The following is a 57,671-nucleotide window of genomic DNA, read 5'->3' on the forward strand; positions in this document are numbered from 1 at the left end:
CAGGAAGTTCAAAGAAAGTGCCAAGCTAACTATTAATAAAAAAAGCACGCCCATCAATCATCCTTAAGTATACAGGAGGATTGATGGGCTTTTAATACACCTTACTATCTGACGCTTACTGATTTTTTTTAACTACACTCTGCTATATAACGATCATTGATAGTTTCACACTATTGGAGAAATTACGAAAAACCGAATCTATCAACAGATCCGGCTAGTTACTGTCCTATAAATAAACGACTACTATTCCTTATCATTCTATCCATTCGAAACTAGTGTATGTAGCGCATCGTTTTTCTGAATCCAATCCAACAGTTCTGGATTGATTCGATACCCCTTCCCCCAAAGTGTTTGGATCGCTTTATGGGTCAAATTCGTTTGCTGGAACTTATTTTTGATCCGTGTAATCGTACTGGATAAGGATGCTAGATGTGATTTATTAACCTCTTCATTCCAGATTTGATGGCAAATCGTTTCTCGTGTGACGACTTTATTTCCAGCTTGAATCAAAATGAAGAGAATCTTTGTTTCTGTCTGGGACAAATGATGTAAGACCTCTAAAAATTGATAATTATCTTCTGGTGAAGAGATATTTCTCTGCAAGATGTTAGGTTTAATCAGTGAGACTTTGTCAGAAAATTTAACGTATTTTTGACTTTCGTAAGCTGGTTCTTTGGATTCTTGATGATTTTTCAGTACATACAAACATTCACGCAGTTCATCCACGGAATCTTCATTGGAGATGATCGCATGCAACATCTCCTCCTCCAAATATTGGTGATCCTTTTCAGTTACCTTTTCTTCTACTTTACGAATAATTCGAATAGAATGATTTTTTATGAGTTGAATGATTCCAATTACTTCTGACTCGCAAAGCGTTTCACTCAAAACGATGTATTGAAAATAGTTAAAAAAATCTAAGGATTCTAATCGACGAAGCGACTGTTCAAATATCCTCGCCGAACAATAGACCTCATAGTTCAATGCTTGCAATTTTTTCTGTATGGCCTGCTCGGCTAAAATATTTTTTGTCAGAATCAATACCTGATTCATGATAATCTCCCCTTTTTCTATAAGCCCTATTTATAATGATTCATTTGACTGACTGAAGCACTATGTATGTAGAAAGGAGAACGGGAAAGACGACGAATGTACGAGGCTTTCCTATTCTCTAAGTTTTATTTGTGATCCTTTCGAGATAAAACAGAAACCTTAGGATATTCATACCGTCCCTTGATCTCTTCTAAATCCGGTACATTACTTTGGGCCAATTGATCCACACGGCTTTTCAGCTCTTCATAAATACTCATAATCGTTTGACGGGATTCATCGACTTCGCAAGAAATTTCCTTAGCCCGATCATGAATTGTTTGCAATTCGGCTTCAGAATCTTTGACGATCCGCTGTGCATCTAATTTCGCTTTTTCTACCATGCGATTGGCTTGGCGACGAGCAGAGATCAAGACCTCTCCAATTTCATGCTGAGATTGAACAGCTTCCTGCTGAAGCTGGTTATTTTCCTTTTGAAGCGCATGAATTTGTTGCTGCAATTGGGCAATATGTTCACTTTCCAATACAGAATCTTGATGCTTCTGTTCTTCGATCAGTTGTTGAATTAGTTCTTCTTTTTCTAAAAGAACCTGATCTTTTTCAACAATCAATTGATCCAATTGCGTCACTAGACTTTCTTTTTCTGTCAAGTCGTTCATCATATGATCAATCTGACGTTCAAAATTCTGAATGTCTTCCTGATGATGATAAGCATCGTCTTTTTGCGTAATTGTTAATTCACGAATTTGCTGTTGCGCTTCCTGCAAATCATTTTCCAGCTGCTTATACTCTTCAATAGTCGTTTTCAGAGATTCTTCTTCCTCTTTAGCTTTTTCTAATTGCTCCTTCAAGTATCCTGTTTCTTCATTATTTTGCAGACGTTGAATCTCTTGTTTGTTGCGGCGAACTTCTGCTTCTAATTCTTGAACCTGACGACGATTCTCGGCTTTTTCTTCACCTGTTCGCAGAAGCGCTTGTTTATATTTTTCGTTTTCTTTGGTTAATCGCTGCTTTTCAAGTACACTTTCTGTGCGTGCCTGTTCTATTTGCTCTTCTTTTTCTGCTAGTGCCTGTCTTAATTCCGCTACCTCATTGGGGTGAACAGCAGCTGGTTGTTCCATTGGTTTTACATCTGTTGGTTGTTCGGTAAGCATCACTTCTTCTGGTACAGAATTGATCTCATCGATGATATTCTTGTTAAAAAACCAACCATTCTTTTTTTGTTGTGAAGTCATTTTTTTCTCCTCTTTTCTACTCATCTTCTTGAATCAATGAAAAGTCTGCGTCTGCTTTTTCTCTTGAAAATGTACAGCTGTATGTCTTTTTCTTATTTTTATCGTTCATCAAATTCATTTGGAAGGTGATCTGATTTAATTTTGTGATTGCTTTGGCTTCTTTAGCGAAGGCTTTAATGTTTTCTTTGATTTGCTCACGATTGTCTTCACTGCCAGAATCTCCCGCTAACGCGATATTCAAAGTTTGCGTCGGAATATCCAACACAATCAACGTCGTGGATAACCCAAAGTACGGACTGATTTTCGTAGATAAATCACTTTCGATCTCGTATTGTTTTTCTCGTTTTTCATCAGAAAACAATTCATTCCATGGATACTCCATCAAGCCAATGCCATTCTTGGGATACGCTTTGATGGGCATTTTGTTGATAAGTTGCTTTTGTTCTTTTTTTACGGTGTAGAGCTCGTCTTTTAACTGATTGGTTCGTTCCGTTACGATGTGCAGCTGATCCTCCATCTGAAATAGCCCATAGGTGGTTAGTAATAATCCCAGCGCTAAAAAAATCGTTAGGTATAAGAGAGCCGAAACATGCTTTTCTTGTTCTGCTTGTTTGACGTATTCCAACTTTCGTTGAAACGACAGCGGTGTATTGGGTGGGACATTGAGTCGCTGTAATTGCACCTTAATAAGCATTCGCCGAAACCAGACAATCAGTATTATTATGACCAACGCCACACTAATCCAATTTATGATCAAAATACTTTGTCCTCTTTTCCTAATTTAGTTTCTTGTTTAATCAAAATAATCAGATAATTTCTGATCCTGCTTCTTTTTCTTTATCTCTTTTAACAGTGTCCCATTCGAGAGCGCTTCTACTTTGAATTCCAAATCATCATAAATAGAGAGGACATTTTTTCGGGATTCGGAGACTTCAATCAAGATCTTTCTCGCTCGGTTACTGATATTTTCTAATTCCAATTCTGCCGAACTGATCAGTTGCTTCGCCTCTACTTCGGCTTCTTCAACAGTCCGATTTGCTTGCTTTTTCGCTGAAATCAGTACTTCACCGATTTCCTGTTGCGACTGAACTACTTCTTTTTGGAGCCGTTCATTTTTATCAATCAAGTCGTCAACTTGTTTCTTAGCTTGAATCAATTCAAGACTTTCTTCGTTGGCTTTCTGTTCCTTCAACTTACTTAACTCGATTTGTGCTTCCGCCAACTGATTGGCTAAGCGTTCTTTTTCAGCTTCTAGTTGCTCTAAATTGCTCGTCTTCTCTTCCAATTTCGCGATTTCTTCATGAGCATCAAATAAGGCACTGTTGAGGGCTTCTTTCTCTGTCGTTAGCTGGATCAGTTCTTCATTTGTTTCTTCTTGTATGTGTTCTTCCGGCAGTTGGCCTTGTTCATCGATTGCCATATGTGATTCCTCCAATGCATGTTTAAGCTTTTGTGCAACCTGCTCCTGTAACTGTTGAATCGTTTGTTTGTATTTCGCGTTTTCTTCCTTGAGTTGTATTAATTCTATTTGGATTTCTTGTTCTTTTTCTTCAAGCAATTCATCCAACACATCGTTCTCAGCTTGAAGTTCTACCAGTTTTGTCTCATTTTTTTGATGGAGGGTATGTAACTGGTGGTAATTTTGTTCCAATTCGCTGTATTGCTTTTTTAGCCGATCAAACCGTTCCAGCTCTTCTTCATGTTCTGTGGTGAGTTGACCCAGCTTTTTTTCGGTTGCTTCGTTTTCAGTCTGTGCGGCTTGGTAATTCGTTTGATATTCCTTTAACTGTCGTGTGAGTTCTTTTAGTTTAACCGAATTGGCTTCCTTTCCCGATGTTTCTTTTTTGATTCGATCCGTTGTCTCTGTTAACTCTTTCTGTTTTTCTTTTAGCTCTAGTTGCTTTTCTTCTAACTGTTGTTGGAGAAGGACAACCTTCGATTCCGCTTTAGTTTTCTCGTCAACTGTTTCGGATAACTTTTCTTGCCACTGGTTATCCCGATCACTTAGTCCTTCCTCTAAACGGGTTCGTTCAAAAGCTAATTTTTCATTCAATTCTTCCTTTTCCGTTTCTAACTGACGGATACGTGCTTCGGATGATTCTTTTCGGCTCTCTAAACCCACTTGAACAGAGTTGCTTTCTTGTTGTTCAGATTGAGTAACTTTTTCTTGAACATCTTGTTCATGTTCTTGAACGAATGTTTCAAGTTCCTCTTCGGAATCCCCTATTTCTTCTCCCCTCTCCAAAGGATCAGAAATGCGAATAGTTTCGTTGTACAGTTCTTCCGCATTCAATTCCTCTTCTGTGATATCATTGATGAATTCCTTCAAGGCTTGCGTTGATAGCCATTTTCTCTTTTTCTTGTTCTCTGCCATTAGCCCTTCCCACCATCATTCTTCAGATTCTTTTCGGAAACATTCTTTTTATTAAAGTCACTCTCACCATTTTCACGGGAATAATTTACATTGTAGATAATGTTCTTTTCCTTGCCCACAGCGATAACCATCCGAACATGGATGTCTGTCAATTCATAGATCGCCTCAGCTTCCTTCGCAAAGGCATCAATGTTCTTTTGAACCATTTTCTTACTTATATCGTCATCCGTTTGACCGTTCAATTGAAGCGAAAGTGTTTTTGGCACAGCCAATGAAACCGTCGTATCCATAGAACCAAAATAAGGAAACGTCGTTTGAGAAATCGATGCTTCTATTTGTTTTTGTAAGTCAGAATCTTTAGTTTCTGTAGCTAACTTATCCCACTCATACTTGTTAAGTCCGATTCCCTCTTTTGGATAGTTCTTTAAAGGTATACTGGCAATAAGTGCAGTTTGTTGTTTCTCTAATTGAGAAATTCGTTCCTTCATCTCCGTGTTTTGTGTCTTTAGATTCTGTTGATCATCCACTAAAACTAGAAATGAACCGATAACGAACATTATTCCAAAAACAATCATCAGACACGTAAATAGTAGATAACGAATATGTCGGGCTTGTTCGATCCTTCTTAAATGATTGACCTTTCGCCGAAATATTGACGTTTGATCGGGTTCTTTTTGAATTTCGGTAAATCGCCTCTCGAATAGAATTCGAACAATCGTTAAACCAAGGGCCAAAGCAACGAATCCGGCACTGATTACACTTAGTACGACTATCATGATTTTTCCTCTAGCAGAATTCTTTTATTCATTCACTGTCCACCTGCTTTCTTATCAATGATGGGAGTTTGAATTGAACGGTTCCCTCAATGTCTGTCTTTTTGGCAAATCCGAAGGTCCGGCTGTCCTTCGATACATCGATATGATCCCCAGTTGTGAAGTACATTCCTTTAGGGATCTTCGTTAATTCTTGAAACTCTTCGGCAACTGCTGGAGAAAGTTGAAACGTATAAGTAGTTTCAAAATCCCCATGTTCACCGATATTCAATACCATCCGATCATTGCGGATAAACATTGTATCCCCGGGCATACCAATCACACGTTTCACAAATTTTCCGTCTTCGCCTTTAATCGAAAAAGCGATCATGTCATAGCGTAGTATCTTGTGCCGCTTTTTGACTAAGACCATGTCTTTTTCTGTCAGAGCCGGACTCATTGACGTGCCAGAGATGGGATGGAAACTATACTCTCTTCGCACTAATTGTCCTGAAACGTACATCACCACGAAGAGTAGTAGTGTCAAAATAGTCAGTACCAGACTTTTCCCAAGGGATCGTTTTGGTGGACGTTCCTCTTTTTTCGTTTGACGTGATTGAACAGTTGCCATAAGTCACGGTGCTCCTTTTACTTTGCTTTAATATATGAAACCTGATCTGATGTGGCTAAAGCATTGTCAATTACTCGATAAGAGATGATTGTTCCACCATAGACATTTCCCTCTGAAATCAAAATCCCTTCTGGACGAACCACTTCAACAAAAGCCACATGACCATAGCGTGAATCAGAACCAGCTACACCAGGCTTAAAAGAAATCAACCAACCTGCCTTTGGTTTTTGACTAACTTCATAGCCAAGTGCCTTCCCTTTACTTGCCCATTGGCCGCCATTGCCCATATAATCATCGACTGTTTTGCCTAATTGGTTTACTCGATTAAAGGCATACCATGTGCATTGACCAACTGGATAAGATCCGGAACTGTTATAATCTACACCGTTGTAATCAGGATATTTCATGCGATTTCGATATTCTTCCGGAATTTCTTCCTTTCCTTTGATAAAGACACCAGAATTCCCATCTGTAGTCTTTACTTGATCATAGTGAGTCAAATGATAAAGCGCGATGATCGAGTTCAATTTTTGACCATACATGGTATCGGTCGCATAAGTTCCAGTCAAAGCATTGGTGGTGCGCAGATAATTTTTCGCTTCTGAACGCCAAGTTTGCCTGTAGTAACCATCATTGCCAGAGATACCTCCACGGATTAGTTGTACGTAATCGCCAAGCGAGGCCGCGTAATTCGGATATTTACGGAATGCGGAATTTATTGAATACAGATCTCCATTTCCACGATCTTCTTGAGTGGACATCGAAACAGATTGCCCTTGATAAGTTCCCTTAATTCCAAACAAATTAAAGTTAGGTGAAAGGGACAAGGTACTGGTTCCCGAACCACTTTCCAATAACGCTTGGGCAATCATCACGGATGCAAAGACATCATATTCTTGGCCTAACTTCTGAGCATCTTCCGCAATTGTTTCGATAAACTTCTTTGCACTCTCATTTTCGGTAAAATTCATCGATGCGGGGTACTCTGCCAATACTTGTTTCCCATACTCTGTTAGTGCCGTTTCCGGCAATTCTTGTACTAAGAACTCTTCTTCCAGATCAAGAGTTTCGAGAATAACCTGTCGTTGAGTTACTTTCTTTTCTTTCTCTTCCGATTCTTCATTAATTGATGTACGTTCTTTTGTATCTTCTTCAACCTCTACATCATCAACGGTTAAGTAATAATCATTCCCGATATAGATCCCTAGTACACTATCCTTATCTTTTTTCTTTTGATAAATCAGACTGCCGACGGTAATTTCTTCTGGCATTTTTTCTGGTTTCCCTGAAATTTCTAAATCGAATAAGTTCTGATAGATCTCTGTTGCTAATTGTTCCGCGCTATAGGTTTCTTCTTGTTCGTTTCCAAGCTGCTTAATCCCTTCGTAAATCAAAACCGCGTGATCCTGGTTTTCAAAACTGCTTAACAATGGTAGTTCAAAACCCTTCAGATCCGACTGCGCAACTTCTGTTGTCTTCAGTTCACTCGGCAGATTTAAGGTACTTGTTTCCGAAAATGCCTCTGGTGCAGATGGCGCAACGAATGCGTTCGACTGGACACTTGTATTATTCGTAGTGGCAGGTGCTGGCTGTGTAGTTGGTGACACAGGTGTTGGCTTCATCGGTTTTGTCGGTTGTTTTGAGCCTTGACTCGTAGACGGTTGGGTTGGCTCTATACTACTCGGTGTTGTTTCGCTTGGTTTCGTTTGGCTCGGTTTCGGATTGCTTGGCTTTGTGGAACTGCTCGGCATCGTAGTGCTCGATGTCGATGTACTACTGGATGTCGAATTGGTTGTACTCGTACTTGTTGAACTAGTACTGGTCGATGAATCCACTGTACTGCTCTCAGTTGGACTCGTGTCTGACGGTTTTGATGACGACGGAACGGACTCTGAACTGGCAGACGGCTCAGGCAAAGTACTCGACTCTTCTATCGGCTGCGCTGGCTGTTCTTCTACTGGTGCAGGACTTTCTGCTTCAGGAACAATGCCTTCCTCGTCAGGTGTTTCACTGCTCTCTGGAATAGTAACGATACTTTCCACAGTGCCCGTTTCTACGATTAATGAGGAGTCTTTTGTCAGCTCCCCTGCCTTTAATACGCCGCTACGTATACTGGCGAGTCCTCCGATAAAGACGAGAACCCCACAAACACCTAGTACTATTTTTTTCATGAACGTCTCCCCTTCTAAATCAGACTAAAGAATAAAATTGGTAATAAGAATAATAAGAACAACGGAACAACTGTCTGCATCGGATCAGAAATGATCTTGGCAGCTAGGGTCATGCTTACTCGTTCAGGCTCAGACACAGGATCTTTTTTCACGATCGTTCCGTCAATCTTTCCATCGTCTCGTTTCAGTTTCAGTTTCTTGAACAACTCGTCCTCCGCATCATGCAGCGGTTCCACACTTTTGAGATTTCCTTGAACAAGACGCCGATAGATCGTTCCAATGTCCCCTTCACAGCGCAAGAGTGTAATTTTCGCGATCCCATTTTTCGGCTCTTTTTCCACATAAGAAACCTCTGTCTCTTCGATGATCTTGTTCAAAGAAACCTCGTAGACATAGACATTTTTAAAATCCGTTGTGTAGATCAACTGTCCTTTTTTTAAATCTTGAATCCGATGCAACAATACATCTTTATCAAAGATATTATGGGTAAGTACCACGTAGTTTCCACGTCCCAATTGTTGATCGGAGCGATAAGTCGCCGCTCCAGTCAACAGGTTTTCATTGGCCATTCCGGCGAGGATCGGCAGATCAATCGAGACATCGGGAATCACGAGCTTTCCGATGCCCCAATTGTTGGTGGTTGTTTGAACCACCGATTTTGCTTTGGCATAATCAGAGATTTTTACACTGGCGATCTGTTTCTCCCCGTAGTTCGCCTTTTGGATTTTGTCGATATTATAAGAGCTCAATTCCTCTGTCGCTCCGACATTGACTGCCGCCGATGCCGGCTCCTGTTCCATATGAAGATAGCCATAGATCGCCGTGATTAGTACCGCCGTCATCGTTATGAATAGGATAATGAAGAGCGTCTTCGTTACTGTAAATAGTCGTTTCAAATTCTTCCGGGCTTTCGCCGCGATGATTGGATCATCGGAGCGGAATCGTTTGATGAACCGACGGTATAAACCCATCAATAACGCAAAGATCGCGATATTCAAACCTAGTGTTGCCAGCACAATATTTTGATAACTCCAGGTATTGCGTTTCTTCACTTTTTTCTTGACTGCCGTTTTGTAATCAATGCGATGCCCTGTGACTAACAGTCGAAACGTATTGATTCCCGGTGGCGTACAGGTCAATAGTGTGACTTTGTCTTTTCCCTTATGTATCTTGACCTTGTCGACATCGCTTGGCAGAATCTCTTCAAAAGAATCGATTTCATAAGCCAAACGTTTGCCTAGAATATTGATAAAAAACAAATCGCCTTCTTTTAGGTTACGGATATCCGTAAAGAGTACTTGGTTTTTGACCCCACTGTGTCCCGTAATGACTGAGTGAGTGTTCTTTCCGCCAATCGGGATTGAACTGGGTTCAAAATGACCTAACCCTTTTTCCAATGTTTTAAAGGACGTGCCGTGAAAAAAAGGCATTTGTTTGATATCAATCGCAGGAATGTCCACAGTTCCCATGACATCGCCCTGCTTCATGATCTTGTTGTAAACCACTGGATTTCCTGCGGGAAGATTTTCCTGCTTCGCATAAATGTACTCGTTATAAGCTTTGGCTAATGCCCATTGTTTGTCTTTTTCCTTTTGGGACATCTTTTTCATCGTGTCGTCGTATTCAGAGACTGCCTGACTGCGTTCACGATTGGCTAAGTAATTCCCAACAATTGGATAAAGAAGCGTCAACACGCCGCCAACGATCATAATGATTGCGAAAATCTTTAAAAAAGAGTGTTTTCGTTTTGGCTTGTTTCGTTTCTTCATGACGGGTCCTTCTTTCCAATAGAGAGTTACAATTTGAAAGAAAGAATCAAGGATACAAAATAGGTCCGCATCCTAGATTCTTTCTTCAGTAATGATGCATCAATCAATTCTTAAAAAACATCTTTTTTGCGATGAATACTAAGCATTCCAAAAGCACCCATAGTAATAATCATCGCCAAAATCCATAGAAGTACTTGTGCGGTTCCAATGTTTCCACTGGTTTGCGGCAGCTTCTTAATTTCTCCTTTTTCATCGACTTCGATTGGCGTACCATCCGGTCCCTTTGTCACAGGTACCTTAGGGGTGTCGCCTACAACGCTGGATTTCGGATAGATATAGACCTCATTCAAAGGTTCTCCCGTTTGTTGAGGAAACGGCAGCTCAACGACAACGGGTTCCATTACATCTTTAAGCTGTGCGTGTTCCTTCTCAACAATCTGATACATCCCTTGAACAAGGTTGCCTGCATGAGCGAGCCCATTTTCATCCGTGGTCACCGTTGTTTGAAACGCGCCATCCCCTTGAACAGGTTCAAATCCAGATGCTCCTTGGATTGGTGTGACACGCGTAATTTCATAAGACATCCCTGGCAGCGGGTCAAGAGTTTTGCCATTTGCATCTTTCACTTGATCGACTTTCGTTCCATCTAACGGCAACGTATCGGCAATCTTTTCAAAATCGACAATCTTGTACTTTTGAATGTAGATGTTATAACCAGAATTCTCCATATCTTTAGCTGCATCTGCTTCGGCATGAGCAGATGCCACTCCGCCAAAGCTCAGGAAGGAAACAAACAAACAGAACAACAAACGACGTAGTTTTTTCATTTTAGTTTCCTCCCCTTACTTTGATCGGTCGAAAATGTAAGAATACTCCGGCCATACCAATTATCAAGAGAGCCACGGACACAATCAAGATGATTCGCATCGCTTTGGTTCCACCAGTAAATGGTAATTTGGTTTGACCTTTATCTGAAACATGCACAATAGCCACATAGTTGTACTGTGGAACATTTACATGGATTGGATCTTTTAATAATTCAAATCCATCCGGTGCTTTTGTTTCAACGATTGTATAATCACCAGGAGGTAAACTAATATCAAATTCCAACCAGCCCGAATTATCAGTCACTTGAATAGTACCGATTTTATCCGCTGCCTTTGGATTGTCACTCTTACCTTTGTACAATTGGAACTCTGCGCCTTTTAAGGCATGTGTTGTACTGGACTCAATTTCGGCATCACTTAACTTTCCATCCCCATCAGCATCAATAACAGAACCCTCTTCATACTTAAAAAGTTTAATCCTTGATAAACGAGATAATCCCGCATTAACATCAGTCACACTATAAATTTTATCCGTTCCAGTAAGTAATGTAGGTAGGTTCTCCAAGACTGGTTGTTTATATTCCGGTGTTTTAAAGTCCTCTGGATCTGCTTTCGAGTTAAGCGTAGGATCACTACCAACTAACTGCTTAGTTACAATAGCGATTTTTTGAGTAACGACAATATCGCCCACCATAAATTCTGCAAGGTAGTCCCCTTCAGGTAAATTATTAAATTTATATTTGCCTTTATCAGCCCCTGTAGATTCTGTCTTAACATTTGAATCTCCTGAAGAGTCAATAAATTTCTCACCTATTAGGTTTTCCTTTACTAATTGTTTGACGTAGCTTCCATTTTTTTTACTAGTCCGGTAAAGTTTTACTGAAATATTTCCAACCGGCTCTTCTCCAGAATTAATCAAACCATTGTAGTTATCGTCATACCAGACATATCCAGAAAAATCTCTACCGTAAACCGTTGTCTCAACAACGTTACTGTTTGTAGGTAGATCAAGCTTGTTATTTATTGAAGCTCCATTTTTATAAATGTTCCCAGCCATTTGATTTGTTGGAGAAATTGTAATTTTTATTTTTAGTTTGTCCCCTATGCCCATTTCGTCTTTCACAAACATAAAACCTTTAGCATTTTTAACTTTTGTAATGCTTTCTGTCTTAGGATTAAATTTCGACCAAAGAGATAAATCTATACTATTTGGATTAGTTTTTTCAGAGCCAGAAGTTAAACTATTATTATAATAAATATCCGCACTCCCATCAGCTATCTCTACTTTTTTGATTGTGTAAGAACCGTTGAAATTCGTTCCACGTGTATCTCCTTGATAAGGCAAGATATCCATTAACCTTAAATCTAATAACTTTTCAGAACTGTTGTTTGTTAAATCAACTGTGTAAGTAATATCTGTACTTAAGCTTGTATCTGCTGAATCATTTTCACCTACCTCAATTGCTTCTTTATCAACACTTTTTTTAAGTATAATTTGTTGGCTTTGAGTTAACTGAACTTTTCCATAAGAAGTACGAAAGTATGCTCCTTTTACATCTTTTTGACTAGGATCATCTGTCAGCCATATCTCTCCCACTGTCTTCACTGTTTGCTCAGCTACAAGTGAAGAATTAAAAGTCAGATTCTTTAATATGGTTGTTGTTGTAAAATCAACTTCAGCTAAATCGGAATTCATCGGATTTCGTTTAGGAAGCTCCCAAACTATGGTAGTTGTTCCATCGGCATTATTTACAAGACTTTTTGGAGTTATTTTTTTTCCAGTATTGTCTACAGCCGAACCTTCATCATAAGCAAGACCATTAGGTAATGTTGTGGTCAATTGAATAGTATGATTCACTGGTAATTTAGAATTGATTTCTCCAGTAACTTTCCATTTCACAGTTTCATTTGTCTTATAGATATTTTTTTTAGGATTAGTAGTTGTTTCAATCCCAAAAGGTACGATAAACACTGAATCTCCCCAATGTCCACCACCATTATGGCTAGCAGTACATTTCCCAGATGAATCAAAGGTAGATGGAGTATAATTTTCACCCAATGCCGGCATCTGATTTAGAAGTGTTCCATTTTTATCATAAGAATACGAATCCATAGTTACTACATGAGAATCACCATTCGAATCTTTAGCTCCTGCTTTACCAATAATCTCTACTGGGACCCGAAAATAAAAGCTATAATCTTTCTCCTCCGATAAAACCGATACCGCTTTTATTGCTCCTATTTTCCCGCCGGAGGCTACTGCCGCCGTCGAAGAACTGTACCAAGTGTATTCATTTTCTAGCGTACTCTTCGCTTTCCTTGTAAGTGAAGGCATATTTCCAGATTTTTTAATACCATATTTAAGCTGACTTTTATCAACATAGCCCGTTTTAGAGAGCGCCGTTAAATCCATTTCCCTAGTCGGATCATATTTGAAGGAATTGGCATTCCACCTTAGAAATGTTTCTACTTTCCTAACCGCTGAAGGATTAGCATAAGCAATCTGTCCAAGATATGCATCACTTGCTCCTTGCTCAACTTTTCCATCACCCGAAATGGATCTATGTGGGTTCCCGCTACTATCGTAAGGAGCTATTATTCCTTTATCGACGTTATATCTCATTACACCCACACCTGTTGTATAAGCACCGCTTGGTTCTTTTCCTGCAGAAATCACAGTCTCTGTATTTACAGAGTGACTTTCGCCTTCATAGGTGATACTTGAAATATTTACTGTTGTTTGGTAAACACCTTTAGCTTTTGATTCCAGATATTCTCTAGACCATTCGACGACCATACTAACACTAGAAAAAATTTTATTATTAGCTGAGACTTTATTTCCAGCTAAAGTATACGTATAAGGATTATTCAATGCAGCATAATTCCCATTACTTACCAAAAATGAGTTTCCCGATGCTAAAGTGATAAAATCTCCCGAATTGAAAGCACCAATCTGTTTCTTTTCATTGGTACTAACGGCAGGTTCCTGCAAATAGAGTTTGCCAGTATTCCCCCTGGGAATCGCCAAATCGATTAACGCATCTGTAAACTTCAGCGAATTTCCAGCTGTATTGTATTCTTTCCAGGTCCAGTTAGACGCGGTAGTACTAGAAGTTGCTGGAGAGTATGCTATAGGCTTAACCGGCTTTGCACCAGTACTACTGAAAGGAACATTTGCAAATGTTCCTCCATCAGTCGCGCTATACTTAGAGCTTGAAGTTATAGAATAGCTAACGTTACCACTGGGAAATGTCGCTCCTCTGAAATCACCTACAGCTCTTCCAACTAAGGTTTTTAAAGTAAGTGTAACTCCTAATCCTACTGCATCCCAGTCGTTACTTTTTCCTGTACCAGGGCTTCCTTGAACAAACGAGTTGAGATTGACCCTACCACCTTTATGCAATGTTGGTTCTATTGATGCTTTGGCTGTAACTTTTGTCTGAGGAACGTTCAGATTCGTCTCATTAGTTGAATCATATTCTTTATTTATCTCAACGACTTCACCAGTCTTCTCATTTTCCGCACTTAAAATAGTTAGTTTGATATTTGGTTGTAAATTATGACCATGCTTTGCACCAAAGACACATACAACAATCGGAATAATAATATTACTATTTCCCGGTTCAGTCAGAGTATCTTCTACATAACCGAGTGAAGATTTCGTTTTTGACGTATCATCTCTTAGTTCTCCATAATCTTCTGGTCCTTGCATCACAGCCGCATTGAACCGCTCTTCACCATCAGCTGCAATGGTATAGGCATTTGGTAATTCCATGTCTAATCGATACTTTACATTTTTATAATTCACTGCGGGGTTGGTACTTTCCATAGAAAATGCCACTTTATATGCAACAGAATCATAAGTTCTGACAACACCATTTTCACCATTCAGGTCGTACCCCGGGAGGCTACTTCCTACAAGGTCAAAATCCTTAGTTCCATCAGTTACACTAAGACGTAGTCCAGTTACCTCAACAGCAGGATTTGATTTCGTTTTCACACTAACTCCCGTTTCATTTAAACTAGGTAGTTCCCCTTGAAACTCTAATGGTTTAAAAGAATCTTTAGCGGTGAATTCTTTTTCTTCTACTTCATTTAATGTCGGCAAAGAAGCGTTTTTTTCTTTCTTTATAAACTGGAACAATGTTTGTTCTTTGTTTTCCGTTACAGAAGTAACTCCAACATCTACTTTTCCTTGAACCTGTTTTTCAAAAAATAGTTTTGTTGTAGAATTTTGGACTATTTTTAAATACGTGGAAATAGTTTTTCCCTCACCATTAGTGACATAAATTAATTCATTCTGATTCAATCCATCAGTTGAGTTTATAGATCCGTCAACAGTTTCTTGTTTCTCTTCTATTTGCTTAATTATCTCTTCTTCTTTAAAGTCCGTTTCAGAAATACTTTTCACTAGAAGGTCTTCTTGTTTTGAAGAAATCGTAAACTTATTCACATCGGAAAATCTAAGTAGTTGCCCTCCCTTAGATTCAATACCTAATTGTTCAGATGAGGATTTTGTTTCCAACAAATCCTGTGTGATGTTTTTATCATCCCTATAAACATTTACTAATACATCTTTAGTATCATCAGCTTTCAAGAGCATTCCTTTAGGAGTAGTTAGGTATAAAACTACTCCTAAAAGAAGAATGATGGGAAGAACAATTGCGATTTTTTTATTTTTCCTTATTTTCTGCATGACTTGCCCATCCTTTCATCGTCTCTATTGAACGGTACGGCGTTTTTTATCAATTGCGATTGACGCTGTACCAATTGTGATTGCCCCAATTGCAATAATGATCAACAATGTTGTTCCTGTTCCACCTGTAAATGGTAATTTAGTTTGTACTTTATTTTCTACATGTACTAATACATCTTTGGGATCCAATTTTACCGTTACTTTAATCGGATCTTTCAATAACTCAAATCCATCGGGTGATGTTGTTTCCACTAACCAATAATCTCTTTCAATATCCGCATGTGCCCATGTTGGTTCGTCTGCATCTTGAATGCCATCTCCATCAGTATCTGTGTACCAATCTAGTGCCAATCCATCAAATTGTGCATGTCCACTTGCATCTGTTGTATCTTTTAAGAATGTCACTCCTGTTGGTAACGCTGGTGTAGCAGTCCCATCATCATTCAAAGTATATGATTCTCCGTTTGATGCTAAGTATTTCTTATCTTTTGCATTTTGTTCACTCGTTGCAATATAGAATTCTGCTCCTGCTAATTTCTTCGAACTGTCTTCTTCTGTTTTATCAATCTCAAATCCACCATCAAAATATTCCGGGTTATTTTCACTCGGTGTATCTACTGGCTTTTGACCTGGAATCAAGTATCCACTATCAAATTCATTTTCAATATAACCATTAAAGTCTACATCCGTATGTGTATGATAAATTGCACGAATATCTGTGTAGTTACCTTCGACTTTTTTCATTCCAGCTTCTGTCAATTCAATACGAACATCCGTCTTTGTTCCATCTTTTACTTTAGAGATCGGGCTTGTCGTTGCCGCAGCACCATCTTTTGTTACCGTATAGTCAGTGTTCAAAGTTAATTTCGTCCATGTTGAACCATCGTATACTTCAACTTCTACATCATCCAAGTGTAATTGCTCATTTAATTCATCATGAATATAGAAATGATTCGCATAGACTTCATCTCCTGCACTTACAACTAAATCCGGTAATTTATTTCCATCTTTATCATAGACATTCGTAATAGTCATGTCCTTATCTGCTTCGAAATACAGCCCTGTAGGCAATTTCACTTGTGCTTCCCATTGGAACGACTGACCAGCTTTAATCGAATAGCCTTTTTGTCCCTCAATTGTTTTATCCAATGATGTATCATTAACAATATTTTTCGGGTACACATGAACGTCATAAATTAACTTATTTTCATTGTCCCGTTTTGTTTGTGGCAAATATGCAAAGAATGGTGCCATTGGTGTTGCGACTTTTTTCGATTCACCAGTTCCATCAGTATACGTATAATCACCACTGGCATTTGGAACTTCACGAATCAGGTAAATACCATCCGCTGCTTTACCATTACCAACATTGAAAGTAGTCGTACCAAAACCAGCACCTGTCGTATAATCACCGGTCTTTTGCTTAATTGCTGTAAATGTTGGATCTACATCATAATGCGTTCCAGCTACTTGTTTCGTTGGATCATCTAAAGCATAGTAGTTACCAGATGAATCCTTTTTAGGAATAACACGGACGATTTCAAATTCTACATCACCCATCAAATCTTTTCCTGCCAAACTAGGAGCAGTTCCGGGATCCAATTTCTCCCCATCTCCACGTTCGCCTAATTCAGCCGAACTTTTGATTTCATATTTCCATAGAGTGATTGTTCGATCTGATGTATTGTCAGATATTGCATTAGTGCTAATATACGGTGTATCTGGTGTTGCATAGACCACTGATCCTAATCCCGTGCCTGCTGACCCTAAGATTGCCAAGACCCCTAACGTTGTTGCTGTTTTACTTATCCATTTTCTTTTATTCTTCATAATGAACTCCTTTACTTTTGTTTTTTACTCTTAAATTAGCTAAACTAGATACATGAGAAGTGGTTACCGCCAAATTTCTCACATAGTCCTTTTTCCAATGTTCAAGGAAGATTGCTTTCTTCTTTGAGCATTGGGAAATCATAAAAAATTAGTATGTCTGTCCTTCGATAAACATACCTCCTTTCAAGATTCGAATAAGTTAACTTTTTTGGTTAAGATCCTTAGTTCTCAACAAATAACTAACATAATTTATTCTTAGTCCTGCAAAAAACTAGAAAAGCACTAGAACTCCTTGAAAATAAAGGGGTTCTAGTGCTTTTTGACGATGATTGACGGTTAATCATCATTTCTACAAAAAATTTTTTTCTAGAAAAAATTTAATTAGAGACTAAATATCTAATTATAAGTTATCGGCAAAAAAAGAGAGCGCTTTCTTAAAAAACAAAAAAAGACCTCCCCAAAAAAATTTGAGTGTTTTTTTAATTATTTCCGTGTTAACTTAGCAAACTATCTAAATGATCAATTACTTTATATCTTTGTTCCATCATCGCATCTGCATATGTGTCCAAAGTCATTTTAGTGGAGGCATGCCCTAAAAGCGCACTAACAGATAAAATATCATTTTTAGCTTCTAAACAACGCGTCGCAAATGTATGGCGTAGTTGGTGAAAATGTATCTTCTTCAATTCTGCTTTTTCCCGAATGCGATGAAAATGATACGTAAGTAAACGCGGCTCACATGGATGCCCATTAGTTGAAAAGACGAAGCTTCCTTTTGCTCCCTTTTGGTGTTTCGTTAACATCCTTTTTAATGTTTTGCTGATAGGAATTACTCGTAAAGAGGCTTCAGTCTTAGAATCTGCCATAATTAATTGAGTCTTCTTTTGTCTACTAACTGCTGGAATTCTTTGATAGGTATGATGAACGTAAATCAGATTTGCTTCAAAATCAATATCTTCCCATTTTAATGCAGCGATTTCTCCAATACGCATACCTGAATACATCGCTAATAAGGTGGGAATGCCATAGCCTTTCTTTTCTTTAGCGGCAATGCTCATCATTTTTTTTTGTTCGGGCATGGAAAGCGCACGAATTTTATGCTGTTTACTCTTTGGTAATTTAAGTTCAGTAAATGGATTCCCATTGATTTTCCCCTTTTTTTTTGCATGATTTAAACACTTATTAAGTATCCTGAAGATGACATGGAGAGTAGAACTGGCTAAACGTTCATTTAGTTTCTTGAGTACAATTTTTCCTAAATCAAGTGAAAGCTCATTTAGCGGGACTTTTCCTATTAATGGGAAGATATATTTTGTTAATTTGTAATAATAGCTAGAAAATGTAGAGGGTTTTACTTCATCTTGTACTTCATAAAACCATTGCATCGCCCACTCTTCGACTGTTTCTGCAGAAGTGCCTTGAATTTGTTGTAAGGATTGATAGTGAATTCTCAATGGGTAAAGCGTCTTTTTTACTTCAGTATAGCTTTTTCCATAAATATACCCATACCGAATTCTTCCATTCTGCTTTCTACCTTTTGGGAATCTTCCTTCCCAACGCCCATCTTTTCTTAGATAGATATTTTCACCTTTTCTCATACTGCTTTCTCCTCTTTTTGACGGCTTAAAAGACGGCTTACTTCTTGTCTATTTTATTATTTAAAAACAAAAAAGAGCTAAGCGTGTCTTTGTTCTGACACATCATTTTTCTTATATATAATTATTTTAATAATTCTTATTGCCTATTAATAATCAATAATATATAATTAAGTTGTGATTTGTTTTCGTTATATCAAATAAATAAGTTAATATGTTTCGTTTGATCCGAATAGTTTCTAGTTTTTTGCAGGACTAAGTAACTATTCTTTAGTGAATATAGTCTCTAACTCCCCCACAAATTATAAATAAAGGCATCTTTTTCTAGACGAAAAAGATGCCTTTATATTATATATTTATAATCATTTTCTGTCATCATTTTGTTTATTTACATTTATATCGATCTATTTTATAGCTGTATTTACGTTTTAAATAAATTTTTATTTTATATTTAAAATCCCATGCATTTATATTAAATAATTTTGGATAGAGTAGATTTATAATAAATAGAAAAAACTATTTCCATTTCCTATCGCAGTCTATCACTTTACAATCATCAGTTCGATCGTAATCTTGTAAGTCCAATTTTTGATAAGTTACCTAAAGGCTTCACGATCAGATTTAATCGGGCGGGAATTGATTACAAATAGTCTCTCCATCAAATTCCGCTTCTTTACTACTTGATTTAGTCCAACTTCTCATTGAGAAACTTTTCTACAGCGATTACTGACTCTTAAACATTGAACTTCAGCTTGCATCTATCCCTAATAAGTCCCTCTATCTAAAACTCAACTATTTTGTCATAGCTAGAGAAGTACGCATTCATAGTCTTCATTTAATGCACAGTAAACATCCTATAGGTTCTATCTCAACGTTTAGCTTGGTATAAAAAATTGGTAACGCATTAATCTTGTTATTAACAAGATCCCAATGCGTTACCAATTTTTTATTTTTTCTACTCAAACTTGAAGAAGAGCTATTTATGAACATTGATCTAGCTCAAATTAAAAACATATTTTAGCTTTTTGTTTTTAACCTATTTCAATCGATTCTTTTCGGCATAGAGAGTTCCAACGATGGCAATAATCATAATTCCTACAACCACTAGTCCTATATTCCGAGTATCACTTGTTTTTGGATAGTTTTTGTTTGTTCTATCCACATTTGGTTTCTTTGATGACTTCGTCGTATTTTGAGTACTTGGAACTTCTTTATTTACAAATTTCCCTGTATCAATGGTAGCTGGTTTATTTTCTTCTGAAGAAACAATTGTAAATTTCCGTTTCTCTTTGTTGATAGTATATCCAACAGGTGCTTTCTTCTCTATGAAATAATAATCGTCTGGCGAAAGCTGATCAACGAACAGTTTCCCCTCATGATCAGAATGGTACTCTCCAACTCGTTGTCCATCTGCATGATACAATTCAAAAACTGCACCTTCCAATGGCTTATCAGATTCCGAAACTTTTTGTAATCGTACTGAGCCTTGATAGTTGATAAAATCATCCAACTTAATCGTTTCTGGTTTGCCTAAATCTTCAGTGGCAACTTTGAATGAAACGACTTTTGTATTTAATACATAATTCGTTGGTGCTTTTGTTTCAACTAATCGGTAATTCCCTGGAGCTAATCCTGTAGCAAAAACTTTCCCGTCTTTATCAGAAACTAATCGCTTCGTCGCTTTTCCAGCAGCATTTAAGACAGTTTGTACAGTGCCTTTTGTATCCTGAATTTCAAACTCGGCACCTTTTAAACCTTCATTGTTTTCCGTTTTTTTTGTTACTGCTACAGATCCTTTATAGTTCACATAGTCTCCTAAGTTTACCTTATCTGGTTTACCAACTTGTCCAGTAACATCAAACGGATGCGGAGTGGTGTCTAAGATATATCCCTCTGGTGCTTTTGTTTCGACAAGAACATAATGCCCCTGCTCCAAACCTCGGAAATAAATATCCCCCTTACCATCAGTAGCGATCGTATCCGTTACTGCCCCTTCACGCGTTTCGACTTTTAGTGGACCATTTTGAGGCTGGTCCTGATCATCTGCTTCATACACTTGATATTCAGCACCCTTTAACGCCTCTTTCTGTTCATTCACTTTTCGTCCAATAACACTGGATTCATAATTTTTAAAATTCAAATTGTCTATGATTGGGTTTTGATCATCATTTTCGTTGACTACGAAGTAAATCGGCTGTTCATTCAAAATGTATCCTAGCGCTGGTTTACGTTCCTTCAAAACATACTCACCAACACCTAAACCAGAAATATCTAAATGACCATCTTCAGGTACCACAATTGTTTTCACATAATTCTGATCGCCATTGACAATACGATACAATTCGAACTCTGCACCTGCGATTGACCCACCATCGCCAACTTTCGTAATTTGAGCTTTTCCACGGAAGTTTTGGAAATCTCCTTCTTCTTGAATTCTCGGATCATCATACGCATGGTTCTCGATAACAACCTTAATCAATGCTGGGTTGATTACATAATCAGAATCGTCATCCAACGTTGGTGCTTTTGTTTCCTGATAATAATATTCTCCTGGGGCTAAATGATCAAAAATAACTGTTCCATCCTTGTCACTTACAGCCCGTTTGTCCAGTAATTTCTTATCACTATCATAGAGTGCAAACTCTGCACCTTTTAATCCTTCACCATCTGTATTACGTTTAATAATCTGAAAAGCTCCCTGATAATTCAAAAAATCCGATAGCTCAATAACAGGTAATTCGCCATCATTGGAAGACTTGACCGTAAATGAAAATTTCCGATCATTCAAAATATAGCCTTCTGGTGCTTTTGTTTCCACAAATGTGTACGTCCCTGGTGCTAAATTATCAACACGTACTTTTCCTGATCCATTGGATTTAATCGGTGCCGGATTGATCTTATCCCCTTTATCATTTAGGAGATCAAATTCCGCACCAGACAACGTTTTCCCTGATTTATCTTTTTTCACAAATTCAACGGAACCCTTATAGTTACTCATCTCTAATGGAGAGCCATCCGATTGAGTCGTCACCATTTTGGGTTTTCCTTGTGACGTTTCATCAATCGTGAATGGTATTTCTTTACTATTAATAATATATCCAGTTGGCGCTTTTGTTTCTACAAATTTATAGTTACCTGGCGCTAAACCAGTTATTGCTACTTTCCCATCTGCCGATGAAACTAACGGCTGTTGGTTGACTTTCTTCCCGTTGCTATCCAATACATCGAACTCGGCACCTGCTAGTGGATTTCCTGTGCTATCTTTTTTGATTAACTGAGCACTGCCTTGATAGTTATAATAATTTAGACGATGGATTGGAATTTGATTGTTACTATTGCGATACACGTAAAAATACATTGGTGATGAATTAACGACATAACCGGTTGGCGCTTCTATTTCCCTAATGCGGTAAAAGCCAACAGATAAGCTGTCGATTTCAAGAATCCCCTCATTATTTGTACGATCAGGATTTAATGCCACAGCATCCCATAAAGAACCTGCTGGAGATAGGGGCTTCAGTTTTTCGAGTTTAAATCGTGCGCCAGCAGTGATGCTATCCCCAATTTTTATCGGATTTCCCTCTGCGTCCGTTTTTTGTAAAATCACTTTACTACGTTCGTTGGTAACTGTTAGTGGTGCTGCATTTTCCTCCGATGTTTTTTCATCAATTGTGATCCGACGTCCACTAACCAAGTCGTTTGAAATAGTAAAACCTTCTGGTGCTTGAGTCTCTACCAATAAGTATTCCCCATAGGGTAAGCTACCAAAGGTGATTGTGCCATTATTATCGACTTCGCCTTCTCGCAGCATTTGTGTCTTTGTTGTATTCCAAAGCTGGAACTTCGCACCAGTTAATTTCGTCTTACCATCTGCTTCTGTTTTTTGAATAGTTATTCGACCTTTTTTCCCTGTTGCCGAGCCTCCACTATGATCAATTTCAACAACAACATCTTGATCGTCTCCACCTGAAACCACTTGTTCATTATCTCCAGTTACAGTAATTTTATTAGAAACGGTATCCTTACTTCCACTCGCACTAGAGGTAATATAGCTGCGGTATTCCAGTTGATAAGCAGCATCAATTTTATGAAGCAGTTTGATTGTCAATTCCTGCTTGCCAGTCACATTATCTGTCATTACTGATACCGTGTAATCTTGATTCAAAACTAATGGCTTATCATAATTCGGCGTCAAGGTTCCATCCTCAGCTACGGTCATTTCATAAAGCTTAATGGATTGTTGATCAATTACCTGATTTTCAGTTGGTGTATCTTTGATAATAACGTCACTTATGGTTGATTGAGAAGGATTGATCACTGCTTTCCAATTGACGTAATCAGGATCATTCTTGTCCTGTTCCCCGGACTTTTGAACATACTTCCCACCATTTTTAATACTAACTTCACCAGTAACATCTCGTTCATTATTACTATTCTCGTATTGAGCTACATTGTCGTAGTGATTTGACCCTTCAATAATTTTATCCGCAACTGACGTTTTAAATTCAATTAGATACGTCGTTGTGACACCTTCTGGAAAATCAACATTCAACGTCTGATCATTCGTATCATTGGGTTCATTAATTTTTTTCATATCATCATTAACAACTGTTTCGGGCTGTTTTTTTACAACAGTTCCGTCTTTTTTGACTTCAGCTTCAAAAATATTGACTGAACCAGAAACATACACTTGATTTTCGATCATCTTATCAATTAATTGTGCATTGCTTAACGTGTTCCCACTTAAATTTACCGCAATCGTCCATGTGATCTCTTTGGTTTTTGCATTATATTGTCCACTTTTTTGCGCATTTAACTGATAAGGATCATCTGGTTTAAAATCTTCTTCATCATCAGAGTGGTGATCATTATTCTGTTCGTCTTTCCAATCGGCACGCATATTATTTTTAAAATGATTCAAAGTTGGATCTGCTGGATCTAATAGTGTCACATCAAAATTAGTATGATAATCAATGACAAATTCGGAGCTAGTTGGATTGTAGTCACCGATAAACACTACTTTGAATCCAGTCTCTTGACCTTCAGAATTTTTTGTTAATTCAATTTCATAGTCTTTTCCTTGCTCCAACACCTTATTTTGACTCACATCACGAATCTGAAAATCAAAACTACCATCTGGTTTCGTCATCATCGATAATCCTGGTATTGGCGAGTACGTATCTGTTAAAACTAAATCCTTCATATAATAATGATTCTTATTCACAGTGATTTTCCAGCCAGCGACATGGTCTGAATAATCAACATCTGTTAGTTTTTTAATAACATTTTGTTGTTGAGCAGTCCCAGAGTCATCACCAGTCCCCCCTGTTCCTGTAGACACACTATTATCTACTTGAGTGGGATCTGTAACAATTCCATTCACTTTTGTTTGATATTCTATTTTAACTGCTTGATCAATGTCATGTAAAAATTTCACTTTGAAGCCATGACCATCTGGATCAGGGACTAACTCAAAATCTGTTCCTTCCACCAGAGGTGCTCCTTTTACTTCATTACCTTTCGAATCAAAGGTAATAGGGTAAATTTTGAGGGAGCCGTCAACTAATTCCATATTGTTACTAATCGTATCAACAATTGTTGCTTGATCTTTTAAAATAGTTTTTTCATCATAGTTATATTTAATAGTCCAATTGAAAACCTGATTATTTGGATCATATCCAACCATGTTCTTCTCAACAGGTTTCCCATAAGTTGTTGTAACACTTGCCTTCGCATCAATACCATCTGAATCATTTTTATCTGTCAGTTTTGCAGTATTTGTAAAATTGACTTTTCCACCATTTTCTGGTTTAGCGGAATCATCAATATCCGTTTGATACACTAAACGATAGGCATTATTCGTGTCTCCTTTAACCGTGACATTGCCATTCTCATCAACCGTATATTCGTCAGGACTCAGCTCACGCCCCACTTCTTTGACCGTTCCGTCCAGATTCATTACTAATTCATAAACTTTGACTGATTTGTAATTGATTCCCTTAGGCCAGTTTTCCGTTACTTTTGGATCGGACAAGTGTTCCATTGATTGATTAATATCAACAGTCCACTCAACACTATTTGGATTTGGTGTGCGATCAAAATGTCCCTTTTTATCAATTGATTTTTCCGTATCTGGACGAATTTCTACATCAACTGGAGGGAGATTATCTTCTACTGGATAATGAATCGTAATGTCACCAGGACCGTCAATATGATCCTGCTGAAATTCCGCCTCAAAATAAAAGCTACCATTAATATCACTCTGATGTTCAACTTCTTCTGTGAAAGTAAAGCGGACATTGCCATCCATGTCTACTGTATAGGTAGCATAAACTTCACCATCAGCATTTTTCAGCTCACCACTAATAGGCTTTGTTGGACGCAATTCATCTGGTAGCTTGAAATCAAAATAATCACCTGGCTTGATCTGTGATCGAACATCTTCTGGGATACTCCAAGTATAAAAAATGCGCACATGCGTATTTGCAGGAACTGGCGGCTCAATAATCTCACCGTTGTCATCTAAATACACGAGATTAGACCCCGTTAATATTGTTCCATCTCCATCTGGAAAGTAAGTTCGAATATCACTTGGCGTATCAGCTTTTGTCACCTTATTGTCTGTTTGATTTTCTTTAGGTGACTCCGAAGTTTGAGCGCTTTGTTTAGTTTCACTAGAAGGTCTTGTCATACTACCATTGTTCTTTGACTCTTGATCACTTGACTGAACAGAAGAAACTTCGGAAGAGGGAGTTTCAGTTGTAGAAATGTCAGTTGCTATAGAAGGAAATTGGTAGGACACCTTTTGATCATGATAGCTAAAATCCAACTGTCGATTGCTTATCGCTTCTTGTTTCACAGTAAGATGAATGGTTCCTGAACCACTAAAATCATTAGGAATTTCAATATTTTGAGCATTTTCAATATTTAGAATCTTCGTTTCTCCATTTTGATCTATCTCAGCTTTATCAATAACTGCTTGTGAAGCACTCACTTTGACTGTTTGCTCTTCCATTTTTATTCTTGAAATCTTTAGATCTATTATATTATCTGATTGTCCTTTTGAGACACTCTCCAATTTCAATATTGATAAGGGTGATTCCGCCGCAAATGTGGTCAAAGGTACCAATGAATTTAACACAATTAAAAAAGCCATAAATCCATAAATTAATTTGTCTACTGTCTTTTTATTTGACATTTTCCCTAACTCCCTTTTCCGATAAATTATTCCCAGACTGGGATAACAAATAATTTCGACTTTCTACTTTCAAAAAGAACAGGGTTTAAATACGTTTATTGAAAAACTTTAGTTTTCTGTTTCTCAGTAATCGTCAAATGCTTTATTCGCACCAAAAACCCCATATTCTAATAACAAATGGGTTAAAAATATACAGTCTTTTTACCTGATTACATCCATAATTTGAATGCAATTAATTGAGACAATCAAAATTATTTATTATTTTTATCTTTATCATAGTACAAAAAAGAAAAAAGGGCTGATATAAAGCTCAGGGTAGAAAAAATACTAAGATTGGAGGGAGTGTGACAGAATCTAGAACACTGTTTATTCGGAAAAAAGAGCTGTGACAAGATTTTTGTCACAGCTCCTCCCTCTTTACCGAATATTCGGCGTCTCAAAAGTAACATCCTTATTTTTATCTCTTATTTTTTACTTGGCGATAAATCATCAAGCATAATAAACTGAAAATTAGTGTTAAGATTCCTGAAATCAAAAACCAGCTGGCAATTCCGATTTTTTCTGAAATGGGCCCAGCCAGCAGCAGACCTATTGGCATTGCCCCTGACATCACACTGCCGAATAACGAAAATACCCGACCCAGTTTTTCTGGTGCCACTGTTTCTTGCAGGTAAGCCATAAAGGGAATGTTGTACAGATTTCCCACACCGCCCATCAGAATACAGAAAAAGACAAACAGCCAGTAACCGTTTTGGTTTGCAGGCGCTAAGCCGCTGCCGATAAACGTAAGGGCTAATCCGACACATGACAACTGTGCTGCTAATAATTTTTCCCGCCATTCCTTTTTCATTCCAATCAGAAATGCACTGATCATCATTCCAGCCGCGTAAGAAAACTCCACCATACTAGCAAACCAGGCGGATAATCCAAAATGAACATTTGTCATTAAAGGAAATAGTGTACCCAACGGCAAATAGAAAATCATAATGCAAAAGGAAAAAATCATGACCACCAACATCGGCGGATCTTCTCTAAATACATTGAATCCATCCTTCAGCTCCTGAAAATAATGCTGCGGATGTTCATCATTGCGAACAATATTTGGTACCGCCACAATCCACAAGGTGAAGGAGGCAGCCAATGCACCGATCAAGTCCGTTAGTAGAATCAGCCACAAGGGCATCACCGCGAACATTGCAGCCCCTAAAACCGGCCCCAACATAAATGCTCCAGATTGTAAAAATTGGTTCCAGCTGTTGGCTTTGACCAGTTCCTTTTCTGGAACCAGCAATGGTACGATCGCTTGGATCGAGGGTGTGTGAAAGACATTTGCCAATGCCCGCAAGAACAATGCCACGATCACTACAGCAAAGCCCGGTCGTCCCATTAAGAACCACATAGACAGCACGAATGCAACAAGCCCCATAAATAAATCAGCAAAAATCACCACATATTTTCGTTTCAGCCGATCCAGCCAGACACCGACAAAAGGACCTAAGAACATTTGAGGTAAATAGGCAAAAAGTCCTGCTAAAGACAACATGATCGCCGATTTTGATTCGTTGGTCAGCCACCAAATCAATGAAAACTGAACGGCCGAGCTTCCAATCAAGGAAACTGTCTGTCCAGATAAAATTGTTAAATACTTCTTTTTCCACGGTTGTTTTTCCATCATTGCTCCTTTGTTTGTCGCTTGAACAAACAAAAAGTTCGTCAAACGTTAATTATTTGGCGAATCGGTCAATTTTCAAACGCATTGAAGCACACATAAGAATTCCTCCTTTTTCTTTCTTATTTAATTAAACCTAACTCAACTTTCCATGTCAACAGTCGTTCCACCGATTGATTGAGCTGCTCTTCACTGTATTTGCCATTTTTGATCGCTTCTAGGATATAAGGAATCTGACTGCTGTAACTTGAGGATAAAATCATATCATTTCCCGCCTGCAAAGCCTGCAGTCCGGCTTCTTCTTGAGAGATAAAATCAGCAAGTCCAGCCATATCCATATCGTCTGTCATGATCACACCCTTGAAGCCTAATTCATTGCGAATCAAGTCATGCACTGGTTTTGAAATTGAAGCTGGCCGCTGACCGTCAATTGCAGAAACGATGTTGTGGGAGACCATAATACTGTCAACACCTGCCTTGATTCCTGCTTCAAAGGGGAGAAAATCATTTTTACGCAGTTCATCCAGCGAACGATTATCGGTTACGATTTCCACATGGGAATCGCGATTATTCCCATAACCGGGAAAATGTTTGATGGTTGAACCCAGCTTTTGCTTTTTCATTTCTTCTACGCTTAATTTGACATAGTGACTGGTACCAGCTGCATCCATCCCAATCGTCCGATCATAGATAAAGGATTGCGGATCTGTTGAGACATCCGCATCAGGAAACATCCCTAGTTGAATTCCTAATTCACCAAAGACCTGTGCTTTACGATCAATGTCTTGTTTGATTCCATCCCAGCCATTTTTTTGATACAACGCTTGGGGACTTTGAAAGGGCGGCGAAACGATTTGATTTCTGCTCAAACGACTCACCGTACCGCCTTCTTCATCGGACCCAATAAACATTGGCGTTTTGCTGGCCTCTTGATAACTTGTGATCGCCTGCTTCACTTCTGCTTGCCCTTTTCCTTCCATGTCACGGTCAAAAAGCAAATAACCGCCTAAATGATAATTTTGGATATCGGCTACCTGATTTTGCTCTGGTACACGAGCCATAAATAATTGTCCGACTTTTTCTTCCAAGGTCATGGCATTCATTGTTTTATCAACTGTTTCTTTCATTGTCGACTCCTTTTTCTGGGATTCAGACGTCTGCTCTGTTTGTTTTACGGACTCACTTGATTTTGCTGAGTCGCTAGTTACTGAAGAGCCTTTCTTAGTATTCCCACACGCAGCCAAACTAAGGACCGCTGATAAGATCGCCAAACTAAGTATCACACTTTTTTTCACTTGTATACGCTCCTTTATGTAAAACAGACTCTAACAAATTAGGTTGTTTCCACGAATATATGTCTTTTTTTTAAATATTTCCGCTCATTTCACGTAGCTTTATTAATTTCCACCATCACAAAAAAGGAAATGATGCACAGAAGAGCGAATTTTTTTTTAATATTTATGATATATTCTAGCACAGCTTGTGAAAAGAAAGTGTCACTTCGAATTTTTTTATAAAAAAATGCTGAGAAAAGAAGATCCCTCCTTTCTCAGCATTGCTTTACTTGCATGAAATTGCAGCACTCTTACGAAAACGATAACCTTTGCCCCAAATCGTTTGAATAACCTCGTGATCAACCTCCATAATATCAAGCTTCAACTTGATATTCTTTACTAACGAAGAAAGTTGGGCTAAACGCGATTGGGAAGTATTTCCCCACAAACTTTTACATAACTCATCGCGCGAGAAAACCTCACCTGGATGACTCCGTAATTTTTCTAAAAGTTGCAGCTCTAATGACGATAAATTAACTAGAGTCATCGCTGAAAGATCCAGATCTTCTTCGACTACTTCCTGACGCTTTTCCGTTACCACAGGTTCAAAGGATTTATTTTGATATTGTGTAGCAACTTCGGCTAATTGTTCTCTCAACAGCTCTACCGAATCACTATTTTGTACGATCCCATTTATTCCTTGTACTTCTAACAATGAACGTTCCTTCTCACTGAGGGAATGATCAACTTCTCTCAGTATGTTTTGACCATTTTCCCGTAGTTTCGGTAACATCAATTCCATCTCGTAGCTTGAAATGGTCTCACTGATGATGATAATCGGAAAATGATTGACTAAATTCGAAACACGTCCTTCCATCTGAATCTCATTGAGAACACTGGTGGAACAAAATACTTCATAATTTAAATGCTGCAATTTATTTGTTAAAGCTTCTTCTGCTAATACATTTTTTGTTAAAACTAAGATTCGAACCATTCTCATACCCTCATTTTCTACTCATAATACTCATGAATAGAATATAACTTAAATTTAAGCAAATAAAAGGTCTTTTTTTAGAGGATAATAAACAAAATATTGAACATTATAAATTATATCGTTTTTTTGAAGCTTTAATAAAGAAAAACCGTAATTTATTATCACGGTTAAGCTGTTACCTTATTTAATTCTTTTGTATGTTTCACAGCTTTCTCAAAAATTGGTAAGTTGAATTGTTTATACAACGCACCTGCCACGAAGTAAGCAATATTGAAGTCTACCAAGCTGTGTATTAACCCACCAACACCCATCAGAATAAAGACGGTATAGATATATCCTTGTGAATAGAAGGTGTCTGGCATATTTCCCATAAAGTAAAAGGCTGAGACGACAATCATTTCAGCAATCGCGTGGATCAGACCGATGACTAGATTAAATACTTGAAAACGCCCATTTGCTAATGTGAATTTTCCATTTTTTAGCACAAGGTCAGGATGTTTTTGTAGATAATAAGCACCAAGCAGCGCAAAAATCAAATGTGAAAAGGCTCGTAAAGCAATAATCGGTGTAGTAGAAATGAAAAAGCCGAATGTAGTTCCTAAAACAACCGCGATCGCCACTAGTGGTGAGAAGAACATCGCAATAAACACGGGAACGTGACTGGCTAACGTAAATGACGCTGGCCCAATCACGATTTTCGGCATAACCATCGGAATCAAGATCCCAAGTCCGATCAGTAACGCTGAAATCGTCAAATTTCTAATAGAATGATTTTTCATTTTTTCCTCCTTGATATGTCAAGACACTTAATTGAGTTTCAGTTTAGTCCAAAACCCCTCAAGTGTCAAGACAGTTCAAGTGAGAATTTTATGGAAAGTTTCATTATTGATCAATTCGTGCTAATTGTTCATCCCGTTGCTTTAGCGTCATATGATGTTTTTTCAAATATCGATTATTAGGATGTTTGGCGCAGGCAATCGAACAAGCCCCTAAATATTTTTCTTCATTTTCTTCAGAAACAAGTATTTGCCGATTACACTCTGGATTGCTGCAATTGATATATCGTTCGCAAGGAGTACCGTCAAACCATTCTTTGCCGATCACCTGTTTGTCGACTTGGTTAATTTCCACACTGATCCGTTCATCAAAGACGTACATTTTCCCATCCCATAACTCGCCTCTGGTAGTTTCGTTTTTACCATAAGCCGCAATCCCCCCGTGAAGCTGCGCCACATCTTCAAAGCCTTCACGGATTAACCAGCCAGAGAATTTCTCACAGCGAATACCGCCAGTACAATAAGTAACGATTTTTTTGTCCATGAACTGTTCCTTATTCTCGCGAATCCACGCAGGGAGCTCACGAAAGTTATGAATCTCTGGACGAATCGCCCCGCGAAAGTGCCCCAGGTCATATTCATAATCATTTCGAGCATCAATGACCACCGTGTCTTCGTCTAATAGAGCCTCACGAAATGCTTGAGGCTCTAAATAATTTCCAGTCAATTGCCGCGGATCAATGTCTTCCTCCAAATTCAAGGCTACTAATTCCTTTCGAGGACGGACGAATAATTTTTTAAACGCATGCCCCTCACTTTCATCCATCTTGAAATAAGTATCTTTGAAGCGTTCATCTGCCAGCATAACATCCATGTAGCGATCCGTAGCTTCCTTCGTTCCTGAAAGAGTGCCATTGATCCCCTCTGGTGCCACCAAAATCCGGCCCTTAATATCTAAATCACGACAAAAAGCCAAATGCTCTTTAGCAAACGCTTCCGGTTCTTCGATTGTTGTGTAGTTATAGTAAAGTAATACGCGATAATCCATAATGATTCCTCCTGTTTCTTTATCCTTTACTACTATAGGAGATAGACCCTGTTTTTTCGAGCTTGATGCTTGTGGAATATTTTACAATGAACGCATAAAAAATGGTGCTAGAAAATCGAAGGTGATTTTCTAGCACCATAACTTCGGCGTTCCTCTATCGCTTTTCTTCCATCGTACGAACGCGCTCAATATGCATCGTCAAATAAATCTCTTCCTCTAAAGAAGTTTGCACTTGTTGATTCTCATTAAGATATTTGATAATCTTTTCGGCACATTGAAAAGAATTCGGATATTGCTGAATGACTAAGCTCATCATTTCATCACTGATACTCATCATCCTTATTCCTTTGACTTGACGAATCAAAAAGTATTGCAGATGAGTAATCAAGCGTGAAAAGCCAATAGATTCCTGATTAATTTCAAATTGAAAGTGGTATTGAATAATCGAAATAATATCTGAAATAATTTTTGTAAAGTTCATTACTTGTTGGATCGAATCATAGTTCTCACTCTTGCTGATAAAATGCATGGCGATCGCGGTTGCTTCAGATTTATCTAGCGTTACCCCCTGCTCTTGATTGATCATGGCAACTGCTTTATCTCCTAATTTTGCCTCAATAGGATAAAGCTGTTTGATATCCCAGTATAACGGATTAACGATTTGAATATTTTTCTTTTGTCGTTCCACCGCTGAATAAATATGATCCGCCAATGAAACCAGCATCGGCAATTTGAATTCTGTATGTAATTCTTTTTCAGCTATTCGCAACAACGTATCTGTCAATACAATGTACTCGACAGGAACCTCACGAACGAGCACTGATACCTTTTCCAGTTCGTTTTCATCCTCATTTTTAAGGACAAATGTCCGTTCAATCAGTTCTGTATTCACTGGGTTGCCAGGGTAGGCTTTATAGCCTACCCCTTTCCCCATTATGACCATCTGCTGTTGGTCAGCATTTTCTACAAGTACAACATTATTATTTAATCTTTGCTTTACTCGCACGGATTTTCCTCCTAGAAAATTCTAAAGCAGTGCTGCGGCCTCTTTATCCACAATCAAAGTAAAATCAGGATGAGTAGTGAGTAATGTAGCTGGAACATCCTCTGAGACCACTCCTTCAACTAGCTTTTTAACTATGCCTGCTTTTGCTTTACCATTGGCAATCATCACTAGCTTTTTGATTTGCATAATACTCTTTGGCCCCATTGTAACATAGAAATCTGGTCGTTTTTCTTCCACACCGCCAACCTCATTTAGCAATACCTCTACCATATCAGGCGTAGCATCTTCATCTACACGACTGGTCAAATCACCGAATTTTGTCGTTCCAGGCAAGTTACCACAGAAATGCCCATCTGCTCCTACTCCTAATAAAACAAAGTCCAATCCACCATCTTTTGCTATGCGTTCATCCTGCGTCTCGTAATTGGTCCAATCCAATACATGGATATTTTCACGTTGAACATTCGCAGGATAAAAGTACAGTTTGTTCAAATTGCTCATAGTTACGCCATATCCATCCTCACCTTTAAACGGAATTTCATCAAAATTATAATAATGAACGTCATCAAAATAAGCTTTGTCTTTTACCAAAGGAATCATCAAATCGTATACGCCTTTAGGTGTCGACCCTGCCGTAATCGCAATATTCGTACGATGTTGCGTGTGCATCGCTCCCAAAAGATGTTGCGCGCCCACTTCGTTCATTTCTTCAAGTGTGTTAGTTACAATTAATCTCATTTTTTTTCTCCTTAAGTAAGTTATTTGGCTATGCTAAATAGGTTTTGATTCAAATCTATTTCTGCCCCTGTTTCATGTTTTTCTACAAAATCATATGTCTCTGTATTTGTTACGACAATAATAATCGCGTCATTCAACTGCTTTTCTTGGATTAATTCCTTATCGAAAGTTAGCAAAACATCTCCTTTTTCAACACGCTCGCCTTGCTGAACTTTTAAGTCAAAGCCTTCTCCCTCCATTGTCACAGTGTCTAACCCGATATGAATCAGCAGTTCGACACCATTGTCCAGTTCCAGACCAATCGCATGCTTCGTAGGAAATACTGCCTTTACCGTTGCTGCCATCGGAGCGTAGACACGCCCATCAGAAGAAGCAATGGCGATTGTCTTGCCTAATATTTCTTTTGAAAACGTAGCATCATCAATCTGGTCCAGAGAGAGCGATTTGCCAATAATTGGCGAAGGTACGGTCATTGCCGCTTTTAAGTCAGCATTCGCAACTTCTCCATTAGGCTGCTCTACAGCTTCTTTGTTAAAACGATTCATTAAAACAAATGTTAACAGAGCTGTTACTACTACCGAAGCGATCCCTCCTATGATGATCCCGATAAAGCCCTCTCCCATAAATGCAGGAAGAGAAAGGACTCCCGGCATCACAAAGCCAAAACACTGACCGCCAAACATCGTGCTAATTGCAGATCCAATACCGCCGCCAATACAAGCAGCAATCATAGCTCCTTTATTTCTCGCAAGCACTCCATAAATCGCAGGCTCAGTAATCCCGATGTAGCCTGAAACAGCTGCGGACAAAGCGACTTGTTTTTCTTTAGAGCTTTTTTCCTTAAAGTAGACAGCCAGAGGTGCGGTTGCTTGGGCTAACGTACTCATAAGCACCATCGCCATCAATTGAGAAGAACCAAAACTAGAAATTTCTTGCTGCATAATCGGATTCATCGCGTGATGCATTCCGCCTAAAACAACAATTGGTCTAGTACCACCAACAATCAAACCTGCTAACCATGGAGAAAAATCAATCAGCCATTTCACACCCGCGGCTAGATACTCGCCAATATAAAAACCTAATGGTGCTAACAAAGCCATCGAAATCGGACCTACAATAAGCACTGAAAACAGCGGAGAAAAGACCATACCCACCATTTCAGGAATTTTTCGATCAAAGAAACGTTTTACGACCGATAATAACCACACAGAAAAGATAATTGGTAAAACAGAAGCACTGTAGTCCACAACAGCTAAAGGAATCACGCCAAACAATCTGATAAAGGTTTGTCCTTCAGCAATTGCATAAGGATACATGAGAAGCCCTGCTAATGTTAACGCCAGGTACTCATTCGTTTTGAACTTCTTCGCTGAACTAACTGCCAACAAGAATGGGAAGAAATAAAACATCGCATCCCCAAGTGCACTGAAAAAGATTAATGAATCACTACCAGGATTTACCCAGCCATAATTTTGAAACATAAAGACGAAGCCTTTAAGAAGCCCTCCAGCAATAACTGGCGGAAGTGCTGGTGTCAAAATCGCAGATAATGTATTTAAGATATTAGAAATAATTCCTTTACCATCATTAGCGTTTCCACCGCCGTTTTCATCTGATAGATTAACTAACTCATTAAATTCATTCGTGACATTCACAACTTTTCCACCCAAAATCACTTGAAATTGTCCACTTTGAAATTGCGAACCTAAAACACCCTCCAATTGATCAATCGCCTGCTGATTCACTTTTTCATTGTCCTTTAGTTGAAAACGCAGCCTCGTGACACAGTTCGTGTAACTCTTGATATTCTCTTCTCCACCTACTTCTTGTAGAATCGCTTCCGCTAGATCCCGATTGTTCATCTAATGGCCCTCCTTAATTTATCCAATAAAAAAATGCCCAAAGAGAGCGTATAGAAATACACTTTCTTTAGGCATTGCCAGCTTTACCCGTAACGAATCCTATTGGATATTTGTTATTTTACAAAATAATCATAGCACGCGTTGAAATCGCTGTCAACATGTTTTTTTAATTTAATCACATGTTCTAAAAAAAAGACCACACAAATATCCTTTCGAATAAGAAAGTAATTTATTCAAAAAAAGCAGTCATGATCCTTAATATACCAGAGAATAATCGAGAAACGCAGTAGCCTATAAAACACATTGAACAAATTTATCACTTACGTTTCCATAAGTGAGGGAGAATCAATATTTATGAAAAAATATCAATCATCCCATTTTTTTGAAATCAATTGTTTTTTTATTCGCTCTTTCATCAACAGACAGGCAAAGAAGGTTAGAAGTATGTTGCTTATACTAATTCTTTTTTCGTTTAGTTTCTATCCATTGGCGGAAGGACTGCCAGCAGTCCGCCTCCCGACATGTGATAGAATGAGGCCGTAGCCGATAATACGACTGTCGAGCGACTCTTTACTGGAGCTGCTGTTGCTGCTAAGGCAATCAAGCTTTCCCCTCTAAATAAACTAACAAATTGTTTAGCTGACATCACTTGTGGAATTTGTTGATTTTTCATGACGCTAAGAATCAACTTTTTCTGCAAACGATCATAATCAGCAGACATTGATTTTTCTGTATTAATAACTGGGCCTTCACTTGATTCCTCATCTGCTTCATCAAACTCTGTTAAGTCATAGGCCTCGATGATCGCATTTAGTTTTTCGGCATATTGCTTATCTGTAGCATAGCGTCCCTGTAGATACGCCGTTGCTTCTTCGCAGGTCTCCGCCTGATCCTTCCACGCTCCTTTGTAGAAATCTTCATTTCCTGCGATTCCTTTTTTGAGCAGTTTCGCATAATCTTCTAGAGATTCCTTATAAGAAGGATATTTCCTGAACTCGGAAGTAATCTGGAAGCTCGCACCGGCTTTATCCTGTTCGAGTGTTTGGAAGGTCACGCCTTGCTCTTTAAACTGGCCTTTGATGCCGAATAAATTATAGTTTGGTTCGCTCGCTAGGGCACTATTACCAGAACCTCTTTCTAAAATGGCTTGAGCGATCATCACCGAAGAGTAAATCCCATTCTTTTGTCCGATTTCGCGAGATATTTTGCCGATTTTCTCAATAAATTGATCCGTCGTTTGATTTTTGTTAAAGATAAACGGCTGGTCAACGCTGTACTCGCCATAAGAATTGGCTAACGAACTAGCGGCTTCAGGCAAGCCGGCGATATTCACCCGAACAGCAAAGGTCGGCGCGAAGCTGCTGATGCTGCCGATCTTCACCACATCGCCGGGTTGGGGTGCATGGACATATTGGCCATTTCCAATATAGATCGCTACGTGCGTCGTGACACTCGTCGGCGCTCCCCAGAAAAGCAGGTCGCCAGGTTGAGCTTCGCTCACTGGAATCTGTGTGCCGGCAAATTGCTGATCCCCCGTCCAACCGCCAATATAGTGTCCCGTCGCATTGGCATAAACTGCGTAAGCTAAGCCAGAACAATCAAACGCATTCGGACCCTTCGCTCCCCAGACATACGGTTTGCCTAGATGACGATATGCTTCTTGAACGATCGCTGTTTGCACCTCATTACTGAAGGTTGGCACCGCTTGATTTGATGGAATTCTTACATCAGCCGCTGTCGCAGCAGCGTCGTCTGACGGTTCACGCGGACCATACTGCTGTTGGCTCGCTGTTGTTTCAGTACTTTCAGCAGCAGGCGTTTGCGCCTCACTGCTCAGAGTTGTTTGTTTGTTTTCATTTGTTTGACTGCTGGGGCTGCTTGGAGCAGTCTCACTGCTTTGGCTAGTTTGATCGGTTTGACTGGTTGAACTGCTGCTCTCGCTTGTTTGAGGTTTGCTCTCACTGCTGTCCACTGGCTTTTCAACGGGCTTGTTTATTTTGGTCACTGTGAATTCGACTGCGACATTTGATTCAGGCATCGAAAATTGCCCGCTGATCGTTGGACTGACCAGAATCGCTGCCTTCGTCGTGACATTCACAAATTTAACTTCCTTCAAAGTAAATTCTTTAGCCAACGTCACTGTATAGCACACCTTGTTGTTCGCGGAAAGTTGGAACGTCACTTTGTTTCCATTCGCATCTGTTAGGGTATTGTTAATCAGTTCTTTTCCCTCAGCCGTCACTAGCTTGTAGGCCACCGCTGGCGAATCAGAACTTTCTGTACTTATGGCATCCATGCTGGTTCCACTGGAGTCTGTGGTCGCTTGCGTTTCCGAAAAAGTTGCGCTAGACTGATTATTTTCTTCCGCAAACACTTGATACGACGATAACGCTGTTGATCCAAGTATGGCGCCAATAGCTAAGATACTAAGCCATTTAGTATATTTCATCATCATTCCTCATCTCTCATTTGATGCTTTTTCGGTCTATCTATTTGGTTAATTTGATTCTGCGGCTAGCAATCACGACCCCACAAACCACCAATAACAAACCTGCAACAACCCAAAGTGTATTCTGACGACTGCCCGTTTTAGGTAACGTTTTGACCTGCTTAGCTGAGGCTGTTTTAACTGGTTTAACTGATTTTTTTGTTCCTCGATACCATGAATAGCGCCAGCTCACCTTTCCAATAACAGTCGAATCACTCGTTTGAACGGATTCTGGTTCTGCCGGAGCTGGAACTGGTGTCTCTTTTGGAGTGTCCGTTGGTGTGCTTACGGGCTTATCCACTGGTATGGTTCCGTCTAATTTGACCATTTGATTTGCATCCGTCAACTCTTGATGATCGGCCACCAGACTACCTTTACCATTGAACAATTGCTCAAAAACAACCAAGGTCGTAGCTTTCGTCAATGCGCTTTTAGCGAATTCAAAGGTTACTACTACGGTTCCATTCATTTTTTCAGCGGTGAAGCTCGCTTCACCCACGACTTTTTTACCATTGACTTGATACGGCAAGCCTGTCACTTGATCCATCAGCTGACCTTTCACCGTATATTTCTGTCCAACAACCAGATTGTTGTAAGTAATCGTGTCTTTGATCTGTACGTTCTCTCCCGCCATTTGCCCTGCTGCTTTGGTAGCAATCACTGGATAAGTGATGGTTTGAACTGGAGCGGCAATGTTCGAATCATTCGCTACTTCTTTACCTGCTTGATACAAGCTTTCAACTACGACGACCGATTTACCAGCCAGACTACTACCATCAAAGCTGATATCCACATCGATCGTGCCATTAGGTTTTTTGGCAGCAAAAGTTTTCTCTACTCGAACTTCCTTGCCATTGACGAGTACCGGCTGATTGGTCGCTGGGTCCATCAACACCGTCTTGATGGTGTATTCTTTGCCGACTTCCAAGTTCTGATAGCTCACTTCTTCAATGATGGTGCTCGCCTTTTGCGCATAGCCTTCATTTCCTCCGGTGCTCTTATCGCGAGCTTTTCCCGTAATGATGACGTTCTTCGATGTAGACAATTTCTTATTCGTGATTTTGATAGTTTTTACTGAGGTAGATGTCTTGATATCAAAGTTTTTTTGGATAAATTGTTCCTCATATCCTTCTGGCATTTTAGTTTCCCGCAAAAAGTATATGCCAGTATCTAAGTTTTCAAAGATCAACTCTTCACCTGCAATTGTGGTCTTACGGGCTACAGTTTCACCTTTTCCGTTATATAACGTAAACTCCGCACCGCCAATGGTTTCTTTTTCATCGCCTTCGGTATACAGTTGAACGCATAATTTACCAGCGGGGGCTGGTATTTTCTTATTAAAGACTTTGTATTCGACCGCTTTATTCGCTTGAGTGATCTCAAATTCTTCCTCGAAGGTCGACTGATGATAGCCGGCCGGCGCTTTTGTTTCTTTTATGCGATAGGTTCCCTTACTCAATTCCGCAAAGACTAAATCCTGACCGCCTTTTGTTATTTGCGTCGCCACAACATTCCCATCAGCATCATACAGCGTAAACTCTGCATCTCCAATCGTCGCCGACTCGTCACCCTCCGCAAAATTCTTGATGGTGACTTTCCCATCAGCTTTTCCTGGCAACTTGTTGTTGTAAACTGTGTATCGAACTGCTAATTCTTGATAAGTGATATCGAAAGTTTCATCAAATAAAGGTTTCTCCTCTGTCGATTCCTCGTATCCTTCAGGTGCTTTTGTTTGCTTAATTCGATAGCGGTTCCCCGGCTGTAGATCATTAAAGTAAAGCACTTCGTCATTTTTAGTTATTTTCCGTTCTAGTACATTTCCATCAGCATCATATAATGTGAATTCTCCTCCAGCAATAAGTTTCACTTCATCAGAGGGTAAAAACGCAATTGATGCAAATCCAACTTCTGTACGTTTTATATTAGTATAGGTAAATTCTGGAAAATCTTTTTCCGCGATATTTTTTTCTGTGAGAGAAAATGATATCTGAATCGTTGGACTTGTATATCCTTCTGGAAAATCGCTTTGATAAATCATGTAGTTGCCAGCTGGAACATTTTTTATCGCTAGTTCTCCATTATCATCAGTCGGTGCAGATTCATCTAGAAATACTTCTCCAGTTGCACGGTTGACAATTGTAAAAGTCGCCCCCGCCAGTCGTTTGCTTGGATCATCTTTATCGACACTGATCACATGGATCTCCCCCATCGGTAAGGGATTTGTGTCACGTTTATTCGTGACTGTATATTCGAAATAGGTTGCGCCTTCTTTCATTTCAAATGTCGTTTTAAATCCAGACAACAGATAGCCAATCGGCGCACCGACCTGCTCAAGTGTGTACTTTCCAGATGGAAGATCGGTATAAACGGTATCCTTATTCAAATCTGTCCAAGCCAGGCCGTTATATTTACCGCTTTCTTCAATCAAGTGAAAGACCCCGCTGCCTAATTGCAACTGGTTGTTTCCTTCATCAAAAAGCTTAATTACTAATCGCCCAGTTACTTCAGTCGCTTGAACCGCAACAGTTTCGGTAGCTGTCTCTGCTTCTACCTCGGCGGCGGCTTGTCCCTCAGTTGGCTGACTGTCTTCAATCACTTGCGGTGGAGCATTTGCTTGTGGCTGTGCTTCCGTTTGCTCTGCTGGCACTTCTTCTTCGCTTGGCTGCGAAGGCTCCATCTCCTGTTCAGGCGGCTGAACTTCAGACTCCAAAACCTGTTCGCTGCTGCTGGTTGCCGTCGTCTCTACAGCTGGACTCTCTACTTCCTGAGCGCCAACATTGAACATAGGTAAAAAAGACCCGCTCAGCAGCATGATCAATGCCGCGACAACCCATAGTTTTTTTCTTTTCATTTGTTTCTCCCTTCTTGCTTAATTCTGAAAGCGAAATTCCAAATCACCAGTGGTATTCATCCGCGAGTGGCTCTCGTCATGAATATTGATATTCAGCACAAATTCTTGATCCTTATACAGCTTTTCATAGGATTCCTTGTCGATCGGAACAACAATATATTTAGTATTGGTCTCACCAATCGGCAGCTCGCTGTTTCCGTCTCTGACTTCTAAGGCACTTTGGCTGATAATGCTGCCTTTATTGCCGATTTTCAGACTGCCGGAGGTATCGTTAAATTGCAGGGCTTCCTTTCCGTTGTTTTGAACAGTAACCTTCGCTGTTAGTAGGACAATCCCTGTTTCGTACCGATTAAATCGTACCGCTTGCTCTTTATTCGGTTCAAACTCGGCAATTTGATAGCCGTCCAGCGTGACTTTTACGCCTTCAAATTCCTTCGATTCATTAACTTCTTCATCAACTAATAGCCGTTTTGTCCCCATGTTCTCTACGGTTACCTTGTCTTTATAAAGGAAAGAAGCGGCTATTGCTTTTGCTTCGCCTTTCGCATCGAAGGGAACCGTCTCCTTCGTACCGAGGAACAAAGCATCATCCGATTTGAAGCTGCCCTTCTTCGTGAAGATTCCCGGCACTTCTAAGATTGCCTCGTTGTTCTCAGAAAGCTTCTCCATCTCAGCCGGTTCTACCGCAAAGGGGATAAAGCCCGTCAACTCTTCGCCAGCACCGATTTCATTATCATTTTGGATCAGATCACTCTCCATATCATCCGTCAGAATATTTTTCGTCCGCATCAGACTAGCGCGTGAGCCGGTGATGGAAAAGGAAAAGCCATTGCCATAATAAACTGCTGCATCGGTGTCATTTTTAAGAGTGACCGCCAAGAGGATCACTCCTCCTTCCGCATTCTGATCACCAAAGGGAATCCGCAGGTTGCGGGTAAAATTCTTGATTTGGTAATAGCGATAACCGTCAACTTTTACCTCCACATCGTTTTCGTTGTAGATCAACGGCTTATCATGCTCATAAAGCAAATCCAAGGAAGCCGTCTCTGTTTTTTCCTCCAGATCTTTTTCGACTTCTTCCCAAGATACTGTTGAAGAATTGCTTTTTGTTTCAGAGCTTTCACTAGATTCGTCGGATGCTTCCGAACTATCCTTTGAGCTTACCTCTGTGCTTTCATCGGTACTTTCCTCTGAACTTTCTTCCTTGCTTACTTTAGTCGAAGAGATTCCAGTGGATTCTTTTGACTCTTCCACCGTCCGTCCGTTCTGGGTGCAGCCAGTCAATAACAATAATGGTATCGCCAACAATGCGAATCGTGTTTTTTTCATTTGAATGCTCCTTCACTCTCATTTTTCATAGCTGTTCTTAACTCCTCCTGCACTAAAGCAGGACAGTTCAATCTCAAGCGATAGCCTTCTCTCCACACTGTCAATAATTTGACACCGTTCATCCCATGTTTTTCCAGTTTTTTAGTCAGCATTCGCCGAATATTTGACAGCTGAGCTGAATGAGATTGCGATACACCTTCCTGCCAGAGCAGGTGACAAAGTTGCTCCCTCGCTATCACTTGATCCTCATGTTGCAGTAAATAGGCAAATAGCCTATACTCGCTTTTCGCTAAATCTTGGCTAAATTGCGTTACCTGTTCTTGGATTTTTATTTGTCGTTCTTCCCATCCTTCTTTTATTACACCCGCTCTTTTTTCAATCAGACTCTGAGAAAATTTCTCCCGCAGCTCCTCCATCGAAGAATCTTGCGGCAGCCAGTGACACCCCTTTGGCAATGTTTTTTGCTCCAGCACATCTGAGAGACTGCTGACTTTCCGATAAATGATTAGATGCTCTTGTCTCATTAGTTGCGTCGCCATTAACTGAAAGTCCTGCTCTAAAATCGTCTCACTCACAATTACCCACTGAACCTGACCTAAAAAAACGCGTATTTCTTCTGCATCATAATAAAGCTGCTCTACCATACTGCTGGAAATCAATACTTCACAGTTCAATCGCTGGAGGCTTTCTTGTAATTTCCGTTCGTTCTCCATGTTATTCGTCACTATTAGGACTAGCTTCATCCTTTTCCCTCCATCAGATCCAGATACCAAACAATCCACCAAGCCACCTGAAAGGGGCTTGGTGGATCGTTCACTTCCTAATGATTTCTTTTCGCTCTTCTTGTGTATACAAGATACATGGTCAACACTGTGCCAATGATTATTACACCCAGAACAAGGAACAATGGATTGTTTTGTGTCCCTGTTTTCGGTAACGAGCCTCTTGAGGTTGACGTACTGTAATCATACGTACGTGTTTTCCCTCCAGTACCAGTACTTGGCAGACCAGGTTTCCCTGGTGTATCGTCGCCGACTTCAACGGTTTGATCCTTGTCGTTGATGTCTTCATGGGTTGCGATCAAGTAGCCTTTACTATTGAATAATTGTTCAAAGACGACTAATGTCTCTTTCTTCGTCAAAGCACTCTTCGCAAATTCAAAGGTCACTTCAACTGTACCGCTGGTTTGTGCCGCCACAAAGGTCGTTTCGCCTAATACTTTCTTGCCGTCGACTAGATAAGCCAAGCCAGTTGATTTATCCATCAATACACCCTTCACTGTGTATTTATTGCCGACCACTAAGTTTTCATAAGACACCATGTCCTTGATGACTACGTTGTCATTGACTAGACTATCCGATGCTTTCGTACCCACTTTTGGATAAGTGACTGTTTGATCCTTGTCGTTGATATCTGCATGTGTTGCGACTTCTTTGTTGTCTGTATACAGCGTTTCAAAGACAACGACCGTAGTACCAGCTAACGCACTGCCATCGAAGGTAAATTCTAGGTCAACTGTGCCGTTTGGTTTCTTCGCGGTGAAGGTTTTCTCAGCGTGTACTTCCTTGCCGTTCGCCAATAATGGTTTATTGGTTGCTTTGTCCATCAGTACACCTTTGACTGTGTACTCTTTACCGACGATCAAGTTCTTGTAAGATACTTCGTCAATAATCGTGACTTCCTTCTTCGCTTGCCCTTCATTGCCAGCTGTTCCTTTATCTTTGGCTTTCGTTGCAATTTCTGGTGTATCTGGTGTGAATGAGACTGTTTGATCCTTGTCTTCTAAGTCTTCGTGACTTCCGATCAATTGTCCCTTCGCATTGTACACTTTTTCAAAGACCACTAGGGCGATCGCTTTGCCTTCAACGGCTTTCTTATCAAATTCAAAGGTCACTTCTGTTGTGCCAGCTGCTTTATCTGGCGTAAAGGTGGTTTCAGCAGTCACTGCTTTGCCATCTACTTCAAATGCTTTGCCAGTTGCCTTATCCATCAATGTTCCCTTGACCGTGTAGGCTTTGCCAACGGTTAGTTTTTCATAAGACACGATGTCTTTGACGATGATCTTGTCGCCCACCGTGCTTTCAGATGCTTTTGTTCCAACCTTCGGATAATCCACACTTTGGTCTTTATCATTAATGTCTGTATGGCTTGCGACTTGTTTGTCCTCACGGAATAGATTTTCAAAGACAACCACTGTCTTACCTGCTAAATCTCCGTTTGTAATGACAAACTCTAGGTCAACAGAGCCATTCGTTGATTCTGCCACAAATTCTTTCTCTGCATGTACTTCATTGCCGTCGCGGGTGATGAATGGCTGGTTGCTGCCTTTATCCATCAAGACACCTTTAACTGTGTAAGTTTTGCCGATGGTCAAGTTCTTGTACTCAACTGTATCGATGATACTTACTTGTTCATCCGCATAGCCTTCGTGATCGCCTGTTTCACTGTCTTTGGCAGTCGTAGCGATCTCTGGTGTATCTGGTCCAAATTCCACTGTTTGATCTGGATCTTCCAAGTCTTCGTGAGTTCCGATGACTTTGCCATCTGCATTCAAGACTTTTTCAAAAACGACTAAGCTGATTTCTTTGCCTTCGATCGCTTTCTTATCAAACTCGAAGGTCACTTCGGTTGTTCCGTTTTCTGCTTCTGGTGTGAACTTCGTCACTGTTGTAACAGGTACACCGTCTACTTCAAAGGCTTTACCCGTTTCTTTATCCATCAGCTTACCTTCAACCGTGTACTCTTTGCCTGCGGTTAATTTTTCATAAGACACGATGTCTTTAACGATGATCTTATCGCCAACCGTGCTTTCTGATGCTTTCGTACCCACTTTTGGATAGTCGACACTTTGCTCTTTGTCTTCAATATCCGTATGCGCGGCTACTTCCACGTCTTCGTGATACATGTTTTCAAACACAACCACAGTCTTACCAGCTAGATCGCCATTCGTCACAACGAATTCTAGCTCAACAGAACCATTTGATTTGTCTGCTGTGAATTCTTTCTCGGCATGCACTTCGTTGCCGTCTTTTGTCACAAAGGCTTTGCCTGTTTGTTTGTCCATCAAGACACCTTTGACTGTGTAGGTTTTGCCGATGGTCAAGTTTTTGTACGTCACTTTATCAATGATCGTCACTTTTTCATCCGCGTAGCCTTCATTCGTTCCAGTTTCGCCATCCTTCGCACTTGTCGCGATTTCTGGTGTATCTGGTCCAAATTCCACCGTTTGGTCTTTGTCTTTCAAGTCTTCGTGAGTTCCGATGACTTTGCCATCCGCATTCAAGACTTTTTCAAAGACCACTAAGCTGATTTCTTTGCCTTCGATCGCTGCTTTGTCAAACTCAAACGTAACTTCGGTAGTGCCGTTTTCCGCTTCTGGTTTGAAGGTTGCTTTGGCAGTAACTGCTGTGCCCTCTACTTCAAAGGCTTTGCCAGTCGCTTTATCCATCAACTTCCCTTCAACAGTGTATTCTTTACCGACAGTTAGTTTTTCATAAGATACGATGTCTTTCACAACGATCTTATCGCCAACCGTGCTTTCAGATGCTTTCGTACCGACTTTTGGATAATCGACACTTTGATTTTTATCGTTGATGTCACTGTGAGTCGCTACTTTTTTCTCTCCGTCATAAAGATCTTCAAATACGACAACTGTTTTGCCTTTCAGATCGCCATTCGTGATGACGAATTCCAGTTCAACAAAACCATCCTTCGTTTTCGCTTCAAAATCTTTTTTCGCATGAATTTCGTTGCCGTCTTTGGTTACGAATGCTTTGCCAGTTGCTTGATCCATCAACGTACCTTTGACCGTATACGTCTTACCGACTTCCAAATTCTGATATTCCACTTTGTCAACGATGGTTACTTTTTCATCTGCATAGCCTTCATTGGTACCCGTTTCCTTATCTTTGGCAGTCGTAGAGATTTCTGGAATATCTGGAATTTGTTTGTTGTAGACCGTGTACTCGAAGTTCAAGTCGTCGGCCTTCACTTCAAAGGTTTCTTTGAAGTCTGGTTTTTCATAGCCTGTTGGCGCTGATGTTTCTTCTAACGTGTATTCACCATAGGTCAAGTTATTAAAGACTAATTCTTCCCCTGCCTTGGTTTTTTCCTTCGCTACTTCATTTCCCTCAGAATCCGTTAACGTAAATTCCGCATCCGCTATTAACTTATTATCTGTATCGCCTTCTTTGTGTTTCTTGATGGTGACTTTCCCGACTTCTCGTTTTGATGTTTCCTTATTGTAGACTGTGTATTCAAAACTCAACTTATCGGCTTTCACTTCAAAGGTTTCTTTGAAATCTGGAGTTTCATAGCCTGCTGGCGCGGATGTTTCTTCTAATGTGTATTCGCCATACTCTAAGTTGTCGAAGACTAATTCTTCGCCTTCTTTAGTTGTTTTCGTATCAACTACATTTTCTTCAGAATCCGTTAGGGTAAATTCCGCATCCGCGATCAACTTCTCATCTTCATCGCCTAACTTGTGTTTCTTAATGCTGACTTTTCCTTTTGGCGTTTCTGACTTCACGTTTTCTACATCATAGGTGAAACTCAACGTGCCTTCTTTTACTTCAAATGTTTGCTTGAAGTCTGGTTTTTCATAACCGGCTGGCGCGGATGTTTCTTCTAATGTGTATTCGCCTAGTTCCAAGTTATCAAAAACTAGCTCTTTTCCGGCAACTGTCTTCTTCGTTACTGCCACACCTTTAGAATCCGTTAACGTAAATTCAGCGTCTGCGATTAACGCTTTATTATCGTCGCCTTTTTCTGTCTTCTTGATCGTAACGTTTCCTTTTGGCGTTTCTGACTTCACATTTTCTACATCATAGGTGAAACTCAACGTGCCTTCTTTTACTTCAAATGTTTGCTTGAAGTCTGGTTTTTCATAACCGGCTGGCGCGGATGTTTCTTCTAATGTGTATTCGCCTAGTTCCAAGTTATCAAAAACTAGCTCTTTTCCAGCAACTGTCGTCTTCGTTACTGCCACACCTTTAGAATCCGTTAACGTAAATTCAGCGTCTGCGATTAATGCTTTATTATCGTCGCCTTTTTCTGTCTTCTTGATCGTAACGTTTCCTTTTGGTGTTTCTGACTTCTTATTGGATACTTCGATCGTTAATTCTAAATCATTTTCTGTAATTTCAATCTCTTTTGTATAGCTTGCTTTTTCGTAACCGGCTGGTGCTTCGGTTTCTTTTAAGACATATTTACCTAATGGCAGATTATCAAAGACTAATAACTTGCCTGCTTCACTGGTCTTAGTCGCTACTTCCGTTTTGCCATCTTCTTCATATAAAGTGAACTTCGCTCCAGCGATTGATTTCTTCGTACTATCCGCTAGGTCGTATTTTTGAATACTTACTTTGCCGACTTTTGCTTCTGGCTTTTTATTTGATACTTCGATCGTTAATTCTAAATTATTTTCTGTAATTTCAATCTCTTTTGTATAGCTTGCTTTTTCGTAACCGGCTGGTGCTTCGGTTTCTTTTAAGACATATTTACCTAATGGTAGATTATCAAAGACTAATAATTTACCGTCTTCACTTGTCTTAGTCGCTACTTCTGTTTTGCCATCTTCTTCGTATAAAGTGAATTTCGCTCCGGCGATAGATTTTTTCGTGCTATCCGCTAGATCGTATTTCAGAATGCTCACTTTACCTTTCGGGTTTTCTGTTTCAGTATTTTTGAAGTTGAAGGTTTGGAGCGTTGCCGCATTCCCTGCTGTTACTTCAAATGATAGTTTTTCTTTGGATACATCGTAACCTTCTGGTGCTTTTACTTCTTCCAATTCATACTTACCAACTGGAATATCTGTGATCGTTAACTCACCATTTGACGCTGTTGGTTTACTTTCCGCCAACCATACAGTGTTTTTATCAGTATCCGTGATCTTGAACGTTGCACCTGCTAATTTCTTGCTAGCAGTCACACTGTCAATTTTGGTGATCTTCACTTTACCTAATGGCGTTTCGGTTTCAGTATTCTTAAAGTTGAAGGTTTGGAGCGTTGCCGCATTCCCTGCTGTTACTTCAAATGATAGTTTTTCTTTGGATACATCGTAACCTTCTGGCGCTTTTACTTCTTCCAATTCATACTTACCAATTGGAATGTCCGAAATAGTCAATTCACCATTTGACGCTGTTGGTTCACTTTCTGCCAACCATACTGCTTTTGTATCTGTATTCGTGATCTTGAACGTTGCCCCTGCTAATTTCTTACTATCAGTTACACTGTCCACTTTTGTGATCTGCAATTTACCTTTTGGCGTTTCGGTTTCAGTATTTTTAAAATCAAAGGTTTGGAGCGTTGCCGCATTGCCTTCCGTTACTTTGAATGCTAATTTTTCTTTCGATAGATCGTATCCATCTGGCGCTTTTACTTCTTCCAATTCATAGTTACCAATTGGAATATCTGTGATTGTTAATTCACCATTTGACGCTGTTGGTTTACTTTCTGCCAACCATACTGCTTTTGTATCTGTATTCGTGATTTTGAACGTTGCGCCTGCTAATTTCTTACTATCAGTTACACTGTCCACTTTTGTGATCTTCAAAGAACCTTTTTTTTCCGATTTCCTTACATTGACAAACGTAAATACTAAGAATGACTCTTCAAATGAAGTACTATCGACTGTGATTTGTTGTGTTTGCGGTTGTTGGTCCTCATAACCTTCAGGTACAATTTCTTTAACTGTTAATGTACTATATTTTCCATTAATAGCATCAGTTAAAAGAGGGCCAACAATGAGTTCTCCATCAGCATTCGTATTGCCTCTGAAAATTAATTTGTTGTGAGTATTATCATTATCAAGATACACTTCAAATGTTATATTGCTTACATTCCCATCAACTGATTCCTTTTTTATTTTGATACCCGTAGAACCCTTTCCACCACGAGATCCTGTTGATCTTAATATACACTCACTGCCATCCTTGGCTTTAACTTTTACTTCAACAATTGGTGTATTGCCATATTTTTGCTGTGCCACATATTCTTTATTAAGAAATACCGTAAACATTCCCGTAGTTGAATAATCTGAGGCTTTTTCTATTTTATAAAAGGACGGGTCTACTTTAATAGATGTGTTTGTTCCATTCATTTGGACTATGTTTATTTCACACCTGTCATAATCAATCTCCCTTTTCTGTATAGTTCCATCAATAACGTTACAGGTGCCATAATTGTAATATTCAAGAGAGCTTGAAAAATCCAGCAAATCCAGTTTGAATCCCCTATCTCCACCAAATGCTGCCCAAACTCCATCATCGGCTTGAATATTTATACTCCCTCGCTCTATACTTGAGCTATCCTGTTGTGTCAAAATCGGCGCTTTTGTAATCTTAAAAGTTTTCGCAATATCTTGTGTATAATCACTTGATAAAACGAGCTGCGCTTCATCATTCGCTGAGTCCACTTTTGCTGTCAATGGTAAATCTACTGCAAAAGAGTGTTTATCTTCTGTAACTTCTGAGAAATCCAAGCTGAAGTTTGAATCGGTCAATTTGACGATTTTCACTCCTGCTGTTTGACTTACTGGATTCTCTCCTAAGGCAAATTCACTATTCAATGTAAATGTGACTGTCTTTTCTGAGGCATCCTGTACATTTTCAAATTCTCCGCTTAATGTTGCGTTGAATGTTTCTTCTGATTCTACAGATTCTTTTCCTGCCGTATCTAAGTTTTGCAGGCTGATCCTTGGTGCTTGCTTTTCTTCACCAGTGGTTTCTTCTGCAATTGTCGTCACAGGTGCCATTAACGTATTTGCTAAGATAGCCGCTAAAGCTAATCCTGTAGGCAGCTTTCCTCGTAAAAACTTCTTCATCTCTTTCCCTCCTGTTGTTCCTTATTTTGTTTCGGTAATGCGTGGTTGTTTTCATCCCTGAAGCTCTTCACTGGATTCCCCCTTGTTGTTAAATTAAGAAAAAGGCGCATTGAATGATTTCATTGCTCCTTCTTGGTAGTAGTTGCGGTTTCTACCTTTTTTTAAAAAGACATCGCTAGATCAGTAGAGATGATTAAGTGATTTCTTTTCCCATACGGTCCCTCTTTTCCCTCTATATTTTTTTATCAAAAATGGTGCGAACCATTTGATAGTTGACTAATACCCTTCTGATAATGAACTAGAAAAGTAATTGTCCGCCTCTGACTGGCATTCTTCTACTTCTTCGGTATCGTTTTGTTCATCTGAAAAAACTTCAAAGAAGCGTTCAGATAATTGGTACCCTCTGCCCCAATGTGTCCGGATCATATCCTCAGTGAAGCCGTCTTTTTGCAGCTTGCTTCTTAGATTTCGTATAGCATTGGACAACATCGCCATCTTCGAATCCGTGATCTCGCCGTCCCAGATGCGGACGCATAAGTCATTCCGCGGGACAATCTCTCCTTTGGCTGAATACAGCTCATTTAGAATTCGTTTCTCCATTGAGCTTAAGGAAAGCTGGGTATCGAATTGTTCCCATGTCAGCCACGGACTGCCATCCGCACGAAGCCCATGCTCTCCAACTGCCTGCCGTTGATTCATATGATTTTGTGTTTCCTTATAAATGGATTCCATCAGAAGCTCTCGCAATTCCTCAACACTTGATTCATTCGAGATCCACAGATTCAGCCGAATGTCCTGCGGCTTATTCTCAAGCTCATGTGCGTTCTTCCGAATAATAATCGTCGAAGATTTTTTAAGCACGGGCAAAAGCTGCTGCAATTCAATATCTGAAATCGTCTCACTGATGATCGTGTAGTAAAATAAATTGAAAAAATGTAGGAAGTCAGTTAATTTGACTCGCTTTGATAACAGGCTGCTTGAACTAAATACTTCATAATTCAAGTGCTGTAATTTTTTTTGGAATTCTTCTTCCGCTAGAACATTCTTAGTCAATAGTAGAATCGGTCCCATCCGTTTCCCCTCCTTTATCTGATCTATGTTTTTCAATTTTTTAACAGACAGATTATATTATTTATCATAAATTAAAATTATTATTTGATTGATTTTTGCAAATATCATGTAGAAATTGACTGTTATCGTGTATTTTTTTGTAAAAAAAAAGGCCAAACAATTAATTTTCAATTGCTTGGCTTTACTTTATTCAACTTATAAAAATTTCATGATCTGTTCCTTTAAACTCTTTTTCACGTTTCTACTGACTTTTAAGGACTGCTGGTTCGTCATCACTACAAGGTCGCCGTCAAAGAAAACAACCTGTTCTAAGTTGATGATGGTCTGCTTATGAATACGGAAAAAACGCTGTGCTTCGAGCTTTTCAAGAAACTCTTGCATCTTCCCATAGGCAGAAAATTCTTCTGACTGCGTTTGAACGATCACCCCGCCTTTTCTCCCTAAGTTATTAGAATGAATCGCTAGGATACTGTTGATAGGTACAATCCGAAAACCGCCAGTAACCAGCTCAAGAGTGATTCGCTGATCGTTTTTAGTGATCGCTGCTATAATTGGGCGAATCTTTCTTTCGAATTCTTCGAAATCAACCGGCTTTACTAAGTATTGATTGGTTCCCACTTCAAAGCTATCTTGCATCAGCTCAGAATGGCTGCTCAAGAAGACTAGCTGACCGTCATAACCATGCTCTTCGCGCAAGACCTTCGCCGCTCTCATACCATCCATTCCTGGCAATTCGATATCAAGAAATAATAGATGATACTCTTTTTCTTTTTTCTCGTACATTTGTAGTAATTCTTCTGCTGACTGATAGACATGAGTCCGAATCTCAATGTCCATCGCAAACGATAAATGAATGAGTCGCTCTCTTAACTGATTTCGATAGCGTTCTTCATCTTCACAAATTAAAATATTAATCATGTTCTTGCTCCATTATTTTTTATTCTTCAGGCTTATCGGTAAGATGATCTTGGTTCCACTTAGTTCTGGTTCTTCAACTATTTCATACATGCCGTGATACTTCTCCACGATGCGATGAATCATTTGAGATTCCTCCCACTGCTGGATCATGCCTTTTGTTCCAGCCGTTTTTAATTCTTTTGGATGCTGAACGGTAATGACTAGATGGTGTTGATCTGTTCTCATTTCCGCTTTAATCAAAGGCTCTTGTTCTGTCTGACTCGCCATTTTTACCGCTTTATCAAACAAACCACCCAAGATGACCGCTAAGTCCTTTTCATCTAATTCAATTTTCTTATTAATAGTAATTGAATAATCTAACTCAATCTTTTCTTTTTGACACTGTTCCTTTAATGAAAAGAACATGCTATCAACTACTTGGTTTCCTGTAAATCCAGTGCCACTATTGTCAAAGTATTGCTGATAGACGCCTTTCATATATTCTTTTACGTAATCGAGCTGATTTTCTGATAAGGCCTGCTCAATCTCCAAATAATGACGTTTAATATCATGCATCAAGCGATTGTTTTTTTCTAAATAGGCTTTATTCTGCTCCAGCTTGCTTTCTTGGAATTCTGCTTGCCTACTGATAACAGTGTTTTCCTCAAAGATTTTTCTTGTCTTCTCTAGGTAGTAACAAAAATAGAGATTGATCCCGCTAGTAAGGATTAATATTGTAGAGATCAAGCCTTTCATCTGACTGGAGAATTCAAGGCTGGATATAATACTGAACGATAAAAAAGCATTTAACGTAATTAACAGCCAAACCAAGACATACTTTTTGTCAAAATAATTAATTAGCGGCTCTTTTCCTCGACGAAGATAATTTAGACTTATGAGGATGAGTTGTATTAGTATCTCTATGAAGCTGCCTTGACCGTTAGGCATTACATGATAATTAACCGGTAGATTGATAAATACGACAAATCCATGCAAAAAATCAAGGATCACTCCTAATTGGAATAAAAAAGCAACAGCCAATATTCTATTGGGGATTGTTCCTTTGAACAGGTACATTACACTTGCCATGATTACGACTGTCTTAAAAGCCGGCAGTAGATTATAGACATAAGAAAAATGAGTGAAACCTACATTCAAGCTAAATAATATCAAGTACACGAAAATACTTTTATTTTTCCTGACTAATAGCAAATTAAATAACAAGAAAGTGATTAACGACATGTTAGCCGTGTCAAGAAGAACAATTATAAAATCAGGCATCCACATCCCGTCCTTTCTAAAAAATCAGTGATTTCTGCTGATTCATCGCTCTATTCATATCTCCATTATTGAATAAAGGTTGGATCTCAACTCTCTGATAGCGAAATTAGCCATTTTCTCTGCTTTAGATGTCTAAATAGTAAAAACTTATCCCACTTGAAAGCACTAGAATGACGGATACCCCAACTTTCAATTGCATAGAGCAGTCAATACTCATTACCCCAGCAAAAATCAACAACGCATTGATAAGAACCATTAAGTAAATCAAAAGATGTTTTTTATTGATGGTTGTCCTATTTGTTTTAGTAAACAGTAATCCAACAGAAAGAACCACCGTTGATAAAGCTTTCATTGCAGCTGTTAAAAGAATCAAAAAAACACATCCTCAAAAAAGTAATAAACTGCTGTTAGACTAGCTATATTCTAAACAGTTTGATAATCAATCATAATTTCTACCATAATATATATTATCATTTTTTTATTTTTAATTAAAACGGACAAAGCAAACCATTTTTCAATTTATAAACATTATTTTATTAATCACAAACGTTTTATATTTATATCTTTCTCTAAAAAAGAAAAATTAAACATACATATAAACTAATCCCTCAATTAACCAGCGCAATAAATTTATTTTATCAGATCAAAAAAATTTTTTTCATTCCTCAAAAACAATTGTTATTAATTATCATTATTTATTATGTATTTGCCGTGCATCTACTTGCTCAACATTTTTCAAAATCCACAAACGTTCCTATTCTTTCTCGAGACCACGCCTTAATTGAACCCCTAATTCCCCACTTTTTCATTTTTTTCTAGTCTTATTGGCAGAACAATCTTTGCTGACTCTTTATTTGATTCGCTTGATACTTCATACATTCCAGAATTTTTCTCGATTATGCGATTGATAATTTGTGAGTGTTCCCATTGAGACACAGTTTCTGTTGGCAACCCCAGTTTTACTTCCTTTGGATGTTCAATCGTTAGTACCACATGATGATTCTTCGTCAACATGTTAATCTTGATCCGTCGATCATGACTACTTTGTCTCGCCTCTTTTACTGCGCGGTCAAACAGACTTCCCAGCAATACCGCTAAGTCCTTCTCGTCCAGACCAATTTGTTTATCAATATGGATAGTGTAATCTAATTCAATGCCTTCTTTTTCACACTGGTCTTTTAGTGAAAAGAACATACTATCGACGACTTGGTTGCCTGTAAATCTTGTTCCGCTGCTATCAAAGTATTGCTGATAAACACCTTTCATATATTCTTTCACATAATTCAACTGATTTTCTGACAAAGCGTGTTCGATCTCTAAGTAATGCCTCTTGATGTCATGCATTAAGCGATTGTTTTTTTCTAAATAGGCTTGATTTTGTTTCAGTTTATTCTCTTGAAACTCTACCTGTTTGGTGATGACGAGATTCTCTTCAAATATTCGTTGCGTCTTTTCCAGAAAGTAGCAAAAATAAATATTGATCCCACTTGTTAAGACCAATATTGCTGCGATAATCCCCTTCATTTGACTAGAAAATTCTAAACTTGTCACCACACTAATAAACAATACAAAATTCAATGTAATCAACAGCCAGATCAAAATGTATTTTTTATCAAAATACTGAATCAATGTCGTCTTTTCACGGCGCAAGAGATTGAAAACGATTAATACCATCACTACTACCAGTTCGAGATAAATATCAGGTAATGCCGAACCATTCATAGCGTCATATTTTAAAACAGGCATCGTTGCCATTATGAGTATGGCATGGATAAAGTCCAGAATTACTGCCAATTGGACCAGCAATGCACTAGCCATCACCTTATTTACAAATGTCCCCTTAAAGAAAAACACAAGTGAACCAACAATCATCACGACCGTTCTCAACACCGAAAACCAATCGAAAAGGAATAGCAGATAGGTTAACCCAAAGCATACAGTGAAGAATAAGAAGTAAGCATAGATATTTCTTTGTTTCCTAACCAACAACAAATTGAAAAACAGCATAATCACCGCTAAATAGATGAGTGTATTAAGCATATTTTCAAAAATCAAACTAAAATCCATCATTACCACACCTTCTCAATCAAAAAAATTATCACAAAACAAAATAATGTTCTATCATTATATTAATGATAACATTTCTTAATATATACTCAAAGAACTTATATAATTAATTTTATTATGTCCTATAAATCCATATTATGTTTAAATAATTTTAACTAATATAGGCAGAAGTCGCCCATCCTCTATAGGTGGGTGATGAATGCCTTTTTGTTTTGATTCTGTTCCCTTCTTGTTCCCCTTTTGGTATAATAAATCAACGAACAAATCGAAGATAATAATGGTTTGATCCCTAACAAGCATTCAGCTTTATGACTATCAATAGAAAGCGAGAACACGTGATGGAACGACTAAAAGCTTATAAATTCAGAATCTATCCAACGGAAGAACAAGAAATTTTCTTTGCTAAGTCTTTTGGCTGTGTCCGTAAAGTGTACAATCTAATGCTTGCGGATCGAATAAAAGCCTATGAAGAAATTAAGAATGATTCCTCTAAGAAAATGCGTTTTCCAACACCTGCGAAATACAAGAATAATTATCCGTTTTTGAAAGAGGTAGACAGCCTTGCTTTGGCAAATACCCAACTCAATTTAGATAAAGCGTACAAGAATTTCTTTCGTGATCCATCTGTCGGCTTTCCTCGGTTCAAAAGTAAGAAGAATCCTGTTCAAAGTTATACCACCAATAATCAAAATGGAACCGTCGCTTTGGTGGATAATCAATTTATCAAACTGCCTAAAGTAAAAACCTTAGTCAGAATCAAACTTCATAGGCTTCCGAAAGGTGAGATTAAATCTGCTACAATATCACGACATCCGAGTGGAAAATATCATATTTCTTTGTTGTGCAAAGAAGAAATGATTGAATTACCTAAAACCGATTCTGCAATTGGGATTGACCTTGGTATTACAAACTTTGCGATTCTTTCTGATGGTCAAACATTTGATAATAATAAATTCACTGCAAAAATGGAAAAGAAACTGAAACGTGAACAGCGCAAATTATCAAGACGTGCACTTTTAGCCAAAAAGAAAGGCGTAAATCTCTTTGATGCTAAAAACTACCAAAAACAAAAACGCAAAGTGGCTAGACTACACGAAAAAGTAATGAATCAACGCAACGATTTTCTGAATAAGTTGAGTACAGAAATGATCAAAAATCACGATTTGATCTGTATTGAAGACTTGAACACTAAAGGTCTGTTGCGTAATCATAAATTAGCGAAAAGTATCACTGATGTTTCTTGGTTTAGTTTTGTCAATAAGCTGCAGTACAAGGCTGACTGGTACGGACGTGAAATCATTAAGGTCGATAGATGGTTTCCATCTAGTCAACTTTGTTCAGAATGCGGACACAAAGACGGGAAGAAAACTCTCGACATTCGAGCATGGACGTGCCCTATTTGTCATGCACATCATGACAGAGATATCAACGCTAGTATCAATATTCTGAGTGAAGGTCTGCGCTTGCACGCATTAGCTTAGATATAATCAAGAACCGTAGGAACTACGGGGATAGCTTGGTAAATAAGAGAAACCGCTGTGAGTAAAGAAATACACTTGCAAGTATGCTCTATTCCCAAGAAGCTCCCACTTCAAGCGTGAAGGACCGCTAGGTTTAGCTAAGTGGTGAGTAGTTCACTTTTGTATCCATTTTATAATTCTTGTTCTCTGAACGTTATGATCTGTGAGAAAAACGATAAGAAGGTTCCTTTGATTTTCAAATAAATGGAATGTTATTATTTTAAGTGATTCGAATTTTTATCCGTAAAAAAAATGAAACGAACTATTATATCCCTATGTTTATCATTCGAATATAGCTGAGAGATAACACCAAGCAGGTAGGGAGAAATATCTTAGTCTTGTGAAAACCAAGTAAATACGTAAAAAATCAGTATTATCAATAGATACAGAGTTTCCCCGACGGCTGTTGACGGCGAATGGAAAGTTATTTAAAGTGAATTATCCATATTTTTAATTTCAAATTAACTTTTTGAAGAATTGGTGAAAAGATATATACAAGTAAGCGTTTTTTTGAAAAAAAGCAAAAAAAGGGAGCCTATTGTTTAAGCAACAGAATTTTTTTATTATTTAGCGGATCTTGTTTTCCATTTGATAGATAACGTTGGCTCGTGCCTCAATGAGTGAGTCTGCATAGGTATCTAATGTTAATTGAGTGGACGTATGTCCTAACAATGCACTGACCGAAAGAATGTCTCCTTGTGCTTCTAAGCAACGTGTCGCAAAAGTATGGCGCAACTGGTGAAAATGAACATCTAATAGCTGACATTTTTTCCGAATACGATGAAAATGATACGTTAACAAGCGTGGCTCGATTGGTTTATTTTTGCTTGAAAAAACAAATGTACCTTTC

Annotated in this window: 33 protein-coding genes (1 of these 33 running past the window's edge); 1 reads left to right on the forward strand and 32 read right to left on the reverse strand. The window is 38.9% G+C overall.

Going from position 1 to position 57,671, the window contains the following annotated elements; genetic code table 11:
* Window positions 1-258: 258 nt before the first annotated feature.
* The 31 genes from KQI58_RS15660 to KQI58_RS15810 form a co-directional block, all read right to left on the reverse strand.
* Entirely contained in the window at window positions 259-1,053 is a 795-nt protein-coding gene (locus tag KQI58_RS15660) for a helix-turn-helix domain-containing protein (protein ID WP_216409973.1), read from the reverse strand.
* 125 nt (window positions 1,054-1,178) lie between these two features.
* Window positions 1,179-2,285: a hypothetical protein gene (locus KQI58_RS15665; RefSeq protein ID WP_216409974.1), complete on the reverse strand. Its 1,107-nt coding sequence runs from the start codon at window positions 2,283-2,285 to the stop codon at window positions 1,179-1,181.
* Window positions 2,286-2,301: 16 nt separating this feature from the next.
* Window positions 2,302-3,042: a hypothetical protein gene (locus KQI58_RS15670; RefSeq protein WP_253295978.1), complete on the reverse strand. Its 741-nt coding sequence runs from the start codon at window positions 3,040-3,042 to the stop codon at window positions 2,302-2,304.
* 36 nt (window positions 3,043-3,078) lie between these two features.
* Complete coding sequence (locus tag KQI58_RS15675; protein WP_216409975.1) at window positions 3,079-4,659, reverse strand: hypothetical protein; 1,581 nt, start codon at window positions 4,657-4,659, stop codon at window positions 3,079-3,081.
* Window positions 4,659-5,435 (reverse strand): hypothetical protein, encoded by a 777-nt coding sequence (locus KQI58_RS15680; RefSeq protein WP_216409976.1) that lies wholly within the window; start codon window positions 5,433-5,435, stop codon window positions 4,659-4,661. The genes KQI58_RS15675 and KQI58_RS15680 overlap by 1 nt, the downstream gene beginning before the upstream one ends.
* Before the next feature lie 28 nt (window positions 5,436-5,463).
* Window positions 5,464-6,042, reverse strand: a complete 579-nt coding sequence (gene lepB / locus KQI58_RS15685; protein WP_216409977.1) for a signal peptidase I — start codon at window positions 6,040-6,042, stop codon at window positions 5,464-5,466.
* Window positions 6,043-6,059: 17 nt separating this feature from the next.
* On the reverse strand, window positions 6,060-8,213 hold the full coding sequence (locus KQI58_RS15690) for a glucosaminidase domain-containing protein (RefSeq protein WP_216409978.1): 2,154 nt from the start codon (window positions 8,211-8,213) through the stop codon (window positions 6,060-6,062).
* Window positions 8,214-8,227: 14 nt separating this feature from the next.
* A complete protein-coding gene (locus KQI58_RS15695) occupies window positions 8,228-9,982 on the reverse strand; it encodes a sortase family protein (RefSeq protein WP_216409979.1) in 1,755 nt (584 codons plus the stop codon).
* A gap of 110 nt (window positions 9,983-10,092) precedes the next feature.
* Window positions 10,093-10,809: a pilin N-terminal domain-containing protein gene (locus KQI58_RS15700; RefSeq protein WP_216409980.1), complete on the reverse strand. Its 717-nt coding sequence runs from the start codon at window positions 10,807-10,809 to the stop codon at window positions 10,093-10,095.
* Between the two features lies 1 nt (window position 10,810).
* On the reverse strand, window positions 10,811-15,505 hold the full coding sequence (locus KQI58_RS15705) for a SpaA isopeptide-forming pilin-related protein (RefSeq protein ID WP_216409981.1): 4,695 nt from the start codon (window positions 15,503-15,505) through the stop codon (window positions 10,811-10,813).
* A 24-nt stretch (window positions 15,506-15,529) separates the two neighbouring features.
* Complete coding sequence (locus tag KQI58_RS15710) at window positions 15,530-17,335, reverse strand: SpaH/EbpB family LPXTG-anchored major pilin (protein ID WP_216409982.1); 1,806 nt, start codon at window positions 17,333-17,335, stop codon at window positions 15,530-15,532.
* A 494-nt stretch (window positions 17,336-17,829) separates the two neighbouring features.
* Entirely contained in the window at window positions 17,830-18,933 is a 1,104-nt protein-coding gene (locus KQI58_RS15715) for a tyrosine-type recombinase/integrase (RefSeq protein ID WP_216409983.1), read from the reverse strand.
* 1,033 nt (window positions 18,934-19,966) lie between these two features.
* The gene (locus KQI58_RS15720) at window positions 19,967-26,128 is read right to left on the reverse strand and encodes a SpaA isopeptide-forming pilin-related protein (protein ID WP_216409984.1); all 6,162 of its coding nucleotides are present in this window, start codon (window positions 26,126-26,128) and stop codon (window positions 19,967-19,969) included.
* A 457-nt stretch (window positions 26,129-26,585) separates the two neighbouring features.
* Complete coding sequence (locus tag KQI58_RS15725) at window positions 26,586-27,800, reverse strand: MFS transporter (protein ID WP_216409985.1); 1,215 nt, start codon at window positions 27,798-27,800, stop codon at window positions 26,586-26,588.
* A gap of 119 nt (window positions 27,801-27,919) precedes the next feature.
* On the reverse strand, window positions 27,920-29,092 hold the full coding sequence (locus KQI58_RS15730) for a glycoside hydrolase family 3 protein (RefSeq protein WP_216409986.1): 1,173 nt from the start codon (window positions 29,090-29,092) through the stop codon (window positions 27,920-27,922).
* A 265-nt stretch (window positions 29,093-29,357) separates the two neighbouring features.
* Entirely contained in the window at window positions 29,358-30,065 is a 708-nt protein-coding gene (locus KQI58_RS15735) for a helix-turn-helix domain-containing protein (RefSeq protein WP_216409987.1), read from the reverse strand.
* A 167-nt stretch (window positions 30,066-30,232) separates the two neighbouring features.
* Window positions 30,233-30,844: a hypothetical protein gene (locus KQI58_RS15740; RefSeq protein WP_216409988.1), complete on the reverse strand. Its 612-nt coding sequence runs from the start codon at window positions 30,842-30,844 to the stop codon at window positions 30,233-30,235.
* A gap of 103 nt (window positions 30,845-30,947) precedes the next feature.
* The gene (gene trhO, locus KQI58_RS15745) at window positions 30,948-31,889 is read right to left on the reverse strand and encodes an oxygen-dependent tRNA uridine(34) hydroxylase TrhO (RefSeq protein WP_216409989.1); all 942 of its coding nucleotides are present in this window, start codon (window positions 31,887-31,889) and stop codon (window positions 30,948-30,950) included.
* A gap of 154 nt (window positions 31,890-32,043) precedes the next feature.
* Window positions 32,044-32,895 (reverse strand): PRD domain-containing protein, encoded by an 852-nt coding sequence (locus KQI58_RS23165; RefSeq protein ID WP_216409990.1) that lies wholly within the window; start codon window positions 32,893-32,895, stop codon window positions 32,044-32,046.
* Window positions 32,896-32,916: 21 nt separating this feature from the next.
* Window positions 32,917-33,633: a glucosamine-6-phosphate deaminase gene (locus tag KQI58_RS15755; RefSeq protein WP_216409991.1), complete on the reverse strand. Its 717-nt coding sequence runs from the start codon at window positions 33,631-33,633 to the stop codon at window positions 32,917-32,919.
* Window positions 33,634-33,653: 20 nt separating this feature from the next.
* On the reverse strand, window positions 33,654-35,495 hold the full coding sequence (locus KQI58_RS15760) for a glucose PTS transporter subunit IIA (RefSeq protein ID WP_216409992.1): 1,842 nt from the start codon (window positions 35,493-35,495) through the stop codon (window positions 33,654-33,656).
* 472 nt (window positions 35,496-35,967) lie between these two features.
* Complete coding sequence (locus KQI58_RS15765; protein WP_216409993.1) at window positions 35,968-37,944, reverse strand: glucosaminidase domain-containing protein; 1,977 nt, start codon at window positions 37,942-37,944, stop codon at window positions 35,968-35,970.
* A 40-nt stretch (window positions 37,945-37,984) separates the two neighbouring features.
* Complete coding sequence (locus tag KQI58_RS15770; RefSeq protein ID WP_216409994.1) at window positions 37,985-40,834, reverse strand: VaFE repeat-containing surface-anchored protein; 2,850 nt, start codon at window positions 40,832-40,834, stop codon at window positions 37,985-37,987.
* Between the two features lie 18 nt (window positions 40,835-40,852).
* Window positions 40,853-42,163 carry a DUF5068 domain-containing protein gene (locus KQI58_RS15775; RefSeq protein ID WP_216409995.1) on the reverse strand — a complete coding sequence of 437 codons (1,311 nt, stop codon included), beginning with the start codon at window positions 42,161-42,163 and terminating at the stop codon, window positions 40,853-40,855.
* Window positions 42,160-42,906, reverse strand: coding sequence for a winged helix-turn-helix domain-containing protein (locus tag KQI58_RS15780; protein ID WP_216409996.1), 747 nt, complete (start codon window positions 42,904-42,906; stop codon window positions 42,160-42,162). The genes KQI58_RS15775 and KQI58_RS15780 overlap by 4 nt, the downstream gene beginning before the upstream one ends.
* A gap of 77 nt (window positions 42,907-42,983) precedes the next feature.
* Window positions 42,984-49,985, reverse strand: coding sequence for a VaFE repeat-containing surface-anchored protein (locus tag KQI58_RS15785; protein ID WP_216409997.1), 7,002 nt, complete (start codon window positions 49,983-49,985; stop codon window positions 42,984-42,986).
* 276 nt (window positions 49,986-50,261) lie between these two features.
* On the reverse strand, window positions 50,262-51,056 hold the full coding sequence (locus KQI58_RS15790) for a winged helix-turn-helix domain-containing protein (RefSeq protein ID WP_216409998.1): 795 nt from the start codon (window positions 51,054-51,056) through the stop codon (window positions 50,262-50,264).
* 195 nt (window positions 51,057-51,251) lie between these two features.
* Window positions 51,252-51,974 carry a LytR/AlgR family response regulator transcription factor gene (locus tag KQI58_RS15795; protein ID WP_216409999.1) on the reverse strand — a complete coding sequence of 241 codons (723 nt, stop codon included), beginning with the start codon at window positions 51,972-51,974 and terminating at the stop codon, window positions 51,252-51,254.
* A 12-nt stretch (window positions 51,975-51,986) separates the two neighbouring features.
* Entirely contained in the window at window positions 51,987-53,234 is a 1,248-nt protein-coding gene (locus KQI58_RS15800; RefSeq protein ID WP_216410000.1) for a GHKL domain-containing protein, read from the reverse strand.
* Window positions 53,235-53,358: 124 nt separating this feature from the next.
* A complete protein-coding gene (locus KQI58_RS15805) occupies window positions 53,359-53,607 on the reverse strand; it encodes a hypothetical protein (RefSeq protein WP_216410001.1) in 249 nt (82 codons plus the stop codon).
* 416 nt (window positions 53,608-54,023) lie between these two features.
* Entirely contained in the window at window positions 54,024-55,304 is a 1,281-nt protein-coding gene (locus KQI58_RS15810) for a GHKL domain-containing protein (RefSeq protein WP_216410002.1), read from the reverse strand.
* A 335-nt stretch (window positions 55,305-55,639) separates the two neighbouring features.
* On the opposite strand from KQI58_RS15810, the gene tnpB reads away from it, so the two are divergent.
* A complete protein-coding gene (tnpB, locus tag KQI58_RS15815; RefSeq protein ID WP_216410003.1) occupies window positions 55,640-56,782 on the forward strand; it encodes an IS200/IS605 family element RNA-guided endonuclease TnpB in 1,143 nt (380 codons plus the stop codon).
* A gap of 606 nt (window positions 56,783-57,388) precedes the next feature.
* On the opposite strand, the gene KQI58_RS15820 is transcribed toward tnpB, so the two are convergent.
* Window positions 57,389-57,671: the end of a tyrosine-type recombinase/integrase gene (locus KQI58_RS15820; protein ID WP_216410004.1), read on the reverse strand. 824 nt of this gene lie beyond the right edge of the window; 283 of the gene's 1,107 nt are visible here — the last part of the coding sequence; the start codon falls outside the window, past its right edge — the gene reads right to left on this strand; the stop codon is at window positions 57,389-57,391.

It is taken from the genome of Enterococcus raffinosus (genome assembly GCF_018917525.1).
Classification (GTDB): Bacteria; Bacillota; Bacilli; order Lactobacillales; family Enterococcaceae; genus Enterococcus_A; species Enterococcus_A raffinosus_A.

Bases quoted from the DNA above. Each gene is read 5' to 3' on its own strand.
- KQI58_RS15770 (WP_216409994.1), bottom strand. From the start codon at position 40,834: ATGAAAAGAAAAAAACTATGGGTTGTCGCGGCATTGATCATGCTGCTG.
- KQI58_RS15795 (WP_216409999.1), bottom strand. From the start codon at position 51,974: ATGATTAATATTTTAATTTGTGAAGATGAAGAACGCTATCGAAATCAG.
- KQI58_RS15740 (WP_216409988.1), bottom strand. From the start codon at position 30,844: ATGAAAAATCATTCTATTAGAAATTTGACGATTTCAGCGTTACTGATC.
- KQI58_RS15665 (WP_216409974.1), bottom strand. From the start codon at position 2,285: ATGACTTCACAACAAAAAAAGAATGGTTGGTTTTTTAACAAGAATATC.
- KQI58_RS15700 (WP_216409980.1), bottom strand. From the start codon at position 10,809: ATGAAAAAACTACGTCGTTTGTTGTTCTGTTTGTTTGTTTCCTTCCTG.
- KQI58_RS15710 (WP_216409982.1), bottom strand. From the start codon at position 17,335: ATGAAGAATAAAAGAAAATGGATAAGTAAAACAGCAACAACGTTAGGG.
- KQI58_RS15680 (WP_216409976.1), bottom strand. From the start codon at position 5,435: ATGATAGTCGTACTAAGTGTAATCAGTGCCGGATTCGTTGCTTTGGCC.
- KQI58_RS15660 (WP_216409973.1), bottom strand. From the start codon at position 1,053: ATGAATCAGGTATTGATTCTGACAAAAAATATTTTAGCCGAGCAGGCC.
- KQI58_RS15755 (WP_216409991.1), bottom strand. From the start codon at position 33,633: ATGAGATTAATTGTAACTAACACACTTGAAGAAATGAACGAAGTGGGC.
- KQI58_RS15785 (WP_216409997.1), bottom strand. From the start codon at position 49,985: ATGAAGAAGTTTTTACGAGGAAAGCTGCCTACAGGATTAGCTTTAGCG.
- KQI58_RS15775 (WP_216409995.1), bottom strand. From the start codon at position 42,163: ATGAAAAAAACACGATTCGCATTGTTGGCGATACCATTATTGTTATTG.
- KQI58_RS15735 (WP_216409987.1), bottom strand. From the start codon at position 30,065: ATGGTTCGAATCTTAGTTTTAACAAAAAATGTATTAGCAGAAGAAGCT.
- KQI58_RS15705 (WP_216409981.1), bottom strand. From the start codon at position 15,505: ATGCAGAAAATAAGGAAAAATAAAAAAATCGCAATTGTTCTTCCCATC.
- KQI58_RS15725 (WP_216409985.1), bottom strand. From the start codon at position 27,800: ATGGAAAAACAACCGTGGAAAAAGAAGTATTTAACAATTTTATCTGGA.
- KQI58_RS15810 (WP_216410002.1), bottom strand. From the start codon at position 55,304: ATGATGGATTTTAGTTTGATTTTTGAAAATATGCTTAATACACTCATC.
- KQI58_RS15800 (WP_216410000.1), bottom strand. From the start codon at position 53,234: ATGCCTGATTTTATAATTGTTCTTCTTGACACGGCTAACATGTCGTTA.
- KQI58_RS15760 (WP_216409992.1), bottom strand. From the start codon at position 35,495: ATGAACAATCGGGATCTAGCGGAAGCGATTCTACAAGAAGTAGGTGGA.
- KQI58_RS15780 (WP_216409996.1), bottom strand. From the start codon at position 42,906: ATGAAGCTAGTCCTAATAGTGACGAATAACATGGAGAACGAACGGAAA.
- KQI58_RS15790 (WP_216409998.1), bottom strand. From the start codon at position 51,056: ATGGGACCGATTCTACTATTGACTAAGAATGTTCTAGCGGAAGAAGAA.
- lepB (WP_216409977.1), bottom strand. From the start codon at position 6,042: ATGGCAACTGTTCAATCACGTCAAACGAAAAAAGAGGAACGTCCACCA.
- trhO (WP_216409989.1), bottom strand. From the start codon at position 31,889: ATGGATTATCGCGTATTACTTTACTATAACTACACAACAATCGAAGAA.
- KQI58_RS15675 (WP_216409975.1), bottom strand. From the start codon at position 4,659: ATGGCAGAGAACAAGAAAAAGAGAAAATGGCTATCAACGCAAGCCTTG.
- KQI58_RS15765 (WP_216409993.1), bottom strand. From the start codon at position 37,944: ATGAAATATACTAAATGGCTTAGTATCTTAGCTATTGGCGCCATACTT.
- KQI58_RS15720 (WP_216409984.1), bottom strand. From the start codon at position 26,128: ATGTCAAATAAAAAGACAGTAGACAAATTAATTTATGGATTTATGGCT.
- KQI58_RS15690 (WP_216409978.1), bottom strand. From the start codon at position 8,213: ATGAAAAAAATAGTACTAGGTGTTTGTGGGGTTCTCGTCTTTATCGGA.
- KQI58_RS15695 (WP_216409979.1), bottom strand. From the start codon at position 9,982: ATGAAGAAACGAAACAAGCCAAAACGAAAACACTCTTTTTTAAAGATT.
- tnpB (WP_216410003.1), top strand. From the start codon at position 55,640: ATGGAACGACTAAAAGCTTATAAATTCAGAATCTATCCAACGGAAGAA.
- KQI58_RS15715 (WP_216409983.1), bottom strand. From the start codon at position 18,933: ATGAGAAAAGGTGAAAATATCTATCTAAGAAAAGATGGGCGTTGGGAA.